The organism is Sagittula sp. NFXS13, from assembly GCF_040148795.1.
Classification (GTDB): Bacteria; Pseudomonadota; Alphaproteobacteria; order Rhodobacterales; family Rhodobacteraceae; genus Sagittula; species Sagittula marina.
Genome location: NZ_JAGEMH010000005.1, coordinates 55461 through 112144 on the forward strand (window position 1 = coordinate 55461; position 56684 = coordinate 112144).

Sequence of the window (56684 nt, forward strand, 5' to 3'; positions counted from 1 at the left end):
GCAGCTTTGGTGCATCCGGTCGCCGGGGATCAAACCAAGGCCCGCCCGAATGGCACGATCGGGCGAATGGCGCTTGATCTCCACCGGGGTTTGATCGCCAAGGCTCAGACGCCCCTGCCCCGCCATCGCGCCGAACAGCAGATACGGCACCTCGGCAAAGCCCGAGCCGATCAGCCCCGTGACCCCCACCACTTCGCCGCGGTGCAAGGTGGCATCGAACCCGGCCAATCGCCCGCCGGACAGCCCCTCGATCCGGGCGACGACATCCTCGCTGGCTGTGCGCGGCGCGCGTTCATAGGGCGCAATGGCGCGCCCCACGATGGTATCGAGCACCTTCTGACGGGAGGTCTCCGCCGTGGTCATCACCGCGCCGACACGCCCGTCACGCATGATCGCAACGCGGTCGGTGATCGCCAGCACCTCGTCAATATCATGGGTGACGATGATGACGCTGGCCCCGGTTTTCTTGATCTGGCGCAGCAGGGTGAACAGCTTGTCCACATCCTCCGCCGACAGGAACGGCGTCGGCTCATCCAGCACCAGAATGCCCTCGCCAGACCGCCCCGCCTTGGACCGGCGCAGCTCTGCCAGCGCGCGCAGGATCGCCACATAGGCACGCTCCACCGGCGACAGCTGCTCCACCGTGTCGGAAGGGTCGATGGTCAGGCCGAACTCCGCGAACAGCTCCCGCATGGCCGCGCGTTCCTGCCGCCAGCGGATGCCAAAGGGGCGCGGGCGGGCGTCATCGGCCACCAGCATGTTGTCCGCCACGCTCAGCGACGGGATCAGCGCCAGATGCTGGTGGACAAAGGACACGCCCATCCCCCGGATGCGGGCCGGATCCAGCGGCAGGGGCAGCGTGTCGCCCCACAGCGTGACCTTGCTGCCCGGCTCTGGCGAGTTGAACCCCGCCAGAACCTTGATCAACGTTGATTTTCCCGACCCGTTCTGCCCAAGCAAGCCAAGGATTTCAGCACGCTTGAGGTGGATCGACACGCCCTTGAGCACCTCGACCGGGCCGAATTTCATCCGCACGTCGGCCATGCGCAGGACGTCCGCCTCATGCTGGCTGACAGGCGATGTGAGGGGCGCGACATTCATCAGTCTTCGAGGCCCCAAAGCTTGCGAAAGCCCGCCAGATGGGTGTCGCCGTAGCCAGAGTCGAAGTCCGCCGGAACGCCCGCCGTCTCAACGTTTTCCGCATCAAAAACCAGCAACGGAATACCCAGCGTTTCCGGCACCTCCAGCCCGCACAGCGTGCGCATCTGGGCGTCCACCGCCGCGTAGCCAGCCCAGCCAAGGCTCTCGCCGATGTTCATCTGCACCGTGCCCTCGCGCACCATATCCAGAACGAAGGGGGTGCCGTTGAACGACGCCATGCCCACATCGGTCGCGCCCGCAATGCGCAGCGCAGGTGTCACGAACTGCGTCATGGAATCGTAGATCGGCAGGATGTAGTTGAGGCCCGGATCAGACAGCAGCGCCGATTGCGTGCCCGACTGAATGCGCGTGGCCCATTCGTTCACCGGCACGTTCAGATAGTCCTGTTTACAGTCCGGGCAGTATTCCGACAGGCTCTTCTGGATCTGCTCGACGAATGGCCCGGTGGGCAGCACATCGTCCGACCCGATGATCAGCACGTTGGGCTTGCCCTCCGTCTCGACAAAGGCCCAGGCCGCCAGCAGTTCCCCTGCCCCGCGAAAGTCCACCTTGGCCGATCCGTCCACGAAGTCCGCCTGCTCCTGGCTTTCGTCATACAGATGCGAGGTGGTGACTTTCAGCCCCGCCTCGCTTGCCTCGCGCAGTTGCGGTCCCAGCATCTCCGGGTTCAGCCCCCCGGCCACGTCCACCAGATCGTAGCCTTGCGCAATCGCCTGATTGACCCCTTGGATCCAGGTGTCCGACGCGCCCTGATTTTCCCAGGTGGTGTAGGTAAAGCCCACGTCGGCGGCGGCGCGTTTCATCGCCTTTTGCAGCTCGACATTGAACGGGATCGCCATCGACACAGGGATGGAGAAGACGCTTTTGTCTGCCATGCAGGCTTTGGCATCGAAGGGCGCGCCTTGCGCCTCGAACGTGGGAATTTCACGGTGCGCCTCGATCACCGCCAGTGCGTCGGACATGGCATCCGCCACGGCGGAGCTGGGCAAAAGCGCGGGCGCGGCCATCAGCGCCGCAGCGGTCAAAGTCAATTTCTGCGTGGTCATCATCAATCCCCTGTTGCCAAACGCGAAGCAGATCTTGCGCCTCTTCGCTTGGGTTTGATTGTCCGTACTTTTGCACATATCAAAAGGAATTTTCTGCAAGGACCCTCGTATTTACGGAAACTCTTCGCGCCAAAGATTAACCTTTAAGCAAACCTCCGGCCCATTCGCGCCTAAACAAGTCCGTACTCATTTTGCGATTCGGCCGCGCGCCGCCTGACGGAACGACAGCACCGCCCCCACCAGACCGATCGCGGAGAACAGCATGAAGCACTGCTCATATGTTCCCACCACATTGTAGACCAAGGCAAAGACCGACGGCCCGATGATGACCCCTATGAAGGTGTAGACCAGCAGCGCCCCGGTGTTCGCGCCCACCTTGCCTTCGGGCGCAGTGCGGGCCGCCGCTGCCAGGAACACGCCGTTCCACCCCGTCGCCACCGATCCCAGCGCCACCAGCAGCACCGCCTGCGCCCAGCCCGGCATCACCGCGATCCAGCCCAAGCTGAACATGATGGCCCCCGCCAGCACGCCGATCACCCCCAACGTGCGGAACCCGCCCAGCCGATCCGCCGCGACGCCCCAGCTGATGCGCCCGACGGCCCCCGCCAGTTGCAACCCCGCCGCCACCGCACCAGCCGCCACCAGCGACCAGCCGTGCTCCACCAGCATCACCACCGTGAACGCCGTCGCCACCAGTTGCAGCGCGGAATACAGACCGCCCAGAACCGCCAGCGTCCGTAGCCGGTCGTTGCGATACAGCTCTGCCTGATCCTGCGCCGCGCGCCGAAACGGGTTGCCCCGCCCTGCCCCGCGCCGCACCGGGGCAAAGCTGAACCGCGTCCACGACCATACCATCAGGCCAAGCGGCACCAGCGCCGCAGCCACCAGTGCCAGCCGCCAACCGTCCTGCGCGCCGTGAAACAGCACCGCCAGCGACGGCAGCGTCACAGACGCCAGCACCGCACCCAGCGGCACGCCGGTCTGCTTGATGGAAAAGATCAGCGAATGTCGCCCGCCCCGCGCCGTGCGGTTCAGGATCTCCGACGAGGCCGGATTGTTCAGCCCGTAACAAATGCCAAACAGCGCCGACCCCAGCACCATCAGAACCGGCTGCGCGCTCGCCAGCAGCAACAGCCCCACGGCAAAGGCGCCCATCTCGAACACCACGACCCGCTCGGCGTGGAACGTCTCCACCACGCTGCCCGCCACCGCAGAAGCAAACACCCCGGCAAAATAGATCAGGCTGATCTGGTAGCCGATCCAATGCGCGCCGATCCCCAGCGAGGCCGCGACCTCCGGGGCCAATGCGGTCAGCGCCAATGTGCTGAGCGTGGCGGCGACCTGCACACAGGTCATCAAGATCAGGGCTTTGACCCACTCGGGGCGCCCTGACACCTCGGGCTGGCTCGACACATATTCATTCATTGGTATTATGTCCGTACTCATTCAACGCTTTCGCTGATCAAACACCAGCGCGCCGCGTCGAAGCAATAACAAAAGTACGTACTTATAAACAATACCGAAACTGAATCGGGAGGAGAGCCGAGCATGAAAGACGACGAGATCGATCAATCAGAGAGCACAAACACACCGCTATACCTGCGTGTGGCGCATAAGCTGGAACGCCAGATCGTCTCTGGCGAGCGCGCTGTGGGCACCTTGCTGCCGCCAGAGGCGGAGCTGGCCGTGCAGCTGGGTGTCAGCCGCCACACCATGCGCCAGGCCATCGCTCAACTGCGCCAACGCGGGATGCTGTCGGCGCGCAAAGGCGTCGGCACGCGTGTCGAAAACGCCCGCCCGCAATGGCGCGACAGGTTTCGCGACAACAACCGCGATGATCTGTTCGAATTCGCAAGCGAAAGCGAGATGTTCATCCGCACAAAGGAACGCCGTGGCCTGCGCGGCAAAGAAGCCGCCGAACTGGGCGTGCGCCCCGGTAAAACCCTTATTTATATGGAGGGTCCGCGCCACTTTATCAACGAACCGCTGCCGTTTTGCTGGAACGAAGTCTATCTGGATCCCATTGCCGAACCGGTGATCAAGGACATGGAGGTGCAACGCTCCTCGCTCTTTCACCTGATCGAGGCTCACACCGGCGAACGCATCGTCGACATCCAGCAAGAGATCCGCGCCGTCACCATTCGCCCGGACATATGCGAGCAGATCGGCCAACCCGAGGGCACCATCGGACTGCGAATCACGCGCCGCTATCTGGCTTCCGGCGGACGCCTGATGGAATTTGCCATCCAGACCTCCCCGGCAGACAGCTTTGCCTATCGCACGCATGTAAAAGCGACCTGACCCGCACTTTTGCCCGTCTTTTGTGCAAGACGTCAGCTTTCGACATTAGTACGGACTTATTTCAGAACCTTTCTCTAGACCGGCTCAGAAAACGCCCTGTTAAGTTCGGACTTATCGAACACACCAACAGGAGGTCTTTCTCATGGACATGGGCGTCTTCATCCCGATCGGAAACAACGGCTGGCTGATTTCCGAGGCTGCACCGCAGTACAAGCCAAGCTTTGAGCTTAACAAACAGATCGTGCAAAAGGCCGAAGGCTACGGTCTGGAATTCGCGCTCTCGATGATCAAGCTGCGCGGCTTTGGCGGCAAGACAGAGTTCTGGGACCACAACCTTGAAAGCTTCACCTTGATGGCGGGCCTCGCTGCGGTCACCACCAAGATCAAGCTCTTTGCCTCCAGCGCGATCCTCACCCTGCCCCCGGCGATTGTCGCCCGGATGGCCAGCACGGTATCCAACATCGCGCCGGGCCGCTTTGGTGTGAACATCGTGACCGGCTGGGCCGAGGCCGAATACAGCCAGATGGATATGTGGCCGGGCGATGCCTACTTTGGCTACCGCTACAATTACGCCGCAGAATATGTCAACGTCATGAAGGAACTCTGGTCAAAGGGATCGTCCGATTTCAAAGGCGAGCACTTCAAGATGACCGACTGCAAGCTCTCCCCCGCGCCCGAGGGCAAGGTGGAAATCGTCGCTGCGGGTCAGTCCCCCAAGGGCATGAAATTCGCCGCCGACTACGCCGATTATAACTTCATCATGGGCCAGGGGGTGAACACACCGACCGCTGTGTCCGAGATCTGTGACCGGCTGGCAACCGCCGCCACCGAGAGCGGCCGCGACGTGGGTGCCTATTGCCTCTACATGATCATCGCAGAAGACACCGACGAGGCAGCACAAGCCAAGTGGCAAAAGTACAAAGACCACGTCGATGCCGATGCCCTCGCCTGGATGGCCGACCAAGGCAGCAAGGACAACGCCGCCGACGCCAGCTCCACCGCGAAACACATCAACCTTCCTGAAGGCGCTGTTAACTTCAACATGGGCACGCTGGTCGGCTCTTACGAGACAGTGGCCGCCATGCTCGACGAAGCCGCAGAGATGCAGGGTGTCGCCGGTATCATGATGGTGTTCGACGACTTCCTCGAAGGGCTCGACAAGTTCGGTCAGAAGATCCAGCCGCTGATGTCGTCTCGTGCACAGGTGCAGGCCGCGGCCTGATCCCCTGCCCTTTTCTGGCGCATGATTCTGCGCCGCACCTTCGGGCCGCTGACACAGGACAGCGGCCCGTTTGCATTCCACTCTTTGCCAACCGGAAAGCCAAGACATGACCCCTATCGATTTCAAACAAGGCATGCGTCGCCTCACCGCGGGCGTCAGCCTGATCACCGTAGACACTGGCACGGCGCGACACGGACTTATCGCGACCGCTGTGACATCGCTGTGTGCCGAACCTCCAAGCCTGCTGGTCTGTGTGAACCAGACCGCGTCCATTCACGCGCATCTGTCAGACGCCGAAAGCTTTTGTGTGAATGTCCTGTCACAGGATCAACAAGCGATCGCCCAACGCTTTGCCACACCCAAGAACCGGGAGAGCCGTTTCGACGTGGGAGAATGGATGACGCTCGATACCGGGGCGCCCGCCCTGGTCGGGTCTCAGGTCAGCTTTGACTGCAAGCGCGTCGGACGGACATCCTTTGGAACCCATTCGGTGTTTATCGGAGAGATCGTATCGTTAACCGACTGGCAAACGGACTGTGATCCGCTGATCTGGCACGACGGACAGTTCACAGCCCTGCCGCAGATGGAGACCGCCTGACATGTCGGACAGAGACAGCAACTACGCAGGCGTCTATGACCGAAGCGTCGGCTTTGGTGAGCGACCCGCATTGCTCATGGTGGACTTCGCGCAAGCCTATTTCGATCCGGAGTGTCCATTGTATGGCGGAGACGGATGTGCAAACGCATTGTCAGCCGGACTGGAGCTCCGGCGGGCGGCTCGCGCGGCGGGGCTTCCTGTCATCCTCACGCGGGTGAGCTATCATCCATCCGGTGTCGACGGAGGCCGCTTCTTCGAGAAAGCCGCACCGCTGGAAGCGTTTCTACCGGGACGATCCACAGCGGAGTTTGCGGACGGACTGACACCGGAGACGGATGAGGTCATCGTGACCAAGCAGTACCCTTCGGCGTTTTTTGCAACATCCCTCGCGCCGATGCTGACCTCCATGGGGTGTGACAGCGTGCTGCTGACGGGCTTGACCACATCGGGGTGTGTCCGGGCAAGCTGCGTGGATTCCATGAGCCACGGGTTTCGGACGCTGGTCGTGGCTGAGGCCTGTGGAGATCGACATAGCGCGCCACATGAGGCGAACCTGTTTGATATGAACGCCAAGTACGCAGACGTGGTGAGCCTGCCTGAGACATTGGCGTATTTGCAAAGGCACGCGTGTCAAACTGTCAAAATTGTCAGCTGACAATTCTAACGATTAGCTCTGATCCGAACGCCGTTCCCAAAAGTGGGGCGGCGTTTTTTGTGCCTGAAGCCGCAAAGTGGGAAAATTGTCAGCTGACAAATTTCGGAGTTTTGACTTGGCGCGAGGTTAACCATGCGCACGCTCGATTCAGACAAAATTGTCAGCTGACAATTTTGCAGTTTTCGCCGCCTTAAGCATTCCTTGCATGTTGAACAGGCCACTCTCGGCACGGGCGGAGAGGGCGCGGAGGTAGGCCCCCGGGGATTTGACGCTGCCGAGCATCTCAAGAATGCAAAGGACCGCTGTGGTGGCTCTTTCAGCGCCCATACGACGCTTTGCATCCACGTAGACCTGTTGGTCGATGCCCATCATGCCATGCAGGCGGCTTGCCACAGTGTGAAGCGCTGGCCAGTCGGGCGCAGGCGTTGGGAAGAGCGCCTGGTATTCATGGCAACTGTCCAGCACGTCGGATAGGGCAGGGGCTTCGGAAGGTTGAGAAACCTTTACGGGAGCGTTCTTAGATACAGATATGGATTTATCTGTATCCTGTATGTGCCGCTCATTTTGGTGGGGCGTGGCGCTCATTTCTTTGGCCGGTGCGTCGATTGTCAGCCGGCCTTCCACAGCGTTGGCGAGGGTTTCCAAGCAGTCGGTGCTGAGTTTCCGGCGCAAGGAAAGGCGCGCGTCTTCGATCAGCGGATCGTCGCTCGGGAGGCCGTCATCGAGCAGGCGCTGCCGGGCTGCGGCGATGCGTGCGCGCAGGGCAGAGATTTGGGCACGTCGTTGCACAGCCTCCTCTGCGGCGTCGAACACCTCGGCGGCAGAGCGGGCCAGCGGGCTGAGATCGAACCCGAACGCCACGCCGCCAAACCGGGCAAAGCGTTTGCGGTTGGCACTGTCATGACGGGCCACGAGGCCGGATTTTACCAAGGTGGACAGGTGGCGCCGAAGCGTGCTTTCGGGCATGCCGTTGAGCCTGTCGCTGAGCACCCGGTTCGAGGGATAGACCACCCCGGCACCGGCAGTGCGCGGCAGGTCACGGTCGGGAAAGAAGCTGAGCAGAGCGCGCAGCACATTCAGGCTGCGGTGGGTGAGGCCGAAATTCTCGGCCGCCTGGGTCAGCGCATCCAGCAGCGCCCACTTGTCAGCCGGGAAATCCCCGGCCTCTGGGCGCAGCAAAACGGGCTGTCCAGCATCAATGCGAGACAGTTTTGTCATTTTTCAGTTCACGAAAGACAAAAAAAGACCGTCCACCGAATCGGTAGCGTTGACAGGATCAGGGGATACGGGCTATCTCAAGAGTGCGAGAAATGAGAGAGCTCTCCGGGACCAGTCCTGGGGGGCTTTTCTTTTGTCCTGTTGTCGTGCCTCCTTGGGGTTCAGGTTTCGGGGTCTTCTGCCTGCTCGGACATCCAGCGGGCATGAAGGTTGAGCATCACCTCTTCGGCATTGGCGTTCATCCAGTCTGCGAAACCGGCACCGTCCGAGGCGGGGATTGTGAGGGTCAGCGCGTTTTCACTGCGCTTGACCTTGGCGAGGGCAAAGCCATGCGGGCTGAGCACTTTACGCGCGCGGGGCAGGGCGGGTTTGACCGCCTTTGGCGCGGGCGCATGGGTGGCCCAGGAAAGCACCTGCTCGAACCGCACGTCGCTGTCGTTGATGCCGTCCAACGCAGGCAGGCGGTCAAGGGCGCGGTCGCGGTTGGCGGGGACTTCCATCGCCTCGGCCAGCTTGAGCCAGCGGTCGCGGCCAATGCCGGGGGCGGAGCCGATCTGTTTGAGAAAGTCGATTTCGAAGGCGCGGCCCGTGCGCAGCATCCGGCTGACCATGGGCATGTCGATCGACAGAGCCGCGGCGATTGTCGGCCGTTCATAGCCAAGCGATTCGAGTTGCGCGGCAAAGCTGGCCTTTTCGATGAAGGACAGGTCGCGGCGCGCGGTGTTTTCCTGACCCTGGGCCAGCACAAGCGCGTGGTCGTCGAGGTGACGCACCATCGCCTTGACCGGCATGCCAAGCGCCTTGAGCGCGCGCAGACGGCGGCGGCCATAGACGATTTCATACTCGCCGGGTTTGGCGTGGTGGGGACGCACCAGAACGGGCACTTGCTGGCCGTATTGGCGCAGGCTGTCCTGTAGGGTCTGGTCTGCCTCGGCATCCGTGCCAAGCCGGTCGGTGACGCCCGCGTCGTGGATCAGATCCGGGGCGAGGTCCTGGACCGCGTTCTCCTGCAGTTTGGTGAGAGAGCTTTGCAAGGCCCCGACCGCACCGCGTGGGCCTGCGGGAGCCCGCCGGCCGGTGGTCGGGCTGTCAGAGGTGCCTGTGCTCAGAATTCCTTTACGTGCCATCAGCGTCCTCCTCAGCGGCCCCAGGCCTGTTGCAGAAGCATTTCGATCTCGTCGTTGACCGCGTTCAGGGATTCCATCGCGCGGTCGTAAGTGGATCGGTGAAAGGCGGAGCGTTCCACCTCGTAAATGGTTTGCTGCGTCAGCCCGGCGTCGGAGATCGCGGTGGATTTCAGCATGGGGGAGGTCATGACTTCCTCCCCAAAGAGCTGGCGCAAGAAGGCCACGACCTGTTGCTGCGGGCCGTCGGAGGGCTCGTAACGGTTTATGAGGAAACGTAAAAAGTCGAATTCCATGCGCGCGCCAGCGTTCGAGACCACGTCGAGCAGGTCAGCTGACATCTGGAGGAACTGAGACATTGACGCAACGTCAAGCATATTGGGGACAACGGTGATCAGCACGCCCGTCGAGGCACACAGCGCGGACATGGTGAGGTAACCCAACTGCGGCGGACAGTCGAAGATGATGATGTCGTACTGGTCCTCGACCTCTTGCAATGCGGCGGCCATACGGGCGTAGAACGGCGGCTGGACGTTGTTGCGCAGCGCGGTCGGGGTCTCGTGCTCGAACTCTTGCAGGATCAGGCCGCCGGGGGCGAGGTGCAGGTTCGGGAAGTAGGTTTCCTGAATGATCTCGGAGAAGGGCAGGGGGTCATCGTAGCGGATCGCGTCGTAAATGCTGCCCGAATGCAGGAAGTCGTATTCGGGCTGATAGCCGAACAGCGAGGTGAGCGAGGCCTGCGGGTCGATGTCCACGGCGAGAACGCGATAGCCCTTGAGCGCAAACCGCTGGGCGGCGTGGATCGAGGAGGTGGTCTTGCCCGAGCCGCCCTTGAAGTTGAGGAAGGAGAGGACCTGGACCTTCTCGCCCTCGGCGCGGCCTCTGAGGTAGGCGCCTTTGGTTTTGGCTTTGTCTTCAAGGATATGGCGGATGTTCAGCACGTCCTGGGCCGAGTAGTGGCGGCGGCCTCCGGCGGTGGTGTGCACGTCCGGCACGCGTTCCTCGAAGTGCAGCTTGCGCAGGAAGGAGGCGGAGATGCCCAGCAGGTCGGCGGCTTCGCCAGCCGAGAAGAGCCGCAGCTCCTTGCGCGCATCGGGGGCGAAGCTCTTGAGCAAATGCTGCTCCAGCGCGCCCGCAAGGTTTTGCGCGTTCTCCCGAATACGGGTATTGATGGTGATGGGCTGGCTCACTGCCATCGTCTGTCCGCCTCGTTGCTTTTGGCGTTGGTCCCGTGACTGAGGCTTTTTCGTGGCCCCTTCGTCTGGAACGCTGTTTTCCGCCAACGCTTTGTTTTCCGTTTCTTTACGAAAGGGAGAGGGGTCTTGGCAACTGTTTCTTGGAGGTGGGAGGCCGGTGCGGGGGAAGTTTTCCGAGGCTTCGTTCATGTTATACGTGCAGAGGCGTGGTTAAGCGTCTGATAATTAATGGTAAATTAAATTTTTTGCAGGTGGTGGATTTTTCTCGGGCTGATGCACGGATACGGGCGACGCGGTGGTCCTGACGGTGACCGGGCGGAGGGCGTACGAATCGTTATCCCGAAGGTTATCCACAGGCGTGTGCGCTTGGGCGGATGCAATTTCATGGGCTTGGCCGTGGCGTTGTGCGATCGGGGCGTGCTATGAATGAGGTCCGGTGCGGGCACGCCTGAGCCGACGTAGTGTTAAGGTGAGGGGCAGGGCCATGAGTGGCGCGACACAGTCTGATGAGACGGGCAAGGATGCGCCCCGGCCTTTGCACAGTGCCAGCATCGCGGCCACGCTGGAGGCGGAGATCGTCGCCGGCACATATGCCGCCGGGGAAAAGCTGGATGAGCAATCGCTGACCAAACGGTTTGGCGTGTCGCGGACCCCGATCCGGGAGGCGCTGCACGAGCTTGTGGCGCGGTCGCTGGCAGATCGACAGCCGTACAAGGGCGTGATCGTGGCCGATATCTCTCGCGAGCGGGTGGAGCAGATGTTCGAGGCGATGGCCGAGGTGGAGGCGCTCTGCGGCCGTTTTGCGGCAGAACGTATGACCATGGGCGAGCGGGTCGCTCTGGAAGAGCTGCACGCCACGATGGAGCGCCTGTCGCAATCGGGCGCGCAGGACGACTATGACGCGGCGAACACGCGGTTTCACCAGCTGATTTTTGACGGGACGCGCAACGTGGATCTGACCGGTCTGGCGAATACGCTGCGGCTGAAACTGGCGCCGTTCCGCAAGTTCCAGCTGCAAAGCGGCCTGCGCATGGAGCGGTCGCACGCGGAGCATGAAGAGATCGTGCAGGCGCTGTTGGACCGTGATCCCAAACGCACCGAAAAGGCATTGCGGCGGCACCTGATGAGTGCCGCGCGCGAGGTTTTGACACGGATGACCTGAGGGGTCAGCTGAAGGCCGCCATCAGCATCCGTACCGCCGTGATGGCGAGGAAGACGGCAAAGGCGCGCTTGATCCAGATGCCGTCGAGGCTGTGCGCCAGTTTTGCGCCCAAGGGGGCAAAGCCCACGGTGAAGGGCAGGATCAACAGGGCGGCTGGCAGGCTGACGTAGCCCAGCGACAGCGGCGGACGATCCGGCAGGCCCCAGCCGGAGATGATGAAGCCAGCCATGGCGGGCAGGGCAATCAGGATGCCAAAGGCACTGGCGGTGCCCACCGCGCGGCGGATTTCAAAGGAAAAGGCCGACAGGGTGGGGACGGAGAGCGTGCCGCCGCCAATGCCCATGAGCGCGGAAATCAGGCCGATCACCAGCGACATGGCCCCGTTTGCGGCGCGGCTTTTGGGCAGCTGATCTGCGATGACCAGCGTTTTCGGCGTAGACATGTTGATCGCGACCAGGATGGCGATACTGCCGAACAGGATTTTCAGCCCTGCGGGGTCGATGAAACGCGCCCCCAGCCCGCCTGCCAAGGCGCCGATCATCAGACCCGGCCCCCAGCGTTTCATCAGGTCCACATCCACCGCGCCGCGCTTGTGATGCGCGCGGGCCGAGGAGATGGAGGTAAAGATGATCGTCGCAAGCGAGGTCGCAACGGCCATATGCATCGACAGCTCTGCGGGGAACTGGATGAAGGTCAGAATCCAGAACAGCACAGGCACGAGGACGATGCCGCCGCCCACGCCCAGAAGGCCCGCCATGATACCGGCGAGGATGGCTGCGGCGATGACGCCTGCGATGATCGGCACGAGGTCCAGCATGTCTTGGGTCTTTCGTTAGAATACAAGGGCGGCGCCGTCGGCGCGCGGGTCGGAGGCGGCCTCGATCAGGCCGGTGTCATGGCGCACCACGGCGCCGGCGTGCCCTGCGAGGTTGGAGTAGGGCGGGATCATCTCAACCTTGTGGCCTGCTTTGGTCAGCGCATCAATCAAGGCGGGGTCAAAGCGGTCTTCGAGTTTGAGCGATGTGGTGTCGTCGCCCCATGTCTTGCCCAGCAGCCAGCGCGGCGCGGTGACAGCCTGTTGCAGGTCCATGCCAAAGGCGACGTGGCGGGTGAAGACGGCGGCCTGGGTCTGCGGCTGGCCTTCGCCCCCCATGGTGCCATAGGCCATGACGCGGCCATCGGTCAGCCGGGCGAGCGCCGGGTTGAGCGTGTGGAACGGTTTGTGACCGGGTTTGAGTTGGTTGGGTCCGGGGGTCAGGCTGAACCCCGCGCCTCGGTTTTGGAAGAAGACGCCGGTGTCGGGGCAGGTGAGGCCGGAGCCGAACTCCCAGTAAACGCTCTGGATGAAGCTGACCACCGTGCCGTCGGCGTCGGCGGCGCCCATCCAGATGGTGTCGCCGTCCTTTGGCTCATGCGGCCAGGGCAGGGCGGTTTGCGGGTCGATCCTGGCGGCGAGCTGGTCGAGGCGGTCGCCGGTCAGCCAGTCCTGCGCCGGGGTGGCCATGGCGCGGGGGTCGCCCAGTTCGGCGTTGCGCTGGAGGAAAGCTTGTTTCGTCGCTTCGATCAGCCCGTGCAGGTGGTCGAAACCTTCGCCGGTGCTGACACCGAGGCGGTCGAACAGCGCGAGGATCATCAGCGAGGAGATGCCCTGGGTCGGGGCGATCATGTTATAGAGCGTGCCGTGCGAGGTTTCGACGCTGAGGGGTGTGACCTGTTCTGCGGTCTGGCCGGCAAAGTCGGCGGCGCGCAGCGGGCTGCCATTGGCCTCGAGGAAGGCGGCGTGGGTTTTGGCAATGTCGCCGATGTAGAAGCTGGACAGGCCGTGATCTGCCAGCGATTGCAGGGTGTCGGCCAGCGCGGGTTGGCGCATCAGGTGGCCGGGGGCGGGGGGCTGGCCGTCGACGAGGAAGGTCTCGGCAAAGCCGGGCACATCGCGCAGCCCGTCGAGCTTGTCCGTCGTGGTGCGGGACTGGTTGCCGGTGACGGCGATGCCGTCGCGGGCGTAGGCAATGGCGCTGGCCAGCAGGTCCGACAACGGCAGGCGGCGGGTTTCGGGGACGAGCGACAGCGCGGCTTCCCACCCGCCGATGGTGCCCGGCACGGTGAGGGCAGCGGCACCGCCGCGGGTCGGCAGGGCGGTGTGGCCCTGATCGTCGTACCACTGTGGCGTGGCCAGCGCCGCGGCGTGACCGCAGGCGGAAATGCCGATGGGGGCCTCGCCGGGGCGCGAGATGATCCAGAAGCCGTCGCCGCCGATGCCGTTCATATGCGGATAGGTGACCGCGATGGTGCTGGCGCTGGCGACCATCGCCTCGATCGCGGTGCCGCCTCGGGCGAGGATTTCCTGTCCCGCGAGGGCCGCGGCGCGATGGGGGGCAGACACCGCCCCCCTATACCCGAGTGCAGAGTGCAGCATGATTTACCATCCGATTGCTTGGGGCAGCCACGTGGCCAGCCCGGGGAAAGAGAACACCAGCGCCAGCCCGATCAATTGCAGGCCGATGAAGGGCAGGACGCCTTTGTAGATGTCCCACGTCTTGACCTGCGGCGGGGCGACGCCTTTGAGAAAGAACAGTGCCCAGCCGAAGGGCGGCGTCAGGAACGAGGTTTGCAGGTTCACCGCCACGAGAATCGCGATCCACGCCATGTCCACGCCCGCGTTCATGAAGATCGGCAGGAACAGCGGCAGGGCGATGTAGGAAATCTCGATCCATTCGAGGAAGAACCCCAGCACAAACAGCAGCACCATCAAGAAGAAGATCTGCCCGTTGATCCCGCCCGGCACCATGGCAAAGGCATCATGCACGAGGTTTTCGCCACCCAGGCCCCGGAACGCAAGGCCGAAGGGCTGCGCAAAGATCAGGATCAGGAACACCATCGCGGAGGTGACAAACGCGCCGCGCACCGCGTCGCGCATCACGCCGAAGGACAGTTTGCCCGACATCGCCGCCAGGACGATGGAGCCGAGCGCGCCCATGGAGGCGGCCTCTGTCGGGGCGGCGATGCCGCCAATGATGGACCCCAGAACTGCGATGATCAGGGCGATGGGCGGCAGCACCACGCGCAACAGCTTTTTGCCCAGGTCGGCACGCGACAGGGCGGCGCGTTCCTCGGCGGGGATGGCAGGCAGGGCGAGGGGTTTGAAGAACCCCAGGATCAGGACGTAAGCGACGAACAACCCCGAGAGCAGCAGGCCGGGGAACAGCGCGGCGGCAAACAGCGTGCCGACGGATTCGCCCATGATGTCAGCCAGCAGGATCAGCACCAGCGAGGGCGGGATGATCTGGCCCAGCGTGCCGGAGGCGCAGATCACGCCGCAGGCGACGCCGGTGTCATAGCCTCGGTTCAGGACCGGCCCCAGCGCGATCAGTCCCATGGTGACGACCGTTGCGCCGACAACGCCAGAGGCCGCGCCCATCAGGACGCCCACGAGGATGATCGCCAGCGCCATGCCACCGCGCAAGCCGCCCATGGCAAAGCCGATCACGTCCAAAAGCTCTTCGGCGATCTTGGATTTCTCCAGCATGATGCCCATGAAGATGAACAAGGGCAGGGCGAGCAGCGTGTAATTGGTGATGACGCCAAAGATGCGTGCGGGCAGCAGGGTAAACAGGAACGAGCCAAACCCGGCGTAGCCAAACACAAAGCCGGTGACGCCAAGGCAGACCGCCACGGGCACGCCCGCCAGCAACATCAGGAAGAATGCGCCGATCATCACCAGCGCCAGAATTTCGGTATAGGGCATGTCAGCGGACCCCTTTGGGACGCAGCAGCGTCAGCAGTGCATGGCCGGTCATGGCGAGGCTTTGGATGGCGAGCAGGATGAAGGCCACGGGCAGGCAGGCCTTCAGCAGGTAGCGGTAGCCAAGGCCGCCGGGATCGGGGGAGCCTTCGTTGATGGAATAGCTTGCGTCCACATAGGCGAGGCTGAGGTAGGCGATCAGCAGGGCCACGGCGGTCATCAGCACCGCGCTGACGACGTCGATGGCAGCCTGCACGCGGGGCGGAAACTTGGCATAGGCGATGTCGACGCGGACTTCGCCGCCCTGGTTCAGACCGTAGGCCATGCCAAACAGCGCGCCAACAGCCATGAGATGCCACTCGGCCTCTTGCAAGGCGACGGAGCCGTAGGAAAACAGGTAGCGCGAGAGCACGTTGAACGCGACCAGAAGGACAAGGGCCAGACCGCTCCATGCTGCGATCTGGCCGGTGATGCGAACGATGCCATGGGCACCGTTCGTCAGTTTTTCGAGCGTTGCGATCATGCGCGTCAGCCCGGCAAGCCGTAGAGCGGCTTTTCGGACACGGCGGCCCAGGCGGCGTGCTCGGTCTTGAAGGCGGTGAAGGCGTCGTGGACCTTTTTCACCTGCGCATCCTGAGCGGCGAAGTCGGCCAGCACGGTGTCGGTCGCGGTTTTCAGTTCGGCCACCACATCGTCGGGCAGGGTCTGGGCAATGACGCCGTCGTTTTCGACCAGATCCTTGAGCGCCTCGGCGTTGTTGGCCTCGCACCATGTGTGGCTTTCGAGGTTGCAGGCCATGGCGGCGACCTTGACGATTTCCTGAAGGTCGGCGGGCAGGCTGTTCCACGCCTGCGTGGACATCAGCAGTTCGGTGACGTTCGACGGTTCATGCCAGCCGGTGGTGTAGTAGTATTTCGCGGCGTTTTGCAGGCCGAGGCGACGGTCCTGATAGGGGCCGACAAATTCCGCCGCGTCGATCACGCCGCGTTCCAGCGCGGGGAAGATCTCGCCTCCGGGCAGCAGTTTCACATCGACGCCAAGGGTGGCGTAGACTTTGCCGGCGAGGCCGGGGATGCGCATCTTCAGGTTCTGGAAGTCCGCGACGGAGTCGATGGGTTCGCGGAACCAGCCGGTCATCTGAACGCCGGTGTTGCCCATGGGCAGCGCCTTCAGGCCGAGCGGTTCGTAGAGTTCGTCCCACAGCTCCATCCCGCCGCCATGGTAGAGCCAAGCGTTCATGCCTTGGAAGTTCATGCCGAAGGGGACGGTGGTGAAATACTGCGCCGCCGGGATCTTGCCCGCCCAGAAGTAGGCGTTGGCGGCGTTCATTTCGATCGCGCCGGAGCGCACGGCGTCGAAGCCTTCGAGTGCGGGGATCAGCTCGCCTGCGGCGAAGTGCTGGATCTTGAGGCGGCCATCGGACATCGCCTCGACCTTTTTGCAGAAGTCGGTGGGGCTGCCGGGGCCTTCGACGTAGAAGGGCGAGCCCGGGCCGTAGGCGTTGGTCATCTTCCAGTTGAAGGTGGATTGGGCGCGGGCCACGGCGGGCGCGGCAAGGGCGCCGGTGCCGAGGGTGGCAGAGGTCGTGAGGAACGTGCGGCGGTCCATGTCAGATCCTTTCGGTGATCGGTGTCATGGGGGCAGGTTCCTGCAGAAACGGGTGTGGGCCAGACTGCGTCGACGCAGCGAGCGGTCTTTGCCCCACTTTGTATACAAAATCCGCCAAAGTAAATCGTTTTGGATACAAATTGCGCAGAATGTGAAGACCGGGCGCGGTGTTGGATCGGGCGAAAGTGGTACTCTCTGTCGGGCGCGGTCTGTGCTGGACAGGGGCGCGGCGGCGGAGGACACTGGGCAAACCCTTGAAAACAGGTAGGTCGATGGCCCGGATCCTTTTGATGAACCCGAACAGCAATGCAGCCACCACGGCGGCGATGGTGCGGATTGCCCGGACGATTCTACCCGATGTGCAGGGATGGACCGCGCCGAGCGGCCCGCCGATGATCGTGGACGCTGCGGCATTGGACGCGGCGGCGGAGTTGGTGGCCGGAGCCGATCTGCCTGCGGTGCGCGGGGTGATCGTCTCGGCCTTTGGGGATCCGGGGCAGGGGGCGCTGGCGCGGCGCTTGTCCTGCCCGGTGGTCGGCATCGGGGGCGCGGCGGCCGTGGCGGCGGCAGCGCACGGGGCGTTTGCGGTGGCAACGACGACGCCGGGGCTACGCGGGCGGATCGATGCGCTGATGTCGGCGCAGGAAGGCTATCTGGGCTGTTTTTTGACCGAAGGCGATCCGTTGGACTTGATGGCGGACCCGGAGCGGTTGGACGCGGCTTTGCGTGTCGCGGCGGAGCGTTCGGTCGCGGCTGGGGCCGAGGCTGTGATCATCGGCGGTGGCCCCTTGGGGGAGGCGGCAGAGCGCCTGTCAGCGCAGGTTTGCGTGCCGCTGATTTCGCCCATTCGTGCGGCAGCGCAGCGTCTCGAAAACCGCCTGACGGACGGTTGACGGACCAACCACTGCTTGATTCTGGCGTCAAACGCCTGCTGTCTGCTCATTAATGCGGCAGTGCAGCATTATTGTGCACAACATCTATGCGGATGGGTCGAGATTGTCGACAATCATCCCCGCTTGACACGTTTCTTCGCTGGTCAGGAGGAACGCCGCGTTGCCACGGTTTGCGCACAGACGGGCCGCGTCAGGTTCGACTGACGGCAAACAAAGGGACCGCGCCCAGATGTGCGGCACGCAACGGAGAGGTACATATGTCAATTTTTGGAAAGGGGTTCACCGCCCTGGCGACCGCCGTGGTCTTGGCCGGCGGCACTGTCGCACAGGCTGAGGGCACGCTGCGGATCGGCATGACGGCGGCGGATATTCCGCTGACCACCGGCCAGACCGACCAGGGCGGCGAAGGCATGCGGTTCATGGGCTACACGGTCTACGACTCGTTGATCGAATGGGACCTGACGAGCGCGGACAAGGCCTCGACCCTGATCCCCGGTCTGGCGACGGAATGGTCGGTGGGCGAGGATAAGCTGACCTGGACGTTCACGCTGCGCGATGGTGTGACGTTCCACGATGGATCACCGCTGACCGCCGAGGTCGTGGTCTGGAACCTGGACAAGCTGCTGGATGACACGTCGGAGCAATACGACAGCCGTCAGGCCGCGCAGGGCAAATCCCGTATCCCGGCTGTGGCGTCCTACGAGGTGGTCGACGATCTGACGCTGACGATCACGACCAACGAACCCGACGCGACGCTGCCCTACCAGCTGGCGTGGATCGTGATGTCGTCCAAGGCCAACTGGGAAGCCATGGACAAGGATTGGGAAAAGGTCGCCATGTCGCCCTCGGGTACCGGTCCGTGGAAGCTGACCGAGTTCGTGCCGCGGGAACGTGCCGTGCTTGTGCCGTTCGAGGACTACTGGGACGAAAGCCGCATTCCGCAGCTTGACGAGATGATCCTGATCCCTCTGCCGGAGCCGAACGCCCGCGCCGCCGCGCTGATGTCCGGTCAGGTCGACTGGATCGAGGCCCCCGCGCCCGACACCATCCCCGCGATGGAAGCCAACGGATTCAAGATTTCGTCCAACGCCTATCCGCACAACTGGACGTGGCACCTGAGCCGTGTCGAAGGCTCGCCCTGGAACGATATCAAGGTGCGCAAGGCCGCCAACATGGCGATTGACCGCGAGTCCATGATGCCGCTGCTGGGCGGTTTGATGATCCCGGCGAAGGGCTTCTTGCCGCCGTCGTCCAACTGGTTCGGCGAACCGGAATTCGACCCGTCCTACGACCTCGAAGCTGCCCGGGCACTGATGGAAGAGGCCGGCTACGGTCCGGACAACCACCTGGAGGTCAAGGCGCTGATTTCTCCGTCGGGGTCGGGCCAGATGCTGCCGCTGCCGATGAACGAGTTCGTTCAGCAAAGCCTCGCAGAGGCGTGGATCGACGTGGAATTCTCCGTCGTGGAATGGAACCAGATGATCAACCTGTGGCGTGCAGGCGCCGAGGATGAGGCGGTGGATGGCGCGCAGTCCATCAACTTTACCTACTTCATCCAGGACCCGTTCACCGGCCTGATCCGTCACCTCGATTGCAACCTGATCGCGCCGAACGGCACCAACTGGGGCCACTATTGCGACCCGGAAATGCAGGCGCTGTTCGAGAAGATCAAAACCACCTTTGATCCCGAAGAGCAGGAAGCCGTTCTGCAGGAAACGCACGAGAAATACGTCAACGACGCGCTGTTTTTGTTCGTGACGCATGACGTGGCGCCGCGCGCGCTGTCGCCCAAGGTCGAAGGCTTTGTGCAGGCGCAGAACTGGTATCAGAACTTCTCCTCCATCACGATGGCGGACTAAGACCAAAGCCCCCGCCCGTGCCGTGGGGTGCGGGCGGGGGATCACGACTTTTGTGGAAGGCGCGATCCCTTGCTGACCTATCTCATCCGACGTCTTATCCTTGTGCTTCCGGTGGCCTTTGGCGTGTCGGTCATCTGCTTTCTGCTGGTGCAGATCGCGCCCGGTGACCCGCTGACCGCCATTATGCCGGTGGATGCCACCGCCGAGGAACAGGACGCCATGCGCGCGGCCTATGGCCTCGATAAACCGCTGCCAATCCAATACGCCATCTGGATCGGCAACCTTGTCCAGGGCGACATGGGCAAGTCCATCGCCACCGGACGTCCCGTCGCCGGAGAGGTGTTCGGCGCGGTGCAGAATTCGCTGTTGCTGGCGGTGTCCGCTGCGGTCATCGCCTTTCCCATCGGGACCGCGCTGGGGTTCCTTGCGGGCTATTTCCGCGACACGCTGGTGGACCGGGGCGTCACGGCCATCTCCATCGCCGGGGTGTCGGTGCCGAACTACTGGCTGGGCATCGTGCTGGTCATCATATTCTCGGTCAATCTGGGGTGGTTGCCGTCCATGGGCGCCGGTCCGGGCGGATCGTCCGAGTGGCAGTGGAACTGGGAGCATATGCGCCATCTGGTGCTGCCCGCCGTGACGCTGGCCGTGGTGCCCATTGGCATCGTGGCGCGCACGGTGCGGGCGCTGGCCGGCGATATCCTGAGCCAGGATTTCGTCGATGCGCTTTATGCCAAGGGGATGAGCCGCGTCGATGTGCTGCGCCACGTGGCGCGCAATGCCGCCGCCACGGCGCTGTCGGTGATGGGGCTGCAACTTGGCTACCTGCTGGGCGGGTCGATCCTGATCGAGACGGTGTTCAACTGGCCCGGCTCCGGCTTTTTGTTGTCGAACGCGATTTTCCAGCGCGATCTGCCGCTGTTGCAGGGCACGATCCTTGTGCTGGCGCTGTTCTTTGTCGCGATGAACCTGATTGTCGATGTGGCGCAGGCCGCCATCGACCCCCGCATCCAGAGGACCTGACCCATGGCCCTGACTGACACCACGGGCGCACAGGCGGTCGAGCCTGCGCCCATCGAAAAGCCCCAAGGCTATTGGTCCGGCGTGGGCGCGCGTCTGGTGCGTGACCCGTTGACGATGATCTGTGCGGGGGTCGTGCTGGCGTTGATTTTGGCGGCTGTCTTTGCGCCTCTGCTTGGCCTTGCTGATCCTTACAAAGGGTCGATGATCGCCCGCCTGAAACCGCTGGGCACCGAAGGCCATATCCTTGGCACCGACGAGCAGGGGCGCGATATGCTGGCCCGGCTGATCTATGGGGGGCGGCTGACGCTGTTCATTGGCCTGATGCCGGTGGTGCTGGCGTTCTTTATCGGCTCCGCGCTGGGGATCACCGCAGGCTATGTGGGGGGGCTGACCAACACCATCATCATGCGCACGGTTGACGTGTTCTTTGCCTTCCCCTCGGTGCTGCTGGCGATTGCCATTTCCGGGGCGCTGGGGGCGGGGATCGCCAATTCGCTGGTCTCGCTGACCATCGTGTTCATCCCGCCGATCACCCGCGTCGCGGAGGCCGTGACCAGCGGTGTGCGGGCGCTGGATTACATCGACGCGGCGCGGGCGACCGGCGCCAACGCCTGGACGGTGATCCGCGTGCATGTGATCGGCAACGTACTGTCGCCGATCTTTGTCTATGCCACCTCGCTGACGAGCGTGTGCATGATCCTGGCCGCCGGTCTGTCGTTCCTTGGCATCGGTGTGCGCCCGCCGGAACCGGAGTGGGGGCTGATGCTCAACACGCTGCGGTCGGCGATTTACGTCAACCCGTGGCTGTCGGCGCTGCCCGGCGTGATGATCTTTATCACCTCGCTGTGTCTGAACCTGCTGAGCGATGGCCTGAGGAGTGCAATGAATGTCCGTGACTGAAACCTACGCCCCGAGCGCCGACACCGGCGGCCCCGGCCAGCCCCTGCTGATCGTGCGGGACTTGCAGAAACATTTTCCCGTGAGCGGTGGCCTGCTGGGCCGCACGCAGGCCAAGGTGCAGGCGGTCGACGGGGTGTCCTTTTCTGTGAAGAAAGGCGAGACCTTGGGCATCGTCGGCGAAAGCGGCTGTGGCAAGTCCACCACCGCCAAGCTGTTGATCGGCCTGACGGAAAAGGACAGGGGCGAGATCATCTTTGACGGTCATGCGCTGGGTGAACGGCTGTCGCTGAAAGATCTTCGCCGCGGCGTGCAGATGGTGTTTCAGGACAGCTACGCCACGCTGAACCCGCGCCTGACGATCCTCGATTCCGTGGCTTTTGGCGCGCAGGTGCAGGGGCTTGCCGATCCGCAGGGACTGGCGCGCAAGATGATGGACCGCGTGGGGCTGGACCCCAACCGCTTTGCCCATCGCTATCCGCATGAGCTCTCCGGTGGGCAGCGGCAGCGGGTGAACATCGCGCGGGCGCTGGCCATGTCGCCGCGCCTTGTGGTGCTGGACGAGGCGGTGTCGGCGCTGGACAAGTCGGTGGAGGCGCAGGTGCTGAACCTGCTGGGCGATCTGCGCGCCGAGTTCGGGCTGACCTATATTTTCATCTCTCACGATCTGAACGTGGTGCGCTTTATCTCGGACCGGATTCTGGTGATGTATCTGGGCGAGGTGGTGGAGGTCGCGCCGGTGGACAGCATCTGGGCAGAGCAGGCGCATCCCTACACGCGCTCGCTGTTTTCGGCGATGCCGTCGATGGACCCGGACGACCGCACCAAGGAGCCGCCACTGGTGGGCGATCCGCCGAACCCGATAAATCCGCCGAAGGGCTGCCGGTTTCACACGCGCTGCCGCTTTGCCGCGGAGGCGTGCAAGACCAAGGTGCCGAAGCTAGCGGGGCTGAGCGGCAACGCAGATCACCTTGTGGCCTGCCATTTGCACGATGCGGCCTCGGGCCATCCGAAGGCAGGGCAGGGGGTGCCGGCATGATCCTGTCGCGTCCCGCCAAACCCTGTCGCGCGCCGTTCTGGACCGCCCCGGCCCCTGACCCTCAGGAGGGAACATGACCAAGCTTCTGGAGATCAACGACCTGACCGTACGCTTTTCCGGCAAGCGGACGGTACATGCGATCAACAACGTGTCCTTGTCGATGGAGCAGGGAGAGACGCTGGCGCTGCTGGGCGAAAGCGGCTCTGGCAAGTCGGTGACGCTGAAGGCGTTGCTGGGTCTTTTGCCGCCGAAACGGTCCTCGGTGGAGGGCAGCATCCACGTCAACGGCACGGATGTGCTGTCGCTGTCGGGCAAGGCGCTGCAACGCTATCGCGGGGCGGAGGTGTCGATGGTGTTCCAGGAACCGGCGCTGGCGCTGGACCCGGTGTACACCGTGGGCCACCAGATCGCGGAATCGGTGATGCGCCACAAGGGGGTGAGCAAGGCCGACGCCCTGTCCACCGCTCTGGACATGCTCGACCGGGTGCGCATTCCGTCGGCCAATCGCCGGCTGCACAGCTATCCGCATGAGCTGTCGGGCGGGATGCGGCAACGGGTGATGATCGCGCTGGCGCTGGCCTGTCGCCCGCGCCTGTTGCTGGCGGATGAGCCGACCACGGCGCTGGATGCCACGGTTCAGATCCAGATCCTGCTGCTGCTGCGCGAGTTGCAGAAAGAGTTCGGCATGGGCGTGATCTTTGTCACCCATGACATTGGCGTGGCGGTGGAAATCTCGGAGCGGGTTGCGGTGATGTATGCCGGACAGATCGTCGAAGAGGGCACCACCCGCGAGATCATCCGCGACGGGCGGCACCCCTATACGCAAGGGCTGTTGGCGGCAAACCTGCATGACGTGGCGCGCGGGGCGCGGCTGAACGCCATTCCCGGCGCGCCACCCGCGCTGGAGGTCAAGCCGGACGCCTGTCCCTTTGCCCCGCGCTGTGCCCATGTGATGCCGGCCTGTCGCGTGGCGCTGCCGCCGATGGTCACGACCGAAGGCCGCCGCCGCGTGGCGTGCCTGCACGCCGATGCTGTTGTGGCTGCTGAATAGGATGGATGTATGCTGATCGAAAATGACCCCTATCGCTGTTTCATGCCCTATCCAGGGGTGGAGGTGCCCTCTGGCGCAGGTCCGTTGGATGGGCTGACGCTGGCGGTGAAAGACCTCTATGACGTGGCGGGCTATCGCACTGGGTCGGGCTGCCCCACCGCGCTGGCCATGTCGGAGGTGAAGACCGAGAGCGCCCCGGCGGTGCAGGCTTTGCTCGACGCGGGCGCACGGTTCGTGGGCAAGACCCATACCGATGAGCTGGCCTGGTCGCTGTATGGCATGAACGCGCATTTCGGCACGCCGGTGAACCCCGCCGCGCCGGACCGCATTCCGGGCGGGTCGTCCTCTGGGTCGGCGGTGGCGGTGGCCGGGGGCCTGTGCGACATCGCGCTTGGCACGGACACCGGCGGGTCGGTGCGCGCGCCTGCGAGCTTCTGCGGGATCTGGGGGATGCGGCCCACGCATGGGCGGGTGTCGCTGGACCTGACGCAGCCCTTGGGGCGCAGCTATGACACGGCGGGTGTTTTTGCCCGCGACGGCGGGACCCTTCTGCGGGCCATGTCGGTGCTGATGGTCGAGGATGTGGAGGTGGCAGAGCCGCGTTTCCTCAAGCCGTTGGAGATGTGGGGTTTCCTCGGGGAGGCGCAGCGGACGGTTCTGGAGGATGCCTTTGCCGGGGTGAAGGCCGCGCCCTTGGAGGGGCTGTATCCCGGTGGGATCGACGCAGTGTATCAGAGCTTTCTCACCACCATGAGCGCGGATGCAAAGCGCGATGTGGTGCCGTTCATCCGCTCGTCCGGGATGCCGATGGTGCGCGGGATCGACGGACGCGCGGCGGCGGCTGAGGCGTTGACCGGCGCGCAGGCGGCCGACGGCCAGGCGGCGCGGGAGGCGTTCCGCGCCCATGTGGACGCGGTGCTGGGACGCGACGGCGTGCTGCTGGCTCCGGTTGTTCACGATGCGCCCTTCAGGCTGGATGCGCCGGTGGAGGTGTTCGACGACTACCGCCATCAGGCCATGCGGTTGCTGTGTGTCGCGGGGATGGCTGGCTTGCCGCAGGTGGTGATGCCTGCGGGGCGGGTGGACGGTGCGCCTTATGGGGTGTCGCTGATCGGACCGCGCGGATCGGATCTGTCGCTGATCCGGCTGGCCGTGCAAATCGCGGCGGGTTTGCCGCAGGCGGTGGTCGCATGAGCTGTCCGATTGAGGCCAAGCTGGTGGAGATGGGTCTGGCGCTGCCGCCCTCTGCGCCGTCGCGTGCGTTGTTTCTGCCGGGCAAGATCACCGGCAACCTGTTGTTCCTGTCGGGGCAGATTTGCGAATGGGAAGGCGTGCCGCAGTATTTCGGCCCGGTTCCAGAGGTTTTTGACATGGCCGAAGGGCAGGCGGCGGCGCGGATGTGCGCGCTGAACCTGTTGTTCTGCATCAAGCAGTTGGCCGGATCGCTGGACGCGGTGGCGGAGGTCGTGCGGTTGGGCGGCTTTGTCGCCGCGCCGCCGGAGTTCGGTGAAGGCCCGATGATCGTCAACGGGGCGTCTCAGCTGTTGATCGACCTCTATGGCGACAGGGGCCGCCATGCGCGCACGGCGGTCAACGTGTCCTCCCTGCCCGCCAACGCGTTGGTCGAAGTGGATGCGGTGATCGAGCTGCGCTAGGGTTTGGCGGGTGCGCGCCGCGCTGGAGGCGACAGCGCGCACACCGAAAAAGGGTTTGGCCGGGACTGTCGCCTGCAAATTTATCCTTGCCGCGGCAAGTGACGGCCCCTTTGCCGTGGCGGCCTGCTGCTCGTCGGTCGCACACCGGTCCTGACGGGGCGCTTGCTTTTCGGCGAGCCGAGGTCGGTCTGCGTTAGCGCGCGACGACCAAATGCGCGCCGCTGTCGGCGATCATGCGGCTGTGGTCGGGATCAGGCTGGGCGTCGGTGATGACGGTGTGAAATTCGCTCAGGCCCGCCAGCACGTTCAACGCGGTGTGGCCGAGGCGGCTGTGGTTGACCATCAACACGCGGCGTTGCGCGGCGTCCATCATCAGCCGTTTGACCCGCGTGATATCGTCGTCCATGTGAAAGACCTGACCGGCGGCCACCGCGGGGGTGGAGATGAAGGCGAGGTCGGCGCGCAGCCCTTCGAGCGCGGTCTCCGTCACGCGCCCGACCCATGCGTTGTATTTCGCGGAATAGCGTCCGCCAAGGGCGATAACCGTCATGCCGGGTTCTGCCTTCAGAGCCTGGGCCACCGCGTCGTTGTTGGTGATCACGCTCAGCGGGCGACGGTCCACCAAGGCGGTGCCAAGCGTGATGGCGGTGGAGCCGTCATTGACCATGACCGTCATGCCCGGTTCCACCAGCTTCAGAGCGGCGGCGGCCATGCGGGCCTTGACCTCGTGGCCCTGCAACTGGCGAAACCTGAAGTCGCTTTCGAACTGGGTCCCTGCCTCGATCGTGGCGCCGCCGCGGATCTTGCGCAGCAGTCCTTCGGATTCGAGATCGTCGAGATCGCGGTGGATCGTCATTTTCGACACGCCGAAGGTTTCGGCCAGATGGTCGAGCTGCACTTGCCCGTCCTGGACGAGCGTGTCGATAATCCGCTGGCGGCGGTCGTCGCGTTTCATCAGCTATCCTCAGTCGAGAAGGGCGCGCGCTGTCAGCTCGTCGGTGATCAGCCCGGCCACGCGGCCCGACCGCAGGACAGAGCGGATCGCCGCGACCTTTTCCGGCCCGCCCGCGATGGCGACGATATCCTCTTCGCGCGCGGGATCGTAGCCCACGGCAAGCGTTCTGGCGGAAAGCGTGGTTTCCACGACATGGCCGTCGGCGTCAAAGAAATCCCCCAGCATTTCACCCTGCGCCCCGGCGCGGGCGATCTGCTCGATCTCGGACGGCTCTATCATGCGGCTGGTGACAAGCTGGGCGTCGGCGTCCACCGTGCCGATGCCGACGACCTTGAGCGTGGCGGATTGGGCCATGCGGAACACTTCGTCCACGCCGCGCTGGTTCAGCAGGACTTCGCGGTCCTGGGGAGTGTTGGCAAAGAAGGGCACCGGCATGACATAGGCGCGCGCGCCGGTTTTTTCCGAGATACGGTGCATGACGTCATGCGGGTTGGCGGCAAAGTTGCGGGTCAGCCCCCCCAGCAGCGAGACGAAGTGCAGCCCGGTGGCGTCCATGCGCGGCAGGGCGCGGGTGGCTTCGGCGAGGGTGCGCCCGTGGCCCAGACCGATGATGGTATGCTCGGCGGTTTCGAACTGGCGCCTGAGGTAGGCGGCCCCGGCCAGGGCGAGGGTGCGCAGGGGCAGCCCTTCTTCGCCGACGTCGGGGGCCACTTCGCAGAGTTTCAGATCGTAGCGTTCATAGAGCGCGGCCTCCAGCGCGACGCATTCGACGATGTCGCCCTCGATGGAGACCTTGACGTTGCCATCGGCCACGGCGCGGGCAATCAGGCGGTGCGTCTTGACCGAGGGCAGGCCGAGCCGTTTCGCCACCTTGGCCTGCGTCAGCCCGCCGATGTAGTGCAGCCATGCGGCGCGGATGGCGAGGCTTTTCTCATCTTCGGTCATGGGCGCTGTGTGGTCCTGAACTCTACCGGTGGGGCAGGGTAGGGGCAGGGCGTGCCGGTGGAAAGCCCCGCCAAGATTTTAGATGTTCAGGTGCTGGACACCCGTGTCGATGTGCGGCGCCCAGAAGGCGATGGATTCGGCGATCTGGGGGATCACCTCGCGGTCGTTGGGTTCGCGTTCCTTGAAGCTGAGTTCGAGGCAGATCTCGTTGTCCTGCGCGCCGCCCGCGGCAAAGGCGGCCAGAAGCGGGTCTGGCTGGATCTTGCCCTTGGCGTTGAAGGCGGCGGTGAAGGGGCGGTGGCCGCCCTTGTCCATCAGGCTTTGCTTGATGTGAATGATGGGGGAGACCTTTGGCACGGCGCGCGCCCAGGCGTAGGGGTCGTAATCGTCGGGGTCCGTGCTGGTGACATCACCGTGGTCGATGTCGGCCATCATCCACATGGGGATCGCCATGTTCGCAGCCGTCAGCCGGCCTTGGAGCGCCAAGCATTCCGCGATGGTTTCGCCAAATTCGCGGGCGATGCTCATGGGTTCCCAGAAGACGTAATCGAGGCCGGCGGATTTGCCGTGTTCGGCGACCTCGGCCCAACAGTCCATGGCGATCTTTATCATCTCTTCCCGGCGCGACGGATCATCCTGTTCACGGTAGGTGAGGATGGCGAACTGCGTGCCGACGGAGGTGCCGCCAAGGTCGGCGGTGATGTCTGCGAAGGTCTTGAACCAGTCTATGTAGTAGCGGCGCACATCGCGGTCCGGGTGGCCGAAGTGGTTCAACCGCCCGTATGGCCCGGTCATGCCGGAGGTCACGCGGACGCCCGTCCGGTCAAGGGCCGCGCCCATCTGGCGGGTCAGCCGACGGATCACCGGGGCGGGCCAGCTGGGGTTGATGAACTCATGCGTCAGTTGCAGGTCCCGGATCTTCAGGTCGCGCGCCACGGTGTCGATCAGGTCGTCGGGATCGGCAAAACGGTTCACCAGCGGGTTGGTGTTGAGGCTCAGCGTCAGGGGCATCAGGCGGCCTCCGCATGGGCGTCGTTGAACCATTGGGTGAAGCGTGCAATTTCCGCATCGGTCATGTCGAGGCGGTTCTTGGTGCGCCGCCAGATCACGTCCTCCGGCGTCTGGGCCCATTCGTTTTCAACGAGATAGGTGACTTCTGCCTCGTAGAGGCAGGCGCCGAAATGCTGCCCCAGGCCGTCGATGGAGGTCGCCGTGCCGATGATGTCGCGGGTCAGCGTGCCATAGCGCCGCCCGTAATATTCGCGCATCTCGCGGCTGAGCCATGGGTAGTCGGCCTTGAGCGTTTCGCGGAAGGCGTCGAAGTCGGCATCCGGCATGTCGCCGCCGGGCAGGGGGGCGGTTTCGGTCCAGTCCTTGCCCATCTTGGGAAAGATCCTGTGCAGCTGGTGCATGCCGCGTTCCGCCAGTTCGCGGAAGGTGGTGATCTTGCCGCCAAAGATGTTCAGCAACGGCGCGCCAGCGGTCTCATCGAGGTCGAAAACGTAATCGCGCGTCACCGCGGAGGGGTTGCCCTGCCCATCGTCGAACAGCGGGCGCACACCGGAGAAGGTTTCGAGAATGTCCTCGGGGCGGAGCTTTTCCTTGAAATAGCGGTTCACGCAGTCGAGCAGGTAGCTGACCTCCGTGTCGTCGATGGTCACATCCTCGGCGCGGCCCTCGTAGGCGATGTCTGTGGTGCCGATCAGCGCCTTGTCGCCCTCGTACGCGTTGATGAAGATGACGCGCTTGTCGTGGTTTTGCACCAGATAGCTGTGCGGCCCTTCCCAGAACTTCGGGACGATGATGTGCGAGCCTTTGACCAACCGCACGTTGCGGGTGGAATTGGCCCCGGCCACGCGGGTCAGTACATCCGTCACCCAAGGTCCGGCGGCGTTCACGAGGCATTTGGCGAGGAAGTCGCGCTTTTCCCCGGTCAGGGTGTTCTGCGTGGTGACGTGCCATTTGCCATCCTCGCGGCGCGCGGTGACAGCGGGGGAGCGGGTCAGGATGGTCGCGCCCTTGGCCTTTGCGTCCAGCGCGTTGAGGATCACGAGGCGGGCATCGTCTACCCAGCAATCAGAGTATTCAAAGCCGCGCTTGTACTGGTCGAGGATGGGCGCGCCTTCGGGGTCGCGATGCAGGTTCAGCGTGCGCGTGCCGGGCAGCTTTTTGCGGCCGCCGAGGTTGTCATAGAGGAACAGGCCAAGGCGCACGAGCCACGCGGGACGGTCCTGCGGGCTGTGCGGCAGAACAAAGCGCAGCGGCCAGATGATATGAGGCGCGGCGTTCATCAGCACTTCGCGTTCGATCAGCGCCTCGCGCACCAGCCGGAATTCGTAATATTCCAGATAGCGCAGCCCGCCATGCACCAGCTTTCCGGAGCGCGAGGAGGTGCCCTCCGCCAGATCGTCCTTTTCACACAGCACGACGGACAGGCCGCGCCCGGCGGCGTCTCGGGCCACGCCGGCGCCATTGATGCCGCCGCCGATGACGAACAGGTCTACCTCTTGGGTCATGTCAGGATCCTTTCGTGGACGCGGTCACGGGACCGGCGTCAAGCGAACGTTCATTGGTTTCAAGCTGGCGCTCGTGGCTGGCACGGCGATGCTCGGCGAGCTGATCCCAGACCGGTGTCAGCGCGTCCCGCGCGGCGGCATAGGCGGGATACAATCCGGCGTAGGTTTCGGTCAGCAGCGGGTCGGGCTGCTCTGCCTCGCCCAGCAGGGGCGTCACCCATTCGGCGATGCAGGCGTCCATGTCGGGGTAGGCGCCAATGGCGACGGCGGCCATCATGGCGCAGCCTGCGGCCCCGGCTTCTTCGCGGGTGGAGACGCGCACAGGGGCTTCGACGCAGGCGGCCAGCACGGCGCGCAGAGCGGGGGAGCGCGCGGCCCCGCCGGTGATGCGCAGTTCCGAGGGCATGTCGCCCCCCGAGCCGGCGTTCATGGCGGCGTAGCAATCGCGGGCGGCCATACCCAGCCCCTCGACCACGCCGCGCATCAGATCGGCAAAGCGGTGATGTGCGGCCAGCCCGATAAAGCCCGCGCGGGCGTTCGGATTGACCATGGGGCCGCGTTCCCCTGCCTCGGAGACATATGGTTGATAGAGCAGCGCGCCGGGGGTGGAGCGGCCCATCCAGCCGTCGATGCGGCCCACGAGGTCGGCGTAGTCGTGCGGGTGGCCGGTCTCGCTCATCAGGTCGGCGGCCATGCGCAGCGCCCAGTCGATGTTGAGCGTTGCGGCCATGTTGGTCTGGACCTGCGTGACCATGTTCGGGGCCGGCAGGCAGATGACGTAGCCGCTTTGTGCGCCGTCTGTCAGATGCACGTCGTCGGAGGTCACGGCGCGCATGTGCACGCCGGTCGATCCGATGGTGGAGCAAGCGGTTCCCGCGTCGCCGGTATGGACCCCTGCGCCGAGTGCGGTCATCACCATGTCCACGTAGCCAAGGCTGACCGGCGTGCCTTCGGGCAGGCCGGTTTCCCCGGCGGCTTTGGCAGACAGCGGGTGCGTGATGCGGGTGCCGTCGATGATCTGCGGCAGCAGGGCGCGGCGGTGGGTCAGGCCAAGCGCGGCAATCACGTCGTCGTCGTACTGACGGGTGCGGAAATCACCGAAGGTAAAGCTGGCTTCCGAAGGGTCGGTGGCGCGTTCCCCGGTGAGGTTGAGATAGAGCCAGTCCTTGCAATGCAGGGCGGCCTCGGCACGGTCGAGCAGATCGGGGCAGTGCTGGTCCATATGCGCCATTTGCGCGCCCATCTGGCAGGTGTTCAGCGCGGTGCCCGTGGCGGCAAAGCGCGCGGCGTTTTGCGGTTTCGCGGCAAGGTCGGTGGTTGTGCGGGCGGCGCGGGCATCGAGCCAGAGCCACGCATCGGTCACGGGGCGATTGTCCGCCCCCACCAGCCAGGTGCCGTCGCCCTGGCCGGTCACGGCGAGCGCCGCGACCCGTGCAGACAGGTCATCGACCTTGTCCTGCAGGCCCCGCAAGGCGCGGGCGCAGTCCGCCCAGGTGCGGGCCATGTCCTGTGTCGCCGCGCCGTCGGGGGCAGTGTCATAGCTGTTGAGCACCGCGCTGGTGCCCAGTTGGGTGCCGCTCAGCGTGAAGGCCACAGCCTTGATCACCGAGGTTCCGGCGTCGATTCCGATGATGATGTCGCGATCAGCCATGTCGGCCCCCTCCGGGGGCATACCAGGCAGCGCAGGGGCAAAAAGCCATGCGACGTCCTCCCTTATCCTGTGCCCGAAGCTCCTCCAGCCACGGGGTCGACGACGGGCGTGAACCCGTGCCGGTCGCCAAAAGCATATCGGAGGATCTGGCCACGTCCAGTGTAATTTTTTTCTTCACACGAAAAATATTTCAGCTAAGGTGGGCTTAACGGATCGAAGACCGGCACGGGGCGTTCGGAGGATAACCCCAAGCCTGACATGGGTTTTTTGATCTCAAGACAGGCCCGTGACACATGTTCCGGGGTACGAATCAAGGGAGGGAGAGGCGCCGGCGAAAGTCGGCCCTCGACGGATGATAGCGGCACCGGTCCGGCATCTGCACGGTCGTTCAGCACCGTTTAGCGGCGGTGGCATCCCCCTCTTAGTCAGACAACGCAGCGGCCTTTTGGACGCGAGGGAGGGAACATGACGGCGACAGAGATCATCAAGAGACCGCGCGTCTCGAAGCGGTCCATGCTCATCGGCGGCGTGGCTGTGGCGGTGCTGGCCGCGATGGCGCTGGACACCACTGTTGTGCGCATCGGGTCCGAGCAGGATGCGCGCGCCGACGGGTTTTCGCCCGATGCCTTTGGTGCCGAGACATTCCCCCGCGTGCGCTCGTTCGTGACCGAGAACGCGGTGGAGGCCGGCACGCTGGTCGCCGCCATAGCCCAGGACAAGTCCGCCGCAGGGGAGCAATATGGCTCTGGCGGGATGATGCCGGTGATCCCGGTGACGTTTTCCGGCGTGGTTGGTGAAGGCAAGGGCGGCGTCTATGACGTGGCCGTGCCCGAGGCGGAGGGCGTGCGCATTCGCGTGCAGACCGGCCCGGCGGTCAACGGCACGGATCTGCGCGATGCGCCGGGCGATATCGCCTTTGGCCAGTTCAAGAACCAGATCGAATATCAGGACGCGGGCAGCGGCATCAACCGCGCGATGAAGGCGGCTGTGCTGGACGGGATCGACCGGGACAGCCTGCCGGGCAAGACCATCGAGGTGACCGGCGTTTTCAAACTGCTGAACCCCAAGATGTGGCTGGTCACGCCGGTCGAGGTGTCGGTGCAATGACGGTGCAGGGCAGCCTCCAGCCCGCCACGGGGAGCATTGGCGAGGTGGTCATGTCCGCCCGCGACGTGGCCAAACACTACGGCGCGGTGCAGGCGCTGAAGGGTGTGAACTTTGACATCCATCGCGGGCAGGTCACGACCCTGTTTGGCGAAAACGGCGCGGGCAAATCCACTTTGATGAAGATCCTGTCCGGCATCGTGACGCCGACGCATGGGGAAATCATCCTTGATGGCAAGCCTGTGGTGTTCAGCAGCGCCACCGATGCGCTGGCGCAGGGGATTTCCATCATCCACCAGGAACTGGCGCTCGCTCCGAACCTGAACGTGCGCGACAATATCTTTATGGGGCGGGAAATCCGCACCGCGACCGGCGTGAATTTTGCCGAGGAGTCGCGCATCACCCGCGAGCTGATGGCAGAGCTGGAAGAGGACATCGACCCGCTGACCCCGGTCGAGGATCTGCGTCTGGGCCAGCAGCAGATCGTCGAGATCGCGCGGGCGCTTCAGGCCAATTCGCGCATCCTGATCATGGACGAGCCGACCTCGGCCCTGTCTGCCTCCGAGGTGGAGGTGCTGTTCAAGGTCATTCGCGACCTGACCGCCAAGGGCGTGAGCATCGTCTATATCTCGCATCATCTGGAGGAGGCGCTGACCGTGACGCATCACGCGGTGGTGCTGCGCGATGGCATGATGACGGCCAACGCCCCCCGGTCCGAGATCAATCTGGAATGGATTGTGCGCAACATGGTTGGCGAGAACTTTGACCTTGGGTCGCCGCCGGAGTCCGAGATGGGCGCGCCCGCGTTGGTGATTGACGATCTGTGTGTGCCCGATCGGTCGGGGCAGGGGAACGCGGTGGATCATCTGGATCTGTCGGTGAAAGCGGGGGAGATCGTCTGCATCTACGGGCTGATGGGCGCGGGCCGCACGGAGCTGATGGAATGCGTGGCGGGACGCCTGAAAGCGTCGTCGGGCGCGGTAAGGCTGATGGGCGCGGACGTGTCCCGGCTGAGCATCGCGCAGCGGATCGAGGCCGGGCTGGTGCTGGTGCCCGAGGACCGTCAGCGCGACGGGTTGGTCCAGACCATGAGCGTGGGGCAGAACCTGTCGCTGGCCTCCATCGGGGCGTTCACGCGCGGTCTGTTCACCTCGCGCGGGGATGAGCAGACGGTCATCGACACCTCGATCAAGGAAGTCACCGTGAAAACCGACGGCGGGGACGCGATGATCGGGTCGCTGTCGGGCGGCAACCAGCAAAAGGTCGTTATCGGCAAGATGCTGGCAACGCAGCCGGACGTGATCCTGCTCGACGAGCCGTCGCGCGGCATCGACGTCGGCGCCAAGGCAGAGGTGTTCAAGCTGCTGGCCAAGACCGCCCAGGAGCGTGGTCTGGCCGTGGTCTACACGACTTCGGAGGTGGGCGAGTGCCTGTCCGTCGCGCATCGCATCATCGTCATGCGCCGGGGCCGGATTTCGGCGGAGTTCGACCACACCGTTTCAAAAGAAGACATCATGGCCGCCTCTGGCGAAGCCGTGCACCATTAAGGGAGGGGCCGTCATGGCGGACATCACATCTACAAGCACGGGGTCGGGCGGAATGAACATTGGCAAGATCCTGTTGGAAGGCCGCGCGTTCTTTGCCCTTGTGGCGATCATCATCGTGTTTTCCATCCTGTCGCCGGTCTATTTCTCGGTCGGCAACTTCCTGATCATGTCGAGCCACGTCGCGATCTTTGGCCTTCTGGCCATCGGGATGCTGCTGGTGATCCTGAACGGCGGCATCGACCTGTCGGTCGGCTCTACCCTGGGTCTGTCGGGGGTGGTTGCGGGCGCGTTGATGCAAGGGGTGGAAATCCCTGCGGCGGGCGTGATCCTGTACCCGCCGGTCTGGGCGGTGGTCGTTCTGACGCTGTGCCTTGGGGCGTTTGTCGGGGCGATCAACGGCGTGCTGATCGCGTTCTTTCGCGTGCCGGCGTTCGTTGCGACGCTGGGGATGCTGTACGTGGCGCGCGGTGTGGCGCTGCTGATGACCAACGGTCTGACATTCAACAACCTTTCGGGATCCGAGGCGCTGGGAAACACGGGCTTTGACTGGCTGGGCTTCAACCGTATCGGCGGGGTGCCGATTGGGGTGATCGTGCTGGCGGTGGTGGCCGTGGTGGTTGGGGTGACCCTGGCGCGCACGGCGTTCGGTCGCTGGCTTTATGCGTCGGGCGGGAACGAGCGGGCGGCGGAGCTGTCCGGCGTACCGACGAAGATGGTGCAGATCAGTGTCTACGTTCTGTCGGGCATGTGTGCGGCGATTGCCGGGCTGGTGCTGTCCTCGCAGCTGACCTCTGCCGGGCCGACCGCTGGCACCACCTATGAGCTGACGGCCATCGCGGCGGTGGTGATCGGGGGCGCGGCGCTGACCGGCGGCCGGGGCACGGTGCGCGGCACCATGCTGGGTGCCTTTGTCATCGGCTTTTTGTCCGACGGCCTCGTGATCATCGGCGTGTCGGCCTATTGGCAGACGGTGTTCACCGGTGCGGTGATCGTGCTCGCCGTGTTGCTCAACAGCCTCCAGTACGGCGGCAAGAAGCGCTGATCTATTCAGGAATTTCGCTTGCATCGCGGGCCGTAAAGGCTCGCGGACAAGGAAAGGTTGCCCGGAAGACGGGCAAGGAAAGACCGCCCGGGGCACCGGGCAACCAACACTTAAAGGGAGGAACTATCCATGAAACTCACGAAACGCGCTCTGCTTGCTGCCGTCGCCACCCTGCCGCTGATGGCGGGCTCTGCCTGGGCGGATGGCCTGATCTCGATCATCGTGAACGACCCGGCGAACCCCTACTGGTTTACCGAAGGCGAAGTGGCGAAGGCCACCGCCGAAGAGCTGGGCTACGAGGCCAACGTCGCGGCGCACAAGGGCGACACCAACGCGGAATCTACGCTGGTCGACACCGCGATCACCAACCAGGCCAAGGCGATCATCCTTGACCCGGCGAATGCTGACGGCTCTGTCGGTGCGGTCAAGAAGGCGGTTGAGGCGGGCATCCCGGTCTTCATCGTGAACGCCGAGATCAACGAAAGCGGCCTGGCCAAGGCACAGCTGGTGTCCAACAACGCCCAAGGCGCGGCGCTTGGCGCGATGGCATGGGTCGATGCAATCGGCGGCGAAGGCTCCTTTGTCGAGCTGTTCGGCGCACCGTCCGACAACAATGCGCAGACCCGGTCCAACGGCTTTGAAACCGTGCTGTCGCAGTATCCCGATCTGGAGAAGAAAGCGCAGGAAGTGGCCAACTGGGACCGCACGCAGGGCTACACCAAGATGCAGTCCATGCTTCAGGCGAACCCCGACATTAAGGGCGTGATCTCTGGCAACGACGAGATGGCGCTCGGCGCGATTGCGGCGCTGAAGGAAGCGGGCAAGATGGACGGCATGGTCGTTGGCGGCTTTGACGGCTCCCCTGATTCAGTGGACGCGATCAAGGCGGGCGAGCTGACCTACACCGTGCTTCAGCCGGTTGCTGTGTTTGCCGAGGACGCGGTGCGTCAGGCGGATCACTTCATCACCACCGGCGAGCTGAAAGTGGCTGAAGAAAAGCAGCTGTTCGACTGCATGCTGATCGATGAATCCAACGTCGACAACTACACGGCGGCCTTCACGCTGGAGCAGTAAGACTTTCTGAAATGCTATGGGAAAGGGGGCCGTCTGGCCCCCTTTTTCGTCGCGCGTGGTTTGGTTTGCCGGCGTGTCGTGAGGTCTCAAAACCGCGCGCTACCGGTCAAGCGGGTGCCGTTGAGAGGATGGTGAGCGGCGGGAGTTCGGGCGAATGGTGCCCGACCGGCGGCCGCCAGCCCGCGTCAGTAACGCCGGGCCATAGCATCCAGTGGCAGCGGCGTGATCTTGTTCGCATGGCCCGCGGTGCCGAAGGCCTCGAACCGGGCGCGGCAGAGGTCTTTCATCAAGGACAGGCCTTCTTTGAGATACTTGCGGGGATCGAACTCGCCGGGGTTTTCGGACAGCACGCGACGCACACCAGCCGTCATGGCCATGCGATTGTCGGTGTCGATGTTCACCTTGCGCACGCCGGAACGGATGCCGCGCTGGATTTCTTCGACCGGAACGCCCCAGGTGGGGCGAATGTCGCCGCCGTAACTGTTGATGATCTGTTGCAGATCCTCTGGCACCGAGGAGGAGCCGTGCATCACCAGATGGGTGTTGGGCAGACGGCGGTTGATCTCTTCGATGACGGTCATGGCGAGGATGTCGCCGTCCGGCTTGCGGGTGAATTTATACGCGCCGTGGCTGGTGCCCATGGCGACGGCCAGCGCATCGACGCCGGTGTCCTTGACGAATTGCTCGGCCTCGGCGGGGTCGGTCAGAAGCTGCGCGTCGGACAGCTTTTCGGTGGCGCCGTGGCCGTCCTCCTGATCGCCCATTCCGGTTTCCAGTGAGCCGAGCACGCCCAGCTCCCCCTCGACGGAGACGCCACAGGCATGGGCCATCTCCGTCACGCGCCGGGTGATGTTCATGTTGTAGTCGTAGTCGGCGGGGGTGCTGCCATCGGCCTGCAAGGAGCCATCCATCATCACGGAGGTGAACCCGTGCTGGATTGCCGTGGCGCAGGTGGGCAGGTCGTTGCCGTGGTCGAGGTGCATGCAGACGGGCACCTCCGGGAAGGTTTCCACCAGCCCGTCGATCAGCCGCGCCAGCAGCCTGTCCCCCGCGTAGCTGCGTGCGCCGCGCGAGGCCGCCAGGATCACCGGCGCATTGGCCTCGCGCGCGGCGGTCATGATGGCGAGCCCCATTTCCATGTTGGAGATGTTGAAGGCGGGCACGGCGTAGCCATGCTCGGCGGCGTGGTCGAGCAACTGGCGCAGGGTGATACGGGCCATTCAGGTCTCCTGTAGGTATCGGGCGATGGTGTCGACCTCATCCGCCGCGCCAAAGATCAGGGCGACATTGGCATGCGGGTCGGCGGGGATCAGGTCGAGGATGCGGCGGGTGCCATCGGTGGCTTTGCCGCCAGCGGCTTCCATGAGAAAGGCGATGGGAACAGCCTCGTAGGCGAGGCGCAGGCGGCCATTTTCGTAGCCTTTGCGACGATCAGCGGGGTACAGAAACGCGCCGCCCGTCAGGATGATGCGATGCAATTCCCCCACCGCGGCGGCAAGCCAGCGCATGTTGAAATCGCGCCCGCGCGGCCCGTCGGTGCCCAGCCGCAGATCGCGCGCCCAGGCCTGCAGCCCCTCGGGCCAGTGGCGTTCGTTGGAGGCGTTGTAGGCAAGGGTGGAGGCGGTGGGCTTCAGCATCACGTCGCGGGCTGCCTGGCGGAAGTCCTGCCCGTCGAAGGTGAAAATCTGGATGCCGCCGTTTGGAATGGGGCCAAGCGTGTAGCCAAAGTCGAGCGAATGGCCGAAGGATGCGTAGCCCGCGGCGATGGCCTCCGATCCAGGCCGGGCGAAATCCGCCGGGCCGGTGGGGTAGATCACGAACAGCATCCCCAAAGGCGCGCCGATCCCGATGGAGCCGGAGCCGTCAATCGGGTCGATGGCGATGTCATAGGCGCCGTTGGGATCAATCGTTTCGACCGCTTCGGCCTCTTCGGAGAGAAAGTGCTTCACCCCACAGCCGCGCATCTCGGCGAGGATGTGATCGTGCGCGCCGACGTCCAGCGCCTTTTGCGCATCGCCGCTGTCGTTGGTGCCCACAAGGGCGGCCGGGTCGCCCGGCAGTTTGCCCGCCGCGAGCCGTGCTGCGATGGCGGGCAGGGCGTGGGCCAGGGCGTTGATGATCCGGCCGGTGCCGTCCTCTGGCAGGCAGGCGGGCAGGATCGGCGCATGGCTCAGGGCGTCGTTGGGCAGGGTCAGCATGGGAAGCTCCGTTGGTGGCGCGGCGGGAAAGAGGAGGATCCGCCGCGCCGCCGGATATCACGCGTTTTAAGAGGAGACGTGATATTTCGCATCGAGCGCGTCGATGGCGCGCACGTTGTTGGCAGATTTGCCCTCCGGGTCAAAGGACGCGCCAAGGAATGCATCGGCGATGTCCTTGGCCAGTTCGACGCCGACCACGCGCGCGCCCATGGTGATGACCTGCGCGTTGTTGGAGGTGGCTGCCTTGCCCGCGGAATAGGTGTCGTGGGTCTGCGCCGCACGGATGCCGGGCACCTTGTTGGCGCTCAGGCAGACGCCGATCCCGGTGCCGCAGCACAGGATGGCCTTGTCATAGGTGCCGTCAAGCAGGCCCGCGCAGACGCGGTCGCTGAGGTTGGCGTAGTAATCGTCCAGCTCCGCCCCGACGCGGGAGGCGTCTGTCACCTGGTAGTTGGCGTTCTGCGACAGGTGGTCTGCGAGGGCTTTTGCGAGGGGTTCGCCGGCGCTGTCGCCGGCCACTGCGATCTTCATGTGGCGTTCCTCCGAAAGTTTGTGATTTATCACATTTTGTCCAGCGTCGCGGAGACGCGGGACAGGATGTCGAGATAGCCTGCGATATCCCATGCGGAGCGACCGATAAAGAGGCCGTCGATATGGGCGCAGGCGATGAGTTCGGCGCAATTTTCGGGGTTGACCGAGCCGCCATACAGGCAGGGTACGCGACGCCCGAGAATGTCCTCGGCGGTGGCGATGATCTCTGCCTGCCGGGCGTCGGCATAGTCCGAGGTCGCGGGAATGCCGTTTTCGCCAATGGCCCAGACGGGTTCATAGGCAAGCCAGATTTCCGCGTCTTTCTGGTCGCCCGAGAGTTTGCCAAGGGCGCTGCGGACTTCGTGCTCCAGCACCTCGGTGGCGCTGCCTGCTTCGCGGTCGTCCAGCGTTTCACCGATGCAGATCAAGGGGATAAGGCCGTGGCGCACGGTGGATTCGACCTTGAGACCGACGGTTTCATTGGTTTCGCCGAAATGCGCGCGCCGTTCGGAGTGGCCGAGCTCGACGATATCGAGGCCGCAGTCCACCAGCATCGGCGCAGAGACTTCGCCGGTCCAGGCGCCTGCGTCGGCCCAATGCATGTTCTGGGCGCCGACCTTGGCCGGGCTGGAGGCGAGCATGGTGGCCACCTCGCGCACGGCGGTGAAGGGCGGGATGACAAAGGACTGGATGCGAGGGTCGAGATCGGCCTGCGCCAGGCCGTCTGCCCAATCACGGGCCTCGGCCAGTGTTTTGTTCATTTTCCAGCTGGTGCCGACGCGAATCTGAGTCATGGCTGCGTATCCTCCCGCTTCTTGGAACAAGAAATACCATCAATATATCACAAAGCAACACAATAAGTGTTACAAACGTTCACTGGCGCAGGGTCACATCGCTCAGGAGGCAACGCAGGTGTTGGATCGCTCCATGCGGCCACTTACGTTGTGTTCGAAAAGCGGGCATCCGGGGGCGTACGGTCTACCATCCCGAAGACAGGCCGCGAGTGGAGAACCGCTGTGATCGCAGAGACTGACGGAGACGCGCGCGGAATTGAGCGCCTGTATCTTGACTTCGACAGCTTCTTTGCGTCCGCCGAGCAGCATTTCAATCCGTCGCTCAGGGGCAAGCCCTTGGGCGTCGTGCCGCTGGATTCCCCGAACACCAGTTGCATCGCTGTCAGCCGCGAAGCGAAGGCGTGCGGGGTAAAATCCGGGTTCTCGATCAAGGCCGCGCGACAGGTCATCCCCGACATGATTTTTGTCATCGCGCGCCACGATGTCTATGTGCGGCTGCACAAGCGCATCCTGACGGTCGTTGATGCGATCCTGCCCGTCGGGAAGGTCCGGTCCATCGACGAGCTGGTCTGCAATCTGTTGCCCGAAGAGGCGGAGCAAGGCGCAGCCCTGGCCGCGACGATCAAGAGGGCGCTGGCGGAGGCCTTCAGCCCGCAGTTGACCTGTTCCATCGGCATGGCGCCGACGGAGCTTTTGGCCAAGATCGGCGCAGAGATGAACAAGCCGGACGGGTTCGCGCTGATCCACAGCACCGATTTGCCGGACAAGCTGGCCGATATGGAGATCACCGATCTGCCCGGCATCTCGAAGGGGATAGAGGCCCGGCTGGCGGCGGCGGGCGTTGCGGATTTCACCGCGCTCTGGTCGCTTGCGCCCAAACAGGCGCGCGCAATCTGGGGCAACGTGGAAGGGGAGCGGTTCTGGAACGGGTTGCACGGCTACCATTCGGAGCGGCCCGCGACCAAAAAGAGCATGTTTGGCCACAGCAGGAACCTGCCGCAAGGCTGGCGCACCCCCGACCGGGTGGCCGCCTGCGCGCGGCAACTGACCCTGAGCGCGGCGCGCCGGTTGCGCCGCGAAGGCGGGCGCGCCACGCGGCTGACCGTGTCTTTGAGCGGTGAGGGGCCGCGCGGACGGGGCGCGCGGGATGGCGGCTGGAGCTGGGAAGGCGTCTTTCCGCCCGCCCGCGATGATCGGACCTTTTTGCGCGCTTTGGCCGAGGGGCTGGCGCAGGCGGGGCAATCGGCGCGATTTGCGCCACGTTCCGTCAGCGTGGTGATCCATGGATTGAAGGACGAGGCGGAACTGACGGGGGATCTTTTTGGCGGGTCGGTCGATCCGCACGGCGCGGGCGAAAACGATGCCACCCGTGCGAAGTGGGAAAAGGTCAGCGAGCTGCTGGATGATCTGCGCCGGTCGCACGGCGCGAAAGCGATTTCCTACGGGCTGCAGGAGGATATGCCCGGCGGCTACATCGGTGCGAAAATCGCGTTTGGTCGAATCCCGGATGAGGAGGATTTCAGCGAAATGCCAGTTGCTGATGAACAGACCCGCTTTCTGTCATATTGAACGCGGGTCCGTGTTTCGTTCAGGCGCAGGCAAAGCCCGTTCTGCGCTCCCGGAAAACCACGATCGCCAAGATGGCGCCCACAAGCGCGGCCGCGGCAAAGACCATGAAGGCCATGTGGTATCCGCCTGCCTTGATCAACGGCTGCGACAGGATCGGAGAAATGAACTGCCCGATGAAGAGGCTGAAGGTCAGCGCCCCGGACGCCACGCCGTGATGGCGCATCGGCACCGCATCCAGCGTCGAGTTGAACAGCGTCGGTACGATCAGCCCCGGCCCCATGCCCACCAGCAGCGAGGCCAACGCAATCAGCGGCACCATTTCCACGTAGCCCAACGCGAAAAAGCCTGTTGCCAGCAATACGAAGCCCGCACCAAGCACGCCACCGCGGCCAAGCGCCCGACGCAGTTTCGGGTAGACCATGGCAATGGTGCCGGCAGCAAAGGTCACGCAGACCATCATCAGGGCAGCGGTGCTGGGATCAGTATGGCCCAGCTCTGCCAGATAGAAGGCGATTTGCGTCGGCAGAATGTAGAAGGTCGAAAACGACAACACCATCAGCAGCAGGCCGAGGCCGAGCACCATCGGCCAGCCGTCCTGTCCCGCGTCGGACGGATGGGTGCCGTCGGTGTCGGACTGGCTGTTGGGCTCGTCCAGACACAGGTACAGGATCGGAAGATAGATCAGCCCCACCAGATAGAGCGCGAAGGGGTAAAAGGACGAATGGTTCGCCAGAAACCCCGCCACCGCGATAAAGACCAGCCCGCCGAAGTTGATGAAGGTCATTTGCAGGCCCATGAACCTGCCGCGCTCTGGTCCGCGGAAATACTGTGCCACCAGTGCCGTCATGGCGGTCATCAGCATCGCAACGCCCATGCCCAGCAGCAGCCGTGTCGCCAGCAGGACTTCCAACGACGGGGCCCACAGGCCCGCGCTGCCCGCCACGCCGAACAGGCCGCTGCCGATCATCAGCATCTTTTTGCGGCCAACGCGGTCCACCAGCAACCCCGCGAAGGGTGCGATGAGGGCCACCGTCAGCGAGGGCGCGGTGATCAGAAGGCGCGTCAGAAGATCGGCGTTGGGCGTCGCGGCAAAGTATTCCCCGATACCCGGCAGTCCGGGGCTGATGATCGCATTGGACATGACTGTCAGTGTCGCCGCCAATAGCAACGCGACCGCGCGACGGTCCTTGAGAAGAGACCCCATAAGAGACACCTGCAGTGAGAGAGGAGATTACAATTTACAAAGTATGTAACTTGTAAGAAAATCACATACAAGCTTCAAGCAGGACGGAGAAGGTCGAAACGATGCCGCGCACAGGTCTCGCCCCGAAAGAGCTTAGACGTCGTGCAATCGAGGCGGCCATCCATCGCATCAAAACTGTCGGCTACGCCAAGTTGCGGGTCACGGATGTGGCCGCGGAACTGGATGTGAGCCATGCCGCGCTCTATGCCCATTTTTCTGGCAAGGCCGATCTTTTGGACGCGGTTGTCGGCCATTGGCTCGATGTGTCGCAAGAGGATCTGCGCGCGGCTGTGTCTGGTCGGGGAACGCCTGAGGAACGCCTGGAAAACTGGCTGATCCAGCGGCTGCGGCTGAAACGCGAAGCTGCGGTGCGGGACCCGGAATTGTACGAGGCCTATTGCCACGCGTCGGATCGGATGCGCGACGTGGTTCAAAGGCACAAGATGCTTTGGCGCGACCAGATCGCCGTGCTGATCGTTCAGGCCATCCCCGACATCAAAGACCCCACACATGCCGCGCGGCTGGTGCAATCGGCGCTGTACGGCTTCAACCACCCCCGGTTGGTGCTCGATGACCTGGACACGCCGTCAGATGAGGTCGAGACCCGGCTGCGCGATGTCCTGCATACCCTGATCGCCGGGCTGCGCGTCGCGTCGTGATCCCGGCGGGATCATGCGCGCAGAGGAGCGGTGTTTTCGTGAGCGGCGTGCTCGGTGTCAGGTGAGACTGCTTGGCTTTCGCGCCGGAACCTGACGGAAAACGCTGTGCAGGCGGCAAATTGGTGGCGAGTTGCGACGCCTCGGTGTGGGCTGAGCCTTGAACGCTGCTTTTCCATGCGACCGGACGATCTGTTCCTGAACGGGAGCGCGTGGTCGCCCGCAGAGCGTGAAGCGGACCGGGTGTCGCGACGTTCCTGCTGGCGCCGCTGCCGATCTGCATGGTTTATGGTATGCGGGTGATGGCGCCACGAACACGTCACCACAATGCCGCCAGCAGAGAGGACAGACCCGATGGTCACGACACCCCAAGCCAAAGCGCGGCGCGCATGAGGCTCGCCATATTGCAATGTCCCGCAGCTGGTGGTGACCGGAGCGCCGCAGAAGCCCGCCTGACAGAGGCGCTGACCGCCGCCGGGAAAGCGGGCTGTGACCTGCTGCATGCGCCAGAGCTGATGCTGCCCGGATACAATTGCCCGGAAACCCATGACCGAGAGGCCCGCAGCTTTGATGAGATGTGCTCCGATCTGGCGCGCATGGCGTCCGCATCGGGATGCGGGGTGGTGACAGGCTGGGTCGAGCGTGACGGCGACACGTTGTATAACGTCGCCACCGCCGTCAGCGCAGAGGGCGCGGTGCTCGCGCATCACCGCAAATGCATGTTGTTCGGCGATATGGAGCGGGCGGGCTTTGCACGGGGGACGGGCGCGCCGTGTCGGTTCGACTATCGCGGTCGCCGCTTTGGTCTGCTGATTTGCTACGAGATCGAGTTTCCCGAGCTTGCCCGTGATCTGGCCCGCAGTGGGGCAGAGGTGATGCTGGTGCCCACCGCCAACCCCGCCGGGTTCGAGCATGTGCAGCGCATCCTGCTGCCCGCCCGCGCCAATGAAAACCGCGCCTTTGTGGCATATGCAAACTTTTGCGGCACGGAAAACGGTATGACGTATTCGGGGCGATCCTTGCTGGCCGGGCCGGATGGCGAGACGATCATGGCCGCCGGGCAGGCCCCTGCCTTGCTGATCGGCGAGCTGCCGCAGATCGGGGACTATCCGCAAGATGTGCTGTCGATACAGGCGCAGGACCTTGACGAGATGCAGCGCGGCTGACCCTTCACACACATCACGGAGATCGCGCGGCCAGACGCGCGCCGCAGAACGAGGACACCGACCATGACCAATGCGCCGCTGACTGCCTTTGGGCCGGATTTTCCCTTTTCCTACGAGGAGTGGATCACCCATCCCGCCGGGACGGGCACGATCCCGAAGGATGCGCTTGGCGAACCTGTGGCGATCATCGGCGCGGGGGCGGCCGGGGTGATTGCCGGCTTCGAGCTGATGAAAATGGGCCTGCGCCCGGTGTTCTACGAATCCGCGCGGTTCGGGGGGCGGCTGCGCTCCAAGCCGTTTGAAGGCACCAATGGCGTCATCGCGGAACTGGGCGGAATGCGGTTCCCGGTGTCGTCCAAGGGGTTTTACCATTACCTCGACCTGACAGGATGCGAGACGCGGCCCTTTCCCAACCCGCTGACGCCCGCGTCGGGATCGACCGTGATCGACCTGGAGGGGGAGACGCATTTCGCACGAACATTGCAGGATCTGCCCCCGCTCTACCGCGACATCGCCGCCGCCTACGACGAGGCGCTCGCCAATCAGGCGGCCTTTCCCGAATTGCAGGCCGCGATCAAGGCCAAGGATATCGCCGCGATCAAGTCGATCTGGGATCCGCTGGTGGCGGACTGGGATGAACGGACCTTTTATGATTTCGTCGCCCATTCCGATGCCTTCCAAAAGCTCGATTTCCAGCATCGTGAAGTCTTTGGCCAGGTGGGCTTTGGCACTGGCGGCTGGGACAGCGACTTTCCGAATTCCATGCTGGAAATCCTGCGCGTCAACCTGCTGGGACTGGATGATGAGCAGCGCTACGTCGTTGGCGGCGTCGAACAGATGCTGCACAAGCTGTGGCACACCGCCCCCGATTGCGCCCATTGGCCCGAGGGCACCACGCTGGCGCAGCTCAACGGTGGGGCGACGCGCAGCCGCGCAACCGCGCTCAGCCGCGCGGGCGACATGATCCGTGTCAGCGACCAGTGGGGCAACGAGGACAGCTATGCCGCCGTGCTGGCCACCTGTCAGACCCACTTGCTGACCACCGCTATCGACGTCGAAGAGGCGCTGTTCGCGCAGAAGATCTGGATGGCGCTCGACCGCACGCGCTACATGCAGTCGGCGAAGACATTCGTCATGGTGGACCGCCCCTTCTGGAACGACATCGACCCGGCCACGGGGCGTCCTCTCATGTCCATGACGCTGACCGACCGCCACACGCGGGGCACCTATTTCTTTGACAACGGGCCGGATCAGCCCAGCGTCATCTGCCTGAGTTATTCGTGGATGACCGATGCGCTGAAGGTCCTGCCGCTGTCGGATGAAAAGCGTGTCGATCTGGCGCTGAAGGCGCTGGCCAATATCTACCCCGGCGTCGATATCGCACGGCACATTCGGGGCGCGCCGATCTGCGTCAGCTGGGAGGCCGACGAGAACTTCCTCGGGGCCTTCAAGGGCGCTTTGCCCGGACACTATCGGTACAACCGCCGCATTTACGGGCATTTCATGCAAGACGCCCTGCCGGATCAGGAAAAGGGGCTTTTTCTGGCGGGCGACGGGGTCAGCTGGACCCCCGCCTGGGTCGAGGGGGCGGTTCAGACCGGTTTGAACGCGGTTTGGGGCATAATGACTCATTTCGGCGGCCAGACGTCCGCGCAAAACCCCGGTCCGGGCGATCTGTATCCCGAACGCGCGCCCGTCAGGCTGCCCGATTAGATTGCACCGGGTTGATCTCGCATCCTGTCATGTCATGGTGGTCGACACGTTTCATATGTCGCGGGAGGCGCCGATCTGCCAAACCCCGACTGTGAAGTGCCAAAACAACAGGGAAAGCGTCGACAAGGCGTGCCCGACCACCAAAACAACAACAGAGAGACCCGCCATGAAATTCACATCCCTTTCCATCCTCGCCGCGACCACCGTCCTGGCCGGTGCTGCCACCGCCGAGACATGGGACATGCCGATGGCTTACCCGGCCTCCAACTACCACACCGAGAACGCGCAGACCTTTGCTGACGCGGTCGCCGAGTGCACGGGCGGTGAGCTGGAAATCGTGATCCACGCTGGCGGCTCGCTGTTCAAGGGCGACGAGATCAAGCGCGCCGTTCAGCTGGGAGAGGCCCAGATCGGCGAGCGCCTGCTGTCCGCCCACGCCAACGAAGACGCGATCTTTGCCTATGATTCCGTGCCGTTCCTGGCCACGTCCTTCGAGGCGTCCGAAAAGCTGCGCGAGGCGGCGCTGCCCACCCTGAGCGAGGTTCTGGCCGACCAGAACATCGTACCGCTGTATTCCGTGCCGTGGCCGCCGCAGGGTCTGTATTTCTCCAAGCCCGTTTCCGAGCCGTCGGAAATGGAGGGTGTGAAGTTCCGCGCCTACAACTCGATCACCGCACGGGTGGCAGAGTTGTCCGGCATGGTTCCGACCCAGATCGAAGCCGCCGATCTGAAACAGGCGCTGGCCACGGGCGTTGTGTCCTCGATGATTTCCTCCGGTTCCACCGGTGTGGACGAAAGCGTCTGGGAAGACATGACCAATTTCTACGACGTCAAGGCTTGGCTGCCGCGCAACACGGTGTTCGCCAGCAAGGACGCTTTTGACGGCCTGTCAGACGAGGCGCGCACCTGCCTGACCGACGAAGCTGAAAAGGCGCAGATCCGTGGCACCGAAAAGGCCACAGAGCTTGCAGGCGGTTTCGTGGACACGCTCGCCTCCAACGGCATGGACGTGAACCCGCCCAGCGACGCGGTAACGGCCAAGCTCAAGGAGATCGGTGAGACCATGACATCGGAGTGGCTCGAAACCACCGGCGAGAAAGGCCAGACGATCATCGACGCCTACAAAGCTGACTGATCCGGCGCGACACCGGGGCGGAGCCTCCCTTGGCGGGCTTCGCTTCGGTGCGACATTCCATGACATACACGATCGCCGTTCCACCGGGGTCCGACACGTAAAGGTTGCTCATGCGCGAAACCTTCGACCGTATTTACACCCTGTCCCGCCTCGGAGCCTCGCTGTCGCTCATCGCGATCCTGTGCCTTGTGGTGGCGCAGATGGTCAGTCGCTGGCTGGGCGTCCTGTTTCCCGGCGGGGCCAATTACGCCGGGTATGCCATGGCGGCGGCGTCGTTTCTGGCGCTCGCGGACACGTTTCGCCACAACGAACACATTCGCGTTGGCATGGTGATCGAGCGCAGTGGTCGCTGGCGCAGGGGCTTTGAGATCTGGTGCTACACCGTCGGTGCTGTGATCGCCTTGTTTTTTGCGTGGTATGCGGTTGAGACACCCTTTCTGAGCCACAAGATCAATGATGTCAGCCAGGGTCAGGACGGCACGCCCCTGTGGATTCCGCAGCTTGCCATGGCGGCCGGGGCCGTGTTGCTGGCCATCGCCATGATCGACAGCCTGCTGTCCATTCTCTTTCGCGACGGGCTTGGCGTCGACGCGCCGACCAAGCCGATGCTGCATGACGCGCTGAAATCCATAAAACCGCGTCTGATGCTCTTTGCGCTGAGCGCCTTGGTGATCTACGCCGCCGTCACCCTGATGACCGGCTTTGACCGTGACGCCGTGGGGCTGAAGATCGGCGTCTTTCTGTTCGTGCTGTTCTTTCTGCTTGGGTCGGGGCTTTGGGTTGGGCTGGCGCTGATGGGCGTCGCCTATATGGGCATGATCGGTTTCACCCCGCGCAATCCCGGCAGCTCCATGAGCATCACGGTCTGGACCTCTGCTTCGAGCTGGACGCTGACCTCACTGCCGCTGTTCATCTGGATGGGTGAAATCCTGTACCGCACCCGGCTGTCCGAGGACATGTTCAAGGGGCTCGCACCGTGGCTGGCGCGCTTTCCCGGCGGCCTGCTGCATTCCAACGTGGTGGGCTGCACGGTCTTTGCGGCGGTCTCCGGGTCCTCGGCGGCGACGCTGACCACGGTGGGCAAGATGTCGATCCCGGAGCTGCGCAAACGTGGCTACCCGGAATTCATGATCGTGGGGACCCTGGCCGGGGCGGCGACGCTGGGCCTGATGATCCCGCCCTCGCTGACGCTGATCGTCTATGGGGTCACCGTGCAGCAAAGCGTCACCAGCCTGTTCATGGCCGGGGTCATTCCGGGCATCGTGCTGGCGACCATGTTCATGGCCTATATCGCCATCTGGTCGATGGTCCGCAAGGATCAGGCCCCCGATCCTGAACCGGACACCACCTTCACCGAAAAGCTGCGCACCTCGACCTTGCTGATCCCGGTCATTGCGTTGATCGCGATTGTCATCGGCTCGATGTACCTTGGTATTGCCACGGCGACCGAGGCGGCGGCCTTTGGCGTCATTGGCGCACTGGTTCTGGCCGCGATGCAAGGGTCGCTGGATTGGGAGGCCTTCCGCCAAAGCCTGACGGGCGCGACGCGAACCTCTGCCATGATTGCGCTGATCCTGATGGGGGCGAGCTTTCTGACGCTGGCCATGGGCTTTACCGGCGTGCCGCGCGCCCTGGCAGAGGTGATCAGTGCGTGGAACCTGTCCCCCGTGGCCCTGATCGCAGCCCTGACCGTTTTCTACATCATCATCGGCATGTTCCTTGACGGGATCTCTGCGGTGGTGCTGACCATGGCGATCATCGAGCCGATGATACGGGCCGCTGGCATCGACCTGATCTGGTTCGGTATTTTCATCGTTGTCGTGGTTGAGATGGCGCAGATCACGCCGCCCGTGGGCTTTAACCTCTTTGTTCTGCAAGGCATGACCCGGCACGACATGAGCTACATTGCCCGCACGGCCATTCCGATGTTCCTGATCATGGTCGTGATGGTGGGCATTCTGGTTGCGTTTCCGGGGCTTGCCACCTGGCTGCCCGAGACCGTACAGGCACGGCAATAACACGGCGGGGCGCGCACCGGCCGGGTGCGCGTCACGCTGTCTGATAGGTGTTTCATGGCCCGCTTTATCGGCATTCTCAGTCTCGACACCCGCTTTCCCCGCATCGTCGGGGACGCAGGCAACGTCGACAGCTACCACCTGCCGGCCCGCGTGCGCGTGGTGCCGGGGGCGGGCAGCCCTGATATCGTCGAGGACGGGCGCCCCGCGCCGGAGCTGATCGCAGGTTTTCGTGATGCCGCGCACGCACTGGTGGACGAGGGCGCTTGCCTCATCACCTCCACCTGCGGGTTTCTGATCACGGTGCAGCGCGACATCGCGGCAAGCCTTCCCGTGCCGGTGCTGCTGTCGGGGCTTAGCCTGCTGCCCACAGTGCGCCAGATGGTTGGCGGGCGTCCGTTGGGGGTGCTGACCGCCTCCGCCACGGCACTGGGGCCGGACGCGATCCGCGCCGCCGGCGTCACGCCTGACGACGTGCGCATCGCGGGAATGCAAGGCAGCCCATTGTTTACAGGCACGTTTTTGGCCCCAAAGACCAGTCAGCGCGCGACCTTTGATACGGCAGAGATGCAGCGGGAGGTCTGTGAGAGCGCCTTGGCCTTGCTGCGGGGCAGTCCGGAAATCGCGGCTATCGTCCTGGAATGCGGCAACCTGCCGCCCTACGCCGAGGCCATTCGGGCGGCCACCGGCAGGCCGGTCTTCTCCATCCTCGATGCGGCGCGCCTTGTGGGCGGGGGCTAGGCCGGGAAAACGAGGCCGACGTCGAAGCGGTGGCGGGCTTGTGCAACCGGCGATAAGCCCGCCCCGTCAGGTATTTGTCGCCGCTATGACGGTGCGGCTGGTCCGGCCCTTACGCGGTCTGCTTCGACATTTCGCGCACAATCTGATCGAGCGCGGCAGTCAGTCGGTCAATTTCGGCCACCGTGTTGTAATGAACCATGGAGACGCGCAGCACACCGCCGTCGTGCGTTTCGCCCAGCATTTCAGCCAACCTGCGCGAATGGAAATCGCCATGCCGGATCGCGACGCGGTGGGCGTCCATCGCACGGCAGATTGCCTCTGAATTCAATCCGTCAAAGCGGAAGGCGATGGTCGGCACGCGGCTGTTGTCGGGGTTGGTCGCCGCGCCAATGATCTGACAGTCGTTGCGCCCGCGCAGCCATGCCAACAGGTGATCGGTGAGGACCTGTTCCTGCAAGGCCACGGCCTCGAAACCACGTTCCAGCGCCTCGCGGTGCTCTCCGCCGCCCAAGGCAGACAGATACGCGACCACGGCGGTTGTCGAATAGGCCAGTTCATAGTTCGGATTGCCGGGTTCGAGTTTGCCGGGGACTTTGTCCTTGCCGTAGAAGTAGTGATACAGCCCGTCGAGCGACGCCAGCAGGTCGTATTTCCCGTACATGATCGCGGTGTGTGGTCCGTAGCACTTGTAAAGGCTGAAGATGTAGTAATCCACGTCCCAGCCGGTCACGTCGATGGCGCGGTGAGGCGCATAGGCGACCCCGTCCACGACGATCTTGGCGCCATGGCGATGCACGGCCTCGGCAATCGCGGCCACGTCGTTGATCTGGCCGAGGATGTTGGAGACGTGATGCACGCACACCAGCTTGGTCCGCTCAGTCATCAGCGGCTCCAGATCCTCAAGGCGCAGGCTGCCGCTGGCGGTATCGAAGGGCCAGACGACGATCTTGACGCCGAATTCCTCGAGCCGCAGCCAGGGACCGATGTTGGATTCATGGTCCGCGTGTGTCACGACGACTTCGTCGCCGGGTTGGAACTGGCTGCGCATGGCGGCGACAAGGGTCTGCATCAGCACGGTGGTGGAGGGGCCAAAGACGATCTCTTCGGGACGGGTGGCATTCACCAGCGTCTGCGCGGCGCAGCGGCCGTCCATCAATGCCTCGGCGGCGGCGCGCGATATTTCGTAGCTGCCGCCGATCTGCACATCGCGATGGGTCAGGAATTCGGTGATGCGGTCAATCACCGTCTGAAGGGTCTGCGAGCCACCGGCATTGTCGAAAAATGCCCAGTCCTTGGCCAGCGCGGGGAATTGGCCTCTGACATGGGCCATATCCAGATGATCTTGGGGCATGGGAGGGTCCTTTGTATTAGTGGTCCAGCACGGCGTGCAGGAAATTCCGCGTCCGCTGTTCGACAGGGGTGGAAAATAGCGTTTCGGGCGGGGCGGCTTCGACGACGGCGCCTCCGTCCATGAAGATGACACGGTCGGCAACCTGACGGGCAAACCCCATCTCGTGCGTGACGACGACCATGGTGACACCGGTGCGCGCGAGGTCGCGCATCACGTCCAGGACTTCGCCCACCATTTCGGGGTCGAGGGCGGACGTGGGCTCATCAAAGAGCAGCACCTGCGGTTCCATTGCCAGCGCGCGCGCGATCGCCACACGCTGTTGCTGTCCGCCGGACAGGCCGCTGGGGTACTTGTCGCCCTGCTCGGACAGGCCGACGCGGGCCAGAAGCCGATCCGCAAGCACCTGCGCCTCGGCCCGGGAGGTGCCGCGCACCCGGCGTGGGGCGAGCATGATGTTTTCGCGCACGGTCAGATGCGGGAACAGGTTGAAGTTCTGAAAGACCATGCCGACCTCGGCCCTGACCTTGGCGAGGCTGCGACCGGGCACAACGGGCACGCCATCCACGGTGATCGCGCTGTCGTTCGAAAACGGTTCAAGCCGGTTGATGCAGCGGATCAGGGTGGATTTCCCAGACCCTGACGGACCGATCACGCAGACGACTTCGCCTTGGGCGATTTCGAGGTCGATGCCCTTGAGCGCGTGGAAGGTGCCATAGTACTTTTGCAGGTTTTTTATGCTTATGTATCCGGCCATTACACCTGCCCCCGGTTCATTCGGCGTTCGAGGCGGGACACCACCAGCACCGCTGGCAGCAGAAACGCGAGGTAAATCGCAGCGGCGCCAATCAGCGGCGTCGGGTTCGCCGTCAGGGCCTGCGCCTGCGTCGCCTGCTTGAGAAGATCGGGCATGGCGACCACCGACGCCAAGGCAGTGTCCTTGATCACGTTGATCGAGTTGTTGGTCAGCGGCGGGATCACAACGCGGATCGACTGCGGCAGGATCACATCGGTCATCGTCTGGCGATGGTTGAGGCCCAATGCGGCAGAGGCTTCGAACTGACCTTTTGGCACGGCTTCGATTCCGGCGCGAAAGATCTCGGCGGTGTAGGCGCCCGACACCAATGTCAGCGCGGCCATTGCAGAGACGAAGGCCGACAGGCGCACACCGACGAAGGGCAGGGCGTAGTAGACAACGATCAGCAGAACCAGAAGGGGGATGGAGCGAAAGATGTCGATGTAGGCTCGGGTCAACCACCGCAGCGGCGCGATGGCATACAGCCGCGTCAGACACAGGATCAGCCCCAGCACCAGACCGGCGAGGATGCTCGCCACGCCAAGCTTCAGCGTCAGCCACAACCCCTTGACCAACATTGGCCAGGTGCGTGCCAGCACATCGAAATTCAGAAAGGTTTCAAAGAGGTCCATGTCGGTCCTTTGTCTGGGGCCCGGACAGTCGCCGGGCCCGCAAGGGTTATTTCGCGGCAGGCATGTCGAGCACGGTCACGGTCGAGGTTTCGGCCTCGGGCGCAGCCCCGAACCATTTTTCGTGCAGATCGGCCAGCGTGCCGTCCTCCTTGAGGTCGGTCAGCAGAGCATTGACGTCGGCGGCCAGCTCCGCGTCCTTGGCAAACATGAAGGAGTACTTTTCACCGGTGGCGATGCGTTGCACGACCTCAAGGCCGGGCTTGTCCTTGACGTAGTATTGCAACGCCGGAATGTCCGAGATGTAGCCGTCGATCCGGCCCGCTTGCAGGTCCAGCATGGCGGGGGCGAGGCCTTCGTAGCGGCGGATGTCGGCAAAGCCATAGTCCTCGGCATGTTCGGTGGCCCACATGTCGCCCGTCGATCCGGTGTCGACGCCAACGATCTTGTCGCCCATCTCGTCCAGCGAGGCAGGTCCGCCTGTCGCCACGGTCAAGGATTGATCGCTGTCGTAATATGGCTGTGCAAAGCTAACCGATTGCAGGCGTTCGTCGGTGATGGTGATGGATGACATCGCCATGTCGATGCGGCCCGACTGCACGGCAGAGAACAGGCCGTTGAACGGGATGTTTACGATTTCAACGTCGCGTCCCAGCTTTTCGGCGACGGTGTTGGCAAGGTCGACTTCGAACCCCGTGAAATTGCCGGCTTCGTCCTGGAATTCCCACGGGACGTTGCCGATATTCGCGCCGATTTCCAGCGCGTCCTGGGCCAGCGCAGTGGTCGCGAGGCTGACGGTCAGCAGGCTTGTGCTTATGATGGTCTTGAGCATTTTTATCTCCCTGATTGCGATAGTGCACCTTATTTTGGCGCTTAAACTGGTCAGACCAGTCTTACCGGTAAGGACACGCTGGCGTGAGTCTGTTCGATATGCAATGAAGAAATGAAAGAAAGCGCGCGACGCTCCGACAACTGCACAAAGATTGGACAAGGCCGATGCAGCAAGACTACGGGAAACTGCCGGTGACCGAGGTCATCACCCGGCGGATCCAGGAAATGATCCGAAGCGGGGAGTTCCCGCCGGATGCCAAGCTTCCGTCGCAGCGCGTTCTGGCCGACCGGCTGGGCGTCTCACGCCCGTCTTTGCGCGAGGCTTTGTTGACGCTCGAAACCCTGGGCTTGATCCGGACGCTGCCCGCGCGCGGAACCTTCGTGGTTGGCGAAAAGGATACCAAAGCCCCGATGGCGTGGCGGTTTGGCAATAGCTTTTCGCTGCTTGAGGTTTTCCAGACCCGACTGGTGGTCGAAGTGGAGCTGTGTCGGCTGGCTGCGCCGCAGATGACCGATGACCAGTTGGCCCGATTGAACGCAGCAGCGACGCGCTTTGAAGAGGCGTGGCGCTCCGGCGATCTGGTCAGCCACGTGGCAGCGGACCTGGCCTTCCATGCGCAGATCGCCGAAGCCTGCCCAAATGGCATGTTGCGCGCTTTTTACCAGTCCATCACCGACATGCTGACCGAGAGCCAGCGCGCGCCCATTCCGCGAACAGAAGTTGATCGCATGGAGGCCTCTATCGCGGAGCATCGGGACATCTATTCTGCCTTGCAGGCAGGTTGCGCGTCCGACGCCGCAGATGCCATGCGCGCGCACATTCGCAACACCGGGCGCATTGCCGGGCTGACATTGTAATCAAACGCGCAACCTTGTTGAGACAGCCCGACGGTCGCGACCTATTCAGGAGCGGGGCCGGTGCTTCCTCGCGGAATGAGGTGCACGGTGATGATTTCAGACTGTCCGTCCTTGGTTTTGCTGGCGATCATGTCCATCAATATTTCGGCGGCCCGGACGCCAATATCCGTGCGCGGCTGACGGATGGTGGTAAGGCCGGGGGACAGATGCTGGGCGATTTCGATATTGTCGAAACCGACGATGGAGACGTCTTCCGGCACACGGATGCCGCGGCTTTGAAGCGCGCCCATGCAGCCAATCGCCATCTCGTCCGATGACAGGAACAAAGCGGTGGGGCGGTCTTCGAGGTGACACCATGCCCGGGCCGCGGCGGCGCCGGAATCCATGGTGAAATCGCCTTCGAGAATCCAGTCGTCGTGGACGGGCAAGCCTCGGTCGGCAAGGGCGCGACAGAACCCATCGCGCCGGGTTTCGGTCAGGACGTTGCCCGGGGGGCCGGTGACATGGCCAATCCTGCTGTGTCCGAGGTCTGCAAGATGATTGACGGCCAGCGCCGCGCCGCGGGCGTTTTCCACGCGGACCGATGGCAGGGTGCTTCCCATCCATTCACACACCAGCACGGCCGGGGGGACCAGCGGGCCTGACAACGTCTCTGGCGACAGGGTGCCGTCCAGAACGACAAGCCCATCGGCCTGCCCGGAGGTGAGGTAGTGCGTCAGGCGTTGATCGGCATCGGGCCCGGTCTGCGTGTCTGCAATGAGCATGCTGTATTCCGCAGGCGTCAGAACGGATGCCAGTCCGGCGAGGATCTGAGAGAAAAACGGGTTTGCGATGTTGGGCAAGAGCACAAGAACGGTGCCGGTGCGCTGCCGTCGCAGATTCGACGCCGTGGTGTTGACGCGATATCCTGTCTCCGCAACGGCGCTCAGAACGGCCTCCCGCGTGGCCTTGGCCACGACATCGGGTTTGGAAATCGTACGACTGACGGTTGCAGTCGATACGCCAGCGACACGCGCAACGTCCTGAATCGTGGCGATTTTACTGTCCATCATCTTCCCTTCGAATGGCCGCTTAACATCGCCCGAAATAAATCTGTTGTAAACGATTGCATCCTTTGTCAGGCTGTAATGTAATCGATTTCATCGTCGCCGGTGGGGAGACTGGCGGGAGGAGGACATCTTGAAGACAATTAAGGGGCCAGCGTTGTTTCTGGCGCAATTCGCGAGCGATGACGCACCTTTCAACAGCTGGGACGGGATCACCCGCTGGGCCGCTGACTGTGGCTATGCAGGGGTTCAGGTGCCGTCGTGGGATGCCCGGCTTTTCGACCTCGACACCGCTGCGGAGAGCAAAACCTATTGCGATGAATGGGCGGGCAAGGCGCGGGACAATGGCGTTGCCGTCACCGAGCTATCGACACATTTGCAAGGGCAACTGGTGGCGGTGCATCCGGCCTATGATGCCGCCTTTGACGGCTTTGCCGCGCCTTCGGTGCATGGCAATCCTGCCAAGCGTCAGGCATGGGCCGTGGATCAGATGCAAAAGGCGATCCGGGCGTCAGCGCATCTGGGCCTGACCGCTCTGCCGACATTTTCCGGCGCGCTGGCGTGGCCTTACATCTACCCTTGGCCGCAACGCCCCGAAGGGCTGGTCGAGATGGCCTTTGATGAGCTGGCAAAGCGCTGGCGGCCGCTTTTGGACATGGCGGACGCGCATGGGATCAACCTGTGTTACGAGATCCATCCCGGCGAAGACCTGCACGACGGCGCAACCTTTGAGATGTTTCTGGATCGTGTCGACCAGCACCCGCGTGCCATGATGCTGTACGATCCAAGCCACTACCTTCTGCAATGTCTTGATTACAAAGCGAACCTCGACATCTACGCCGACCGGATCGGCGCGTTTCACGTCAAGGATGCGGAGTTCAATCCAACGGGTCGCCAAGGTGTCTACGGCGGATATCAATCCTGGGTCAATCGCGCCGGACGGTTCCGCAGTCTGGGCGACGGGCAGGTGGATTTCGGCGCGATCTTTGCCAAGCTCGCGGCGATGGATTTCGACGGCTGGGCCGTGGTCGAATGGGAATGCGCGCTGAAACACCCCGAAGATGGCGCGCGGGAGGGGGCGGCCTTTGTGCGCGATCACATCATCCGGGTGACGCCGCATGCGTTTGACGA

General features: G+C 63.7%; 52 protein-coding genes and 1 pseudogene (2 of these 53 cut by a window edge). 27 read left to right on the top strand and 26 right to left on the bottom strand.

Annotation, left to right across the window (positions count from 1 at the left end):
- The 3 genes from J4E08_RS12420 to J4E08_RS12430 all read right to left on the bottom strand — a co-directional run.
- Window positions 1-1101: the 5' portion of a sugar ABC transporter ATP-binding protein gene (locus J4E08_RS12420; RefSeq protein ID WP_349538772.1), read on the bottom strand. 501 nt of this gene lie to the left of the window's left edge; 1101 of the gene's 1602 nt are visible here — the first part of the coding sequence; it begins with the start codon at window positions 1099-1101; its stop codon lies beyond the left edge, outside the window.
- Complete coding sequence (locus J4E08_RS12425; protein WP_349538773.1) at window positions 1101-2207, bottom strand: sugar ABC transporter substrate-binding protein; 1107 nt, start codon at window positions 2205-2207, stop codon at window positions 1101-1103. The genes J4E08_RS12420 and J4E08_RS12425 overlap by 1 nt, the downstream gene beginning before the upstream one ends.
- A 186-nt stretch (window positions 2208-2393) precedes the next feature.
- Entirely contained in the window at window positions 2394-3632 is a 1239-nt protein-coding gene (locus J4E08_RS12430) for an MFS transporter (RefSeq protein ID WP_349538774.1), read from the bottom strand.
- 123 nt (window positions 3633-3755) lie between these two features.
- On the opposite strand from J4E08_RS12430, the gene J4E08_RS12435 reads away from it, so the two are divergent.
- The 4 genes from J4E08_RS12435 (at window position 3756) to J4E08_RS12450 (ending at window position 6983) form a co-directional block, all read left to right on the top strand.
- Window positions 3756-4508, top strand: a complete 753-nt coding sequence (locus J4E08_RS12435) for a GntR family transcriptional regulator (RefSeq protein ID WP_183968072.1) — start codon at window positions 3756-3758, stop codon at window positions 4506-4508.
- 142 nt (window positions 4509-4650) lie between these two features.
- Window positions 4651-5730: a pyrimidine utilization protein A gene (rutA, locus tag J4E08_RS12440; RefSeq protein ID WP_183968074.1), complete on the top strand. Its 1080-nt coding sequence runs from the start codon at window positions 4651-4653 to the stop codon at window positions 5728-5730.
- A gap of 106 nt (window positions 5731-5836) precedes the next feature.
- The gene (locus J4E08_RS12445) at window positions 5837-6328 is read left to right on the top strand and encodes a flavin reductase family protein (protein WP_349538775.1); all 492 of its coding nucleotides are present in this window, start codon (window positions 5837-5839) and stop codon (window positions 6326-6328) included.
- A gap of 1 nt (window position 6329) precedes the next feature.
- Complete coding sequence (locus J4E08_RS12450; protein WP_349538776.1) at window positions 6330-6983, top strand: isochorismatase family protein; 654 nt, start codon at window positions 6330-6332, stop codon at window positions 6981-6983.
- A 147-nt stretch (window positions 6984-7130) separates the two neighbouring features.
- On the opposite strand, the gene repC is transcribed toward J4E08_RS12450, so the two are convergent.
- From repC to repA, 3 genes are all read right to left on the bottom strand, one after another.
- The gene (repC, locus tag J4E08_RS12455) at window positions 7131-8201 is read right to left on the bottom strand and encodes a plasmid replication protein RepC (protein ID WP_349538777.1); all 1071 of its coding nucleotides are present in this window, start codon (window positions 8199-8201) and stop codon (window positions 7131-7133) included.
- Between the two features lie 161 nt (window positions 8202-8362).
- Complete coding sequence (gene repB / locus J4E08_RS12460; RefSeq protein WP_349538778.1) at window positions 8363-9328, bottom strand: plasmid partitioning protein RepB; 966 nt, start codon at window positions 9326-9328, stop codon at window positions 8363-8365.
- 11 nt (window positions 9329-9339) lie between these two features.
- Window positions 9340-10521: a plasmid partitioning protein RepA gene (gene repA / locus J4E08_RS12465; protein WP_502949269.1), complete on the bottom strand. Its 1182-nt coding sequence runs from the start codon at window positions 10519-10521 to the stop codon at window positions 9340-9342.
- Window positions 10522-11005: 484 nt separating this feature from the next.
- Here repA and J4E08_RS12470 point away from each other — a divergent pair, with 484 nt between their 5' ends.
- The gene (locus J4E08_RS12470; protein WP_183968085.1) at window positions 11006-11683 is read left to right on the top strand and encodes a GntR family transcriptional regulator; all 678 of its coding nucleotides are present in this window, start codon (window positions 11006-11008) and stop codon (window positions 11681-11683) included.
- A gap of 4 nt (window positions 11684-11687) precedes the next feature.
- Here J4E08_RS12470 and J4E08_RS12475 read toward each other — a convergent pair whose 3' ends face one another.
- Genes J4E08_RS12475 through J4E08_RS12495 form a run of 5 tightly spaced genes read right to left on the bottom strand, consistent with a single transcriptional unit; the run spans window position 11688 to window position 17033 of the window.
- Entirely contained in the window at window positions 11688-12500 is an 813-nt protein-coding gene (locus J4E08_RS12475; protein ID WP_183968087.1) for a sulfite exporter TauE/SafE family protein, read from the bottom strand.
- Window positions 12501-12515: 15 nt separating this feature from the next.
- Window positions 12516-14099 (bottom strand): gamma-glutamyltransferase family protein, encoded by a 1584-nt coding sequence (locus J4E08_RS12480; RefSeq protein ID WP_349538779.1) that lies wholly within the window; start codon window positions 14097-14099, stop codon window positions 12516-12518.
- A gap of 3 nt (window positions 14100-14102) precedes the next feature.
- Complete coding sequence (locus J4E08_RS12485) at window positions 14103-15428, bottom strand: TRAP transporter large permease (RefSeq protein ID WP_349538780.1); 1326 nt, start codon at window positions 15426-15428, stop codon at window positions 14103-14105.
- Between the two features lies 1 nt (window position 15429).
- Window positions 15430-15948: a TRAP transporter small permease subunit gene (locus J4E08_RS12490; protein WP_183968093.1), complete on the bottom strand. Its 519-nt coding sequence runs from the start codon at window positions 15946-15948 to the stop codon at window positions 15430-15432.
- Between the two features lie 5 nt (window positions 15949-15953).
- A complete protein-coding gene (locus tag J4E08_RS12495) occupies window positions 15954-17033 on the bottom strand; it encodes a TRAP transporter substrate-binding protein (protein ID WP_349538781.1) in 1080 nt (359 codons plus the stop codon).
- Window positions 17034-17305: 272 nt separating this feature from the next.
- Between J4E08_RS12495 and J4E08_RS12500 the strand changes: the two genes are divergently transcribed.
- From J4E08_RS12500 to J4E08_RS12535, 8 genes are all read left to right on the top strand, one after another.
- The gene (locus tag J4E08_RS12500; RefSeq protein WP_349538782.1) at window positions 17306-17926 is read left to right on the top strand and encodes an aspartate/glutamate racemase family protein; all 621 of its coding nucleotides are present in this window, start codon (window positions 17306-17308) and stop codon (window positions 17924-17926) included.
- A 257-nt stretch (window positions 17927-18183) separates the two neighbouring features.
- On the top strand, window positions 18184-19785 hold the full coding sequence (locus tag J4E08_RS12505; protein ID WP_349538783.1) for an ABC transporter substrate-binding protein: 1602 nt from the start codon (window positions 18184-18186) through the stop codon (window positions 19783-19785).
- 69 nt (window positions 19786-19854) lie between these two features.
- Window positions 19855-20808 (top strand): ABC transporter permease, encoded by a 954-nt coding sequence (locus tag J4E08_RS12510; protein WP_183968101.1) that lies wholly within the window; start codon window positions 19855-19857, stop codon window positions 20806-20808.
- Window positions 20809-20811: 3 nt separating this feature from the next.
- Window positions 20812-21708: an ABC transporter permease gene (locus tag J4E08_RS12515; RefSeq protein WP_349538784.1), complete on the top strand. Its 897-nt coding sequence runs from the start codon at window positions 20812-20814 to the stop codon at window positions 21706-21708.
- Window positions 21695-22744, top strand: a complete 1050-nt coding sequence (locus J4E08_RS12520; protein ID WP_349538785.1) for an ABC transporter ATP-binding protein — start codon at window positions 21695-21697, stop codon at window positions 22742-22744. Before J4E08_RS12515 ends, J4E08_RS12520 begins: the two co-directional genes overlap by 14 nt.
- 73 nt (window positions 22745-22817) lie before the next feature.
- Window positions 22818-23795 (top strand): ABC transporter ATP-binding protein, encoded by a 978-nt coding sequence (locus J4E08_RS12525; protein ID WP_349538786.1) that lies wholly within the window; start codon window positions 22818-22820, stop codon window positions 23793-23795.
- A gap of 9 nt (window positions 23796-23804) precedes the next feature.
- A complete protein-coding gene (locus J4E08_RS12530; protein ID WP_349538787.1) occupies window positions 23805-24989 on the top strand; it encodes an amidase in 1185 nt (394 codons plus the stop codon).
- The gene (locus J4E08_RS12535) at window positions 24986-25450 is read left to right on the top strand and encodes a RidA family protein (RefSeq protein ID WP_349538788.1); all 465 of its coding nucleotides are present in this window, start codon (window positions 24986-24988) and stop codon (window positions 25448-25450) included. Before J4E08_RS12530 ends, J4E08_RS12535 begins: the two co-directional genes overlap by 4 nt.
- A 193-nt stretch (window positions 25451-25643) precedes the next feature.
- On the opposite strand, the gene J4E08_RS12540 is transcribed toward J4E08_RS12535, so the two are convergent.
- From J4E08_RS12540 to J4E08_RS12560, 5 genes are all read right to left on the bottom strand, one after another.
- The gene (locus tag J4E08_RS12540; RefSeq protein WP_349538789.1) at window positions 25644-26405 is read right to left on the bottom strand and encodes a DeoR/GlpR family DNA-binding transcription regulator; all 762 of its coding nucleotides are present in this window, start codon (window positions 26403-26405) and stop codon (window positions 25644-25646) included.
- Between the two features lie 9 nt (window positions 26406-26414).
- Entirely contained in the window at window positions 26415-27350 is a 936-nt protein-coding gene (locus J4E08_RS12545; protein WP_183968115.1) for a sugar-binding transcriptional regulator, read from the bottom strand.
- 78 nt (window positions 27351-27428) lie between these two features.
- A complete protein-coding gene (locus J4E08_RS12550; RefSeq protein WP_349538790.1) occupies window positions 27429-28361 on the bottom strand; it encodes a sugar phosphate isomerase/epimerase family protein in 933 nt (310 codons plus the stop codon).
- The gene (locus tag J4E08_RS12555) at window positions 28361-29866 is read right to left on the bottom strand and encodes a glycerol-3-phosphate dehydrogenase (RefSeq protein WP_349538791.1); all 1506 of its coding nucleotides are present in this window, start codon (window positions 29864-29866) and stop codon (window positions 28361-28363) included. The genes J4E08_RS12550 and J4E08_RS12555 overlap by 1 nt, the downstream gene beginning before the upstream one ends.
- A 1-nt stretch (window position 29867) precedes the next feature.
- Window positions 29868-31517 carry an FGGY-family carbohydrate kinase gene (locus tag J4E08_RS12560; protein WP_349538792.1) on the bottom strand — a complete coding sequence of 550 codons (1650 nt, stop codon included), beginning with the start codon at window positions 31515-31517 and terminating at the stop codon, window positions 29868-29870.
- Window positions 31518-31982: 465 nt separating this feature from the next.
- Between J4E08_RS12560 and J4E08_RS12565 the strand changes: the two genes are divergently transcribed.
- From J4E08_RS12565 to J4E08_RS12580, 4 genes are all read left to right on the top strand, one after another.
- On the top strand, window positions 31983-32624 hold the full coding sequence (locus J4E08_RS12565; RefSeq protein ID WP_183968123.1) for a DUF2291 family protein: 642 nt from the start codon (window positions 31983-31985) through the stop codon (window positions 32622-32624).
- The gene (locus J4E08_RS12570; protein ID WP_349538793.1) at window positions 32621-34168 is read left to right on the top strand and encodes a sugar ABC transporter ATP-binding protein; all 1548 of its coding nucleotides are present in this window, start codon (window positions 32621-32623) and stop codon (window positions 34166-34168) included. The genes J4E08_RS12565 and J4E08_RS12570 overlap by 4 nt, the downstream gene beginning before the upstream one ends.
- A 13-nt stretch (window positions 34169-34181) precedes the next feature.
- Window positions 34182-35210: an ABC transporter permease gene (locus tag J4E08_RS12575; RefSeq protein WP_183968128.1), complete on the top strand. Its 1029-nt coding sequence runs from the start codon at window positions 34182-34184 to the stop codon at window positions 35208-35210.
- Between the two features lie 129 nt (window positions 35211-35339).
- Entirely contained in the window at window positions 35340-36284 is a 945-nt protein-coding gene (locus tag J4E08_RS12580; protein WP_183968130.1) for a D-ribose ABC transporter substrate-binding protein, read from the top strand.
- Between the two features lie 185 nt (window positions 36285-36469).
- Here the strand turns inward: J4E08_RS12580 and fba are convergent, their stop codons facing one another.
- From fba to J4E08_RS12600, 4 genes are all read right to left on the bottom strand, one after another.
- Window positions 36470-37504: a class II fructose-bisphosphate aldolase gene (gene fba / locus J4E08_RS12585; RefSeq protein ID WP_349538794.1), complete on the bottom strand. Its 1035-nt coding sequence runs from the start codon at window positions 37502-37504 to the stop codon at window positions 36470-36472.
- Window positions 37505-38482 (bottom strand): class 1 fructose-bisphosphatase, encoded by a 978-nt coding sequence (locus J4E08_RS12590; RefSeq protein ID WP_349538795.1) that lies wholly within the window; start codon window positions 38480-38482, stop codon window positions 37505-37507.
- A 66-nt stretch (window positions 38483-38548) separates the two neighbouring features.
- Complete coding sequence (gene derI / locus J4E08_RS12595; protein ID WP_349538796.1) at window positions 38549-39013, bottom strand: D-erythrulose-4-phosphate isomerase; 465 nt, start codon at window positions 39011-39013, stop codon at window positions 38549-38551.
- A 29-nt stretch (window positions 39014-39042) separates the two neighbouring features.
- Window positions 39043-39807 (bottom strand): triose-phosphate isomerase, encoded by a 765-nt coding sequence (locus J4E08_RS12600; protein WP_349538797.1) that lies wholly within the window; start codon window positions 39805-39807, stop codon window positions 39043-39045.
- 222 nt (window positions 39808-40029) lie between these two features.
- On the opposite strand from J4E08_RS12600, the gene J4E08_RS12605 reads away from it, so the two are divergent.
- Window positions 40030-41376: a Y-family DNA polymerase gene (locus tag J4E08_RS12605; protein ID WP_349538798.1), complete on the top strand. Its 1347-nt coding sequence runs from the start codon at window positions 40030-40032 to the stop codon at window positions 41374-41376.
- A gap of 19 nt (window positions 41377-41395) precedes the next feature.
- Here J4E08_RS12605 and J4E08_RS12610 read toward each other — a convergent pair whose 3' ends face one another.
- Window positions 41396-42580, bottom strand: coding sequence for an MFS transporter (locus tag J4E08_RS12610; protein WP_349538799.1), 1185 nt, complete (start codon window positions 42578-42580; stop codon window positions 41396-41398).
- A 101-nt stretch (window positions 42581-42681) separates the two neighbouring features.
- On the opposite strand from J4E08_RS12610, the gene J4E08_RS12615 reads away from it, so the two are divergent.
- The 7 genes and pseudogenes from J4E08_RS12615 to J4E08_RS12645 all read left to right on the top strand — a co-directional run bounded on the left by J4E08_RS12615 (window position 42682) and on the right by J4E08_RS12645 (window position 50045).
- Window positions 42682-43278 carry a TetR/AcrR family transcriptional regulator gene (locus tag J4E08_RS12615; RefSeq protein WP_349538800.1) on the top strand — a complete coding sequence of 199 codons (597 nt, stop codon included), beginning with the start codon at window positions 42682-42684 and terminating at the stop codon, window positions 43276-43278.
- 386 nt (window positions 43279-43664) lie between these two features.
- The gene (locus J4E08_RS12620) at window positions 43665-44441 is read left to right on the top strand and encodes a carbon-nitrogen hydrolase family protein (RefSeq protein WP_349538801.1); all 777 of its coding nucleotides are present in this window, start codon (window positions 43665-43667) and stop codon (window positions 44439-44441) included.
- Window positions 44442-44504: 63 nt separating this feature from the next.
- Window positions 44505-46154, top strand: a complete 1650-nt coding sequence (locus J4E08_RS12625) for a flavin monoamine oxidase family protein (RefSeq protein ID WP_349538802.1) — start codon at window positions 44505-44507, stop codon at window positions 46152-46154.
- A 166-nt stretch (window positions 46155-46320) separates the two neighbouring features.
- Window positions 46321-47289 carry a TRAP transporter substrate-binding protein gene (locus tag J4E08_RS12630; RefSeq protein WP_349538803.1) on the top strand — a complete coding sequence of 323 codons (969 nt, stop codon included), beginning with the start codon at window positions 46321-46323 and terminating at the stop codon, window positions 47287-47289.
- Window positions 47290-47399: 110 nt separating this feature from the next.
- Window positions 47400-47843, top strand: a pseudogene (locus J4E08_RS12635) (TRAP transporter small permease); the annotation flags it as partial.
- 138 nt (window positions 47844-47981) lie between these two features.
- The gene (locus J4E08_RS12640; RefSeq protein ID WP_349538915.1) at window positions 47982-49307 is read left to right on the top strand and encodes a TRAP transporter large permease; all 1326 of its coding nucleotides are present in this window, start codon (window positions 47982-47984) and stop codon (window positions 49305-49307) included.
- Window positions 49308-49361: 54 nt separating this feature from the next.
- Complete coding sequence (locus tag J4E08_RS12645; protein ID WP_349538804.1) at window positions 49362-50045, top strand: aspartate/glutamate racemase family protein; 684 nt, start codon at window positions 49362-49364, stop codon at window positions 50043-50045.
- A gap of 109 nt (window positions 50046-50154) precedes the next feature.
- Here J4E08_RS12645 and J4E08_RS12650 read toward each other — a convergent pair whose 3' ends face one another.
- Genes J4E08_RS12650 through J4E08_RS12665 form a run of 4 tightly spaced genes read right to left on the bottom strand, consistent with a single transcriptional unit; the run spans window position 50155 to window position 53650 of the window.
- The gene (locus J4E08_RS12650) at window positions 50155-51396 is read right to left on the bottom strand and encodes a cysteine desulfurase-like protein (RefSeq protein ID WP_349538805.1); all 1242 of its coding nucleotides are present in this window, start codon (window positions 51394-51396) and stop codon (window positions 50155-50157) included.
- A gap of 16 nt (window positions 51397-51412) precedes the next feature.
- On the bottom strand, window positions 51413-52150 hold the full coding sequence (locus J4E08_RS12655; RefSeq protein ID WP_349538806.1) for an amino acid ABC transporter ATP-binding protein: 738 nt from the start codon (window positions 52148-52150) through the stop codon (window positions 51413-51415).
- Window positions 52150-52821: an amino acid ABC transporter permease gene (locus J4E08_RS12660; protein WP_349538807.1), complete on the bottom strand. Its 672-nt coding sequence runs from the start codon at window positions 52819-52821 to the stop codon at window positions 52150-52152. The genes J4E08_RS12655 and J4E08_RS12660 overlap by 1 nt, the downstream gene beginning before the upstream one ends.
- A gap of 46 nt (window positions 52822-52867) precedes the next feature.
- Complete coding sequence (locus J4E08_RS12665) at window positions 52868-53650, bottom strand: transporter substrate-binding domain-containing protein (protein WP_349538808.1); 783 nt, start codon at window positions 53648-53650, stop codon at window positions 52868-52870.
- 164 nt (window positions 53651-53814) lie between these two features.
- On the opposite strand from J4E08_RS12665, the gene J4E08_RS12670 reads away from it, so the two are divergent.
- The gene (locus J4E08_RS12670) at window positions 53815-54507 is read left to right on the top strand and encodes a FadR/GntR family transcriptional regulator (RefSeq protein WP_183968163.1); all 693 of its coding nucleotides are present in this window, start codon (window positions 53815-53817) and stop codon (window positions 54505-54507) included.
- 41 nt (window positions 54508-54548) lie between these two features.
- Here the strand turns inward: J4E08_RS12670 and J4E08_RS12675 are convergent, their stop codons facing one another.
- Window positions 54549-55559 (bottom strand): LacI family DNA-binding transcriptional regulator, encoded by a 1011-nt coding sequence (locus J4E08_RS12675; RefSeq protein WP_349538809.1) that lies wholly within the window; start codon window positions 55557-55559, stop codon window positions 54549-54551.
- Window positions 55560-55686: 127 nt separating this feature from the next.
- Here J4E08_RS12675 and J4E08_RS12680 point away from each other — a divergent pair, with 127 nt between their 5' ends.
- On the top strand, window positions 55687-56684 hold the 5' portion of the coding sequence (locus tag J4E08_RS12680) for a sugar phosphate isomerase/epimerase family protein (RefSeq protein ID WP_349538810.1). Its footprint extends 61 nt past the window's final position; the window shows 998 of its 1059 coding nt (coding positions 1-998); its start codon is at window positions 55687-55689; its stop codon lies off the right edge, out of view.

Bases quoted from the DNA above. Each gene is read 5' to 3' on its own strand.
- repB (WP_349538778.1), bottom strand. From the start codon at position 9,328: ATGGCACGTAAAGGAATTCTGAGCACAGGCACCTCTGACAGCCCGACC.
- J4E08_RS12555 (WP_349538791.1), bottom strand. From the start codon at position 29,866: ATGACCCAAGAGGTAGACCTGTTCGTCATCGGCGGCGGCATCAATGGC.
- repC (WP_349538777.1), bottom strand. From the start codon at position 8,201: ATGACAAAACTGTCTCGCATTGATGCTGGACAGCCCGTTTTGCTGCGC.
- J4E08_RS12470 (WP_183968085.1), top strand. From the start codon at position 11,006: ATGAGTGGCGCGACACAGTCTGATGAGACGGGCAAGGATGCGCCCCGG.
- J4E08_RS12625 (WP_349538802.1), top strand. From the start codon at position 44,505: ATGACCAATGCGCCGCTGACTGCCTTTGGGCCGGATTTTCCCTTTTCC.
- derI (WP_349538796.1), bottom strand. From the start codon at position 39,013: ATGAAGATCGCAGTGGCCGGCGACAGCGCCGGCGAACCCCTCGCAAAA.
- J4E08_RS12620 (WP_349538801.1), top strand. From the start codon at position 43,665: ATGAGGCTCGCCATATTGCAATGTCCCGCAGCTGGTGGTGACCGGAGC.
- J4E08_RS12570 (WP_349538793.1), top strand. From the start codon at position 32,621: ATGACGGTGCAGGGCAGCCTCCAGCCCGCCACGGGGAGCATTGGCGAG.
- J4E08_RS12480 (WP_349538779.1), bottom strand. From the start codon at position 14,099: ATGCTGCACTCTGCACTCGGGTATAGGGGGGCGGTGTCTGCCCCCCAT.
- J4E08_RS12425 (WP_349538773.1), bottom strand. From the start codon at position 2,207: ATGACCACGCAGAAATTGACTTTGACCGCTGCGGCGCTGATGGCCGCG.
- J4E08_RS12495 (WP_349538781.1), bottom strand. From the start codon at position 17,033: ATGGACCGCCGCACGTTCCTCACGACCTCTGCCACCCTCGGCACCGGC.
- J4E08_RS12435 (WP_183968072.1), top strand. From the start codon at position 3,756: ATGAAAGACGACGAGATCGATCAATCAGAGAGCACAAACACACCGCTA.
- J4E08_RS12665 (WP_349538808.1), bottom strand. From the start codon at position 53,650: ATGCTCAAGACCATCATAAGCACAAGCCTGCTGACCGTCAGCCTCGCG.
- J4E08_RS12550 (WP_349538790.1), bottom strand. From the start codon at position 28,361: ATGCCCCTGACGCTGAGCCTCAACACCAACCCGCTGGTGAACCGTTTT.
- J4E08_RS12485 (WP_349538780.1), bottom strand. From the start codon at position 15,428: ATGCCCTATACCGAAATTCTGGCGCTGGTGATGATCGGCGCATTCTTC.
- J4E08_RS12655 (WP_349538806.1), bottom strand. From the start codon at position 52,150: ATGGCCGGATACATAAGCATAAAAAACCTGCAAAAGTACTATGGCACC.
- J4E08_RS12560 (WP_349538792.1), bottom strand. From the start codon at position 31,517: ATGGCTGATCGCGACATCATCATCGGAATCGACGCCGGAACCTCGGTG.
- repA (WP_502949269.1), bottom strand. From the start codon at position 10,521: ATGGCAGTGAGCCAGCCCATCACCATCAATACCCGTATTCGGGAGAAC.
- J4E08_RS12675 (WP_349538809.1), bottom strand. From the start codon at position 55,559: ATGATGGACAGTAAAATCGCCACGATTCAGGACGTTGCGCGTGTCGCT.
- J4E08_RS12430 (WP_349538774.1), bottom strand. From the start codon at position 3,632: ATGAATGAATATGTGTCGAGCCAGCCCGAGGTGTCAGGGCGCCCCGAG.
- J4E08_RS12590 (WP_349538795.1), bottom strand. From the start codon at position 38,482: ATGCTGACCCTGCCCAACGACGCCCTGAGCCATGCGCCGATCCTGCCC.
- J4E08_RS12500 (WP_349538782.1), top strand. From the start codon at position 17,306: ATGGCCCGGATCCTTTTGATGAACCCGAACAGCAATGCAGCCACCACG.
- J4E08_RS12535 (WP_349538788.1), top strand. From the start codon at position 24,986: ATGAGCTGTCCGATTGAGGCCAAGCTGGTGGAGATGGGTCTGGCGCTG.
- J4E08_RS12600 (WP_349538797.1), bottom strand. From the start codon at position 39,807: ATGACTCAGATTCGCGTCGGCACCAGCTGGAAAATGAACAAAACACTG.
- J4E08_RS12505 (WP_349538783.1), top strand. From the start codon at position 18,184: ATGTCAATTTTTGGAAAGGGGTTCACCGCCCTGGCGACCGCCGTGGTC.
- J4E08_RS12530 (WP_349538787.1), top strand. From the start codon at position 23,805: ATGCTGATCGAAAATGACCCCTATCGCTGTTTCATGCCCTATCCAGGG.
- J4E08_RS12545 (WP_183968115.1), bottom strand. From the start codon at position 27,350: ATGACCGAAGATGAGAAAAGCCTCGCCATCCGCGCCGCATGGCTGCAC.
- J4E08_RS12640 (WP_349538915.1), top strand. From the start codon at position 47,982: ATGACCGGCTTTGACCGTGACGCCGTGGGGCTGAAGATCGGCGTCTTT.
- J4E08_RS12670 (WP_183968163.1), top strand. From the start codon at position 53,815: ATGCAGCAAGACTACGGGAAACTGCCGGTGACCGAGGTCATCACCCGG.
- J4E08_RS12650 (WP_349538805.1), bottom strand. From the start codon at position 51,396: ATGCCCCAAGATCATCTGGATATGGCCCATGTCAGAGGCCAATTCCCC.
- J4E08_RS12515 (WP_349538784.1), top strand. From the start codon at position 20,812: ATGGCCCTGACTGACACCACGGGCGCACAGGCGGTCGAGCCTGCGCCC.
- J4E08_RS12630 (WP_349538803.1), top strand. From the start codon at position 46,321: ATGAAATTCACATCCCTTTCCATCCTCGCCGCGACCACCGTCCTGGCC.
- J4E08_RS12525 (WP_349538786.1), top strand. From the start codon at position 22,818: ATGACCAAGCTTCTGGAGATCAACGACCTGACCGTACGCTTTTCCGGC.
- J4E08_RS12445 (WP_349538775.1), top strand. From the start codon at position 5,837: ATGACCCCTATCGATTTCAAACAAGGCATGCGTCGCCTCACCGCGGGC.
- J4E08_RS12475 (WP_183968087.1), bottom strand. From the start codon at position 12,500: ATGCTGGACCTCGTGCCGATCATCGCAGGCGTCATCGCCGCAGCCATC.
- J4E08_RS12610 (WP_349538799.1), bottom strand. From the start codon at position 42,580: ATGGGGTCTCTTCTCAAGGACCGTCGCGCGGTCGCGTTGCTATTGGCG.
- rutA (WP_183968074.1), top strand. From the start codon at position 4,651: ATGGACATGGGCGTCTTCATCCCGATCGGAAACAACGGCTGGCTGATT.
- J4E08_RS12540 (WP_349538789.1), bottom strand. From the start codon at position 26,405: ATGAAACGCGACGACCGCCGCCAGCGGATTATCGACACGCTCGTCCAG.
- J4E08_RS12660 (WP_349538807.1), bottom strand. From the start codon at position 52,821: ATGGACCTCTTTGAAACCTTTCTGAATTTCGATGTGCTGGCACGCACC.
- J4E08_RS12575 (WP_183968128.1), top strand. From the start codon at position 34,182: ATGGCGGACATCACATCTACAAGCACGGGGTCGGGCGGAATGAACATT.
- J4E08_RS12615 (WP_349538800.1), top strand. From the start codon at position 42,682: ATGCCGCGCACAGGTCTCGCCCCGAAAGAGCTTAGACGTCGTGCAATC.
- J4E08_RS12565 (WP_183968123.1), top strand. From the start codon at position 31,983: ATGACGGCGACAGAGATCATCAAGAGACCGCGCGTCTCGAAGCGGTCC.
- J4E08_RS12645 (WP_349538804.1), top strand. From the start codon at position 49,362: ATGGCCCGCTTTATCGGCATTCTCAGTCTCGACACCCGCTTTCCCCGC.
- J4E08_RS12450 (WP_349538776.1), top strand. From the start codon at position 6,330: ATGTCGGACAGAGACAGCAACTACGCAGGCGTCTATGACCGAAGCGTC.
- J4E08_RS12580 (WP_183968130.1), top strand. From the start codon at position 35,340: ATGAAACTCACGAAACGCGCTCTGCTTGCTGCCGTCGCCACCCTGCCG.
- fba (WP_349538794.1), bottom strand. From the start codon at position 37,504: ATGGCCCGTATCACCCTGCGCCAGTTGCTCGACCACGCCGCCGAGCAT.
- J4E08_RS12520 (WP_349538785.1), top strand. From the start codon at position 21,695: ATGTCCGTGACTGAAACCTACGCCCCGAGCGCCGACACCGGCGGCCCC.
- J4E08_RS12490 (WP_183968093.1), bottom strand. From the start codon at position 15,948: ATGATCGCAACGCTCGAAAAACTGACGAACGGTGCCCATGGCATCGTT.